We start from the raw sequence: 57538 nt of genomic DNA, 5'->3' as shown, positions 1-57538 counted from the left end.
GGCCTCCACGCCCTTGAAGTAGGCGGCAAATGCGCGGTCAAAGCGGTCGTACTGCGACTCGTCCTTGACCAGCGCGGCGCGCGACAGATGATAGAAATCATCCAGCGAAAAAATCGCCACGTGCTTGGAGAGCGCCTCCAGCAGCATGAGAAATTCCGACAGCGCTGCTTTGACGCCGGCTTCGCGAACCGTAAAGAAAAATGTGAAGAGCATCGGGAATCGGCCCTCCGGCACGATGAGCGACAAAATCGACGTCCAGTTTACGGGCAGGCCGTGGCCGGTGCCGAGCGCTTGCGGATCTATCGGGTCGCGATCCAGGTCGTCTGCGACCCGTTCGAATGCGGCGCCGGTGCCCGGTTGTCGCAGCACAACGCCAGGCTGGCACCGTCAACTATCGACGCCCCATGCCTATGGCGTCAGCCGGCAGGGCGCTCCATCACCAGCAGGGTGGACGTTGCCGAGGCCAGCAGCCGGTCCTGGTCGTCCAGCAATTTGGCCTCGGCAAACGCGACTCGACGGCCCATCGTCAGCACGGTGCCGATGGCGCGCACCGGCCCCGTGTCGGCGGTCATGCCGCGGTGATAGGCGATCTTGAGCTCCAGCGTCGTGTAGGCCTGATCGGCCTTCAGGCGGCTGTGCACCGCGCAGCCGCAGGCGGAGTCGAGCAGCGTGGCGGCATAACCGCCGTGCACCGAGCCAATGGGGTTATAGAGCTGTGGTCCCGGTGTGCCGACGAACACCGCCCGGCCCTCGGCAATTTCGTCGAGGCTGAAGCCCATGGTGTCGCCGATGGGCGGCTGGCGCCCGGCGGCGAGCAGGTTCTGAAGTTGTTGCAGACCGGTGGTGGGGGCATCGCTGGTCATGACGTTCATGCTGAAATCCATCAAGGAAAGAAGAAGTTGACGAGGTCGTCTGGCGCAAATAATATGACGATCATCATAATTATGGCAAGTCGTCATGGCCGCTACCCAGAGTCGCAGAGAACAGACCCACGCCCGCATTGTCGGTGCCGCCGCGCGGGCGATTCGTCGTGCGGGCTACCAGGGCGTCGGCGTCGCCGACATCATGAAAGAGGCGGGCTTGACCCACGGCGGGTTCTACGCGCACTTCGCCAACCGCGACGCTTTACTGGTGGAGGCGATTGAACACGCCGGCGCGGCGGGCATGCAGAATCTGGTCGATGCCACCGCCCGGCGCGAGGCCCGAGGGACAAGCCGTTTCAAGGCCTTGGTGTCGTCCTATCTGGCCGACAGGCACATTGCGGCGGTTGAAGAAGGGTGCCCGATCTCGGCGTTGCTGAGCGAAATGCCGCGTCAGAGCCCTGAGGTGCAGGCCGCGTCGCGGCGCCGCATTCAGGGCTTTGTGGCCGCAGTGCGCGAACGGCTGCCTGCGGGCGCGCCGGCAGATGCGGCAGAAACGCTGGCCAGCACCCTGGTGGGCGCGCTGCAGCTGGCCCGTGCCTTGGGTGACAACCCGCAGGGCCGCGGGTTTCTGGCCAGCCAGCGGGCCGCGTTGTTGGCCGCGTACGAGGGCGAGAACAGGTCCTGAAATGCTTCACTGCAGGGCTCGAAGCGCCGCAGAAATATGATGTTCTTCATAACAGGCAACTCACTGGGAGTGGTCCAAATGAAAATTGAAAATGCGGTGGTGCTGGTGACCGGCGCCAATCGCGGGCTGGGTCGCGCGTTTGCACAGGCCGCTCTGGCGCGGGGCGCGCGCAAGGTCTACGCCGCCGCGCGAGACCCGGCAACGCTGCAGGATCTGCCCGGCGTGGTGCCGTTGCGGTTGGACGTCACCCGCGCCGCCGACGTTGCCCGGGTGGCGGCGGAATGCGGCGATGTCACGGTGTTGGTCAACAATGCCGGCATCGCGCACCAGGGCGGATTTTTTGCCGACGACACCATCGAGCTGGCGCAGCGGCAGCTCGACACCAACTATTTCGGCCCACTGCGGATGAGCCGGGCGTTTGCGCCGCTGCTGGCGGCCAATGGCGGCGGCGCGATTCTCAATGTCCTTTCGATTGCCAGTTGGCTGAACGGGCCGCTGCTGGGCGCTTACGGCGTGTCGAAGTCGGCGGCTTGGGCGCTGACCAACGGCCTGCGCCTGGAGTTGGCGCCGCAGGGCACGCTGGTGACCGGTCTGCACGTTGGCTTTGTCGACACCGACTTGACGCGCGGCCTGGACGTGCCGAAGTCGTTGCCTGCCGACGTGGTCCGGGCGGCGTTCGATGGTCTGGAGGCCGGTGATGACGAAGTGCTGGCCGACGACATCAGCCGCATGGTCAAGCAGGGCCTGTCGGCAAGTCCGGCCATTTATGTGACCGGCCTGCCCTCGTCGGCTGCCGAATGAGCGCAACGGAGGCCGTTCGAGACGTGGGGATGACCCCCACCGCGATACCGGCACCGTGGCCGGTGTTCTGGGTGGCCAGCATCGCCGTGTTTCTGGTGTCGTTGGACAGCACGCTGCTGTTCGCAGCCTTCGGCACGCTGCGCGACGGGTTTCCAGGCGTGTCGCCCGCCAACCTGTCGTGGGTGCTCAACGCCTACACCGTGGTGTTTGCGGCGATGCTGATTCCGGCCGGAGGCTTGGCCGACCGGTTCGGCCGCAAGCGGCTTTTCTTGAGCGGCGTGGCGATCTTCCTGTTGGCGTCGGTGGCTTGCGGGCTGTCGCCCAACGTTCATGCCCTGATCGCGGCGCGGGTGTTCCAGGCCGTGGGCGCGGCGCTGCTCACGCCGGCATCGCTGTCGCTGGTGCTCGACGCTTTTCCGGTTTCGCAGCGCGCCATGGCGGTCAGTCTGTGGGGCGCGGTTGGCGCGCTGGCCGCTGCCGCCGGACCGGGTCTGGGCTCGATACTGGTCGACACGCTGGGCTGGCCGTGGGCGTTTTATCTCAACCTGCCGCTGGGGCTGCTGTCGCTGTGGAAAGGGCGCACGTTGTTGCGCGAGTCGCTACCGGCCGCCCGGCCAAGGCCGCTGGACTGGACCGGCATGACCTTGCTGATGGTCGGCGTGGCTGCCATCACGCTGGCGATCGTGCAGCTGGAATCGACGGATTGGACTCGCGCCCGTATTGCCATCGTCGCCGCTGGCGGCACCCTGGCGCTGCTGACGTTCGTGGCCTGGACCCGCTGGGCACGGGCACCGCTGGTTGATCCGGCGCTGTTCGCGCATCGCACCTATCGCTACGTCAACCTGGCGACGCTGTGGTTTGGCGTGGCTTTCGCGATGATGTTCTTCACGTTTTTCTTTTTCACCACCGGCGTGTGGGGCTACGACCTGCCACAGGCTGGCATGGCCATCACCCCGGGACCGCTGATGGTGATTCCCACCGCCATCATCGTCGGGCGGCTGGCCGGTCGCTTGGGGCACCGCCCGTTCCTGGTGGGGGGCTCGGCGATCTATGCCGCCAGTGCTTTGTGGTTTCTGCTGGTGCCCGGGGTCGAGCCGAATTACCTGCGTGACTGGCTGCCCGGCCTGCTATTGAGTGGCATCGCCGTGGGCATGGTGCTGCCGTCGCTGTCGGGTGCGGCCGTGGCCAAATTGCCGGTGGCGCATTACGCGGTGGGCAGTGCCTTCAATCAGGCGACGCGGCAGATCGGCGGCGTGCTCGGTGTGGCCATCACGGTGCTGTTGCTGGGTGATGGCCGGGTGCAGCTGGACGACTTCAAGCCGCTCTACCTGATCCATGTGGGTCTGGCCGTGCTGACCGGACTGCTCTGCCTGCCCGTGGACACCCGGCCGGGATCGGCGTGAGCCGCACCGGCCGGGCCCAAGCGCGCGGTTACCGCGCTACCGACACGGGTTGCGGCAGGAATTTGGTCAGCCCATAGACCGCAATGGCGCACAACGCGATGCTGATGAGCGTGCCGGCCCAGACCAGGCCCATGCTGAACTCGGCGGGCGACAGGTGCAGCGCGATGATGATCGGCCAGCCGAGGCCGAAGTTACCGCCCAGCATGGTGACCGGGAACAGCACGAACAGCCCCAGCAGGCCCACGGTGCTCGGCAGGCGCCGCCACAGATGCACGGCCATCACCGTAAAGATGATGGTCTGCGTGCCTTCCAGCACGCCAATCACGAACGGGTAGTTCCAAAGCCGCAACACGTACGGGCCGAAGTATTCGTACACGCCCACACCCGTGCCGATGCCCTCGAACACGCAGGAGGCGAAGATCTCGGCGCCCCAGATGATGAACAGCAGTTGCGGCGTCATGCGGCCCTCGAACATGCGCCGCCCGGCATAGAGGCAGGCGGTGGCGTAGAGAATCACGTAACCGCTGTGCGACCACCACGGCTGCACGATGCCGAAGGCGGTGAAGTGCGACAGCATCGCGCCCGGCTCGCCCTCGTGCACGTCGTAAAACCACAGATCAAACGCCACGTCGTAGAGCGGCTCGGCAAAGGCGCCGACACAGGCGGCAAGAATTGCGAAGAGGTAGAACGCCGTGCGCTGCGCGCGGCCCATCCGCACAGCGATGATCAACATCACGATCACGATGCCCCAGCTGACGAACGTGAAGATGTTCTGCCAGAACAGGTTCAGCTCTTGCTGCATGACCTCAGGCGGGACAAACCCCATGGCGCGACTCCTCTCTTGTAATGCGCTGATGGTAGCCAGCGACAGGCGCTGGGCCTATCAAGAAACGCTCATGCAAGGTGGGTGGTCGCGTTGAGGGCGGCGATCAGGCGGCAAGGAATCCGCCGTCGACGACCAGCTCGCTTCCGGTAATCCAGCAACCGGCATCCGAGGCGAGAAAGCGCACCGCCCTGGCGATATCGACGGGCTGTCCCAAGCCCATCAGGTGCGCCGCGTCGAACGCCGCCTCGGCGGCACTCTCGTCGGGCGCAATGCCGAGCTTGACGAAATCCTGCAGCGTCTTGGTGCCCATCTCGGTCTTGATCAGCCCAGGATGGACCGAGTTCACCCTGATCCCGTATTGCAGGCGTCCACACTCCACGGCGGCCGCCTTGGTCATCAACCGCACTGCGCCTTTGGAGGCGCAGTAGGCGCCCAGACCCATCACGCCCTTGAAACCGGCGGCGGACGAAAGATTGACGATGCTGCCACCACGACCGGAGATGCCGCCCGGGCGCATCGTGCGAATCGCGTGTTTGATGCCCAGAAACACCGTGGTGCCGTTGAGCTCCATCTGGCGCCGGTAGTCCTCGACCGAGGTATCGGCGAAGAACCCGGCAAGCTCAAATCCGGCGTTGTTGACGACGAGATCCAGGCCGCCAAACGCCTCGACCGCCGTCGCGACACCCCGCTCCCAGTCGGCTTCAGACGTGGCATCAAGCGTTGCAAATTGCGCCGCAGGGCCAAAGCGGGCTGCGGTGCGCTCGCCCTCGGGGGTCAGGATGTCGGTGACCAGTACCGACGCTCCGCCCTCGACCAATGACTCCACGATGGCGGCGCCGATACCGCGCGCCGCGCCGGTGACGAGGGCGACGCGCCCTTCGACTCGATAAGGATCCTGAGCTGACATGTGGCTCTCCCTGTGGTGGTGGTTGTCGGCCTGCGCCAAGCCCGCGCGCCAGCCATCTGCAGTGAACACTAGTCGCGCCGGTATGCGGCCTGAACCCCTGAACGGGGGGCGCCAGGCTTCGGGCGCGTGAGCGGCAGCGGCAGCGTCGCCGGGGCCACGGCGTGATTTGATCCAACGCGTTCGCCATTCTGGGCGGCTTGGCCCTTGTACGAACCGCCGGGTCATCACGCTGCACCCGGTGTGTCGATCACCTGGCCCTGAGTGCGTTGCCTTCAACGCCCGTTAACAGTTGTCGGATCGCCGCGTTGTGGAGGAGGGTCAGAAAGGTCACGAGGTTCATCGGTGGCGGCTCTCAAAGCTGACGTGAGCGGGGCGCACGCGGTTGACCTATGCTCCGGGGCCTTTTGACCACAGGCTTACACCATGATCTCGTCCCCGCTCATCCCTCCCCTTTTGGCCATGATCGCCCTGACCGCAGGCGTGTGGGTGGCCATGGTCGTCCAGCGCCTGGGCGCACAAAAGAAGCTGGGTCTGCCGATTGATGCCTTTGCCAGCCGGGCGTCCACCAGTGCGGCGTTCGGGCCTTACGAAAAGGCGGCGAATCACTACATGAATCTGTTTGAGGCCCCGGTGCTGTTTTACGTGCTCGTGGCGGTGTCGCTGGCGACGGGGATAGTGACGCCGCTGACGGTGACCTTGGCCTGGGTGTTCGTCGGCTTTCGAGTGGCCCATGCCTTGATTCATTGCAGCTACAACAACGTCAGCCATCGGGGTGCAACATTTCTACTGGGCGCGCTGGTGCTGTGGATCAACTGGGCGCAGTTCGGATGGGCGTTGTTGTCGTCCGGGGGCTGAGGTCTCGTCAGCCTGCCAAACGAAAACCGCCCCGGTAAACGGGGCGGTTCGTGCGGCGGGTGGTCGCGCGTCTCTAGTGGGCGCGCGTGAGCGGTATTGCGAAGGCGTCTATTCTTCGTCCTCGTCGTCACCATTGATGGTGATCGAGGTGTTCGAGTCGGCGTCGTCGCTCTCGTAGCTCATCGAGCCATTCTCGGTGTCGACATCAACGCTGGTGCCTTCCGAGTCTTCTGCGGCGGCGGCGGCGGCCGGGCTGGAGGCGGCTTCGGGCGGCGGCGCTTCTTCTTTGGAGCAGGCACCCAGCGTCAGGGCAAGTGCGGCGGCGGCGGTCATAAACAGATAACGCATAAGTAACCCCTTAGGTTTGTGAGACGAAACGTGACGCTAGCATGCGCTTCCTGAACGTGAAGTTCGAGCGCCGCCCTCAGCGACCTCGAAACCGGGCGATACGCCGTTCGACAAAGGCCAGAATGCCCTCGCGCGCGTCATCGGTTGCGGCGGCGCGCACCAGGCTCTGCACCTCGTCTTCGAGCTGACGTTCGAAGCCCTGGCTCAATGCCGTGGTGAACAGCCGCCGCAGCTCGCCATAAGCGCGGGTGGGGCCGTTGGCCAAGCGCACTGCGGCGGCTTCGGCTTCTTGCTGCAATGTGGCGTCGTCAACCAGGTAATCGACCAGGCCGCACTGCAGGCCCTCTTCGGCACTGAGCACCTCGCCCAGCAGCAGAAAGCGCCGCGCCCGCGACAGGCCCATCCGCGAGGCCAGGGTAAAGGTGGCGCCCATGTCGCAGGTGTAGCCGATTTTGGTGTACGCGCCGCCGAGCTTTGCGGAGCGCGCGCAGTACACCAGATCACAGCCGGCGAGCAGGCCCACGGCGCCGCCCATGGCGGTTGCATGGACGGCCGCGACGATGGGCGCATCAAGCCGCGCCAGCCGCTGCACGCCGGTGTGCAGGCCGCCGGCCCACTCGCGAATGTGATTGGGCAGGCCGTCAAGCGATTGCGAGAACATTTTCACGTCGCCACCGACGCTGAAGAAATCACCGTTGGCCTTGAGTAGCACCGCCCGTACGTCCTTGCGGCCCGCCAACTCGCCACCGACGCGGCCCAGATCGGCACAGAAAGCCGCATTGAACGGATTGCCAAGCTTTGGCTGGTTGAGGATCAGGTGAGCGACACCGTCGGTGACTTGCAGCTGGAGCGATTCATACGCCATGCGGGGTTTCCTTGCCGTGCGGAGAGGGGGGGTGAAGGCCGCAGCACGGACTCACCTGAATACACTTGAAGTGTGCCGTCTCGCGGGCCGGGATGCAGATACGCCGAGGCCGGTGCAGGGCTTTTAACGGATTCATGATCGGCCACTTGGTGACGGCTTGTCCGCAGGCCGACCCTTCGAGCGAGGGTCTGGCGCCGACGGAATGGGAGGGCTATGCTGGCCGCGAGTCAAGTGAGTGTTTTCGCATGCCAGCAGTTGAGTTGTTTGCTGACCAAGATTGACGACCTCGCGCTGTCATATAACGACAGAGGTTGCATCTCCGGCAAACGAACGAGAGGAGATGGCCATGAAGATGACGCGTTACTTTTTCATCAGTGACGACCTCGACGATCTCGAACACCTCGAAGAAGAACTTGAGCGTGCCGGTATCGTCACCCCGCAGATTCACCTGCTCACCAACGATGACGGTGCGGCTGAACAGCACAACCATCTGCACAAGGTGGCGTCGTTCATGAAACGGGACATCGTCCATTCCACCCTGATCGGGGCCGTCGCGGGCATCTGTGCGGCGACGCTGGTCCTGGTGACGGCGTTCACGGCAGGGTGGACCGCGACCGAGGCGGGCTGGATGCCGTTCATATTCCTGTCGGTGGTGTTGCTCGGTTTTCTGACCTGGCAAGGCGGCCTGTGGGGTATCCAGCGACCCAACGTTCACTTTCTGCACTTCGAGAAGGCGCTGAAGGAAGGCAATCACGTGTTCTTCGTCGACCTCGAGCCCGGTCAGGACAAGATGGTCAAGCGCCTGGTGAAGCGGCATCCGCGGCTCAAGGAAGCCGGCACCGCAGCAGGCGCCCCGCATTGGCTGATTTTCTGGCAGCACCGGGTGACGCGCTTCTTCGTCAAGACCTGGCCGTAGGGCGGCATTTGGGGGCCGGGCGACCGCCGTGATCACGGCGGTCGCCTGAGGGAGCGCACAACGGTGGCGCAGCGCTGAAATCTGTTCAGAGCGTTCCGAGGCCAGTGCAGTGTTTCCAACAAAGCGTTAGGCGATGGCGCGTGCGTTGGCGTGCAGATCGAGGCGCATCGATACGGGATCGTGGGCACTATCGCGACGATGAGCAACGAAGCGCGGTGCTCAAGTGCGCCGCCAGAACGAATGAATTGTTAACAGGCCCTAGTTCAGCCCGAAGATCAGGCGCGAGAACAGGGTGTAGTTCGACTCCAGAATCATCAGTGCCATCAGGAACGCCAAGGCGCCAGTGGGCACGATGACCACCATCACCAGCGCCATGCGTTCCCAGACCATGTGCATGAACACCGCCATGATCAGCCCCGCCTTGAGCAGCATGAACAGCGTGATCAGCGAAAACTTGAGCAGGCCTTCCAGGCCCACGTAGTCGACCATGTACGACATCACGCTGAGCACGAACAGCAGCCCCCAGATCCACAGGTAGGTGCTGAGCGGGTGCTGCTGATGGGCTTGATCGTGTGTCATGGCGAGCTCCCTTACCAGAGATAGAAGAACGCGAAGATGAAGACCCACACCAGGTCGACGAAGTGCCAGTACAGGCCGAGGATCTCGACCTCTTCATAGCTGCCCTTGCGGCCGGTCATCAGGCCTGGGCGCCGGGCGTCCAGCGACCCCCGCATGACCTTCACCGACATGATGATCAGCGCGATCACGCCGATGCTGACGTGGGTGCCGTGAAAGCCGGTGATCATGAAAAACGCGGCGCCGAACTGCGGTGCGCCGAAGGGGTTGCCCCAGGGCCGCACCCCGTCCTCGATCAGCTTGGCCCACTCGAACACCTGCATCCCCACGAATGACGCGCCAAGAATCGCGGTCAGCACCAGCAATGCGGCGGTCACCTTGCGGTTTCGCTCGTAGCCGTATTTCACCGCCAGCGCCATCGTGCCGCTCGAGCTGATCAGCACGAAGGTCATGATCGCAATCAGCAGCAGCGGAACCTGCGTTTCGCCGATGTACAGCGCAAACACCTCGCTGGCGTTGGGCCAGGCTTCCGGCGTCGAGGCCCGCACGGTCATGTAACCGACCAGAAAGCAGCCGAAGATGAAGGTGTCGCTGAGCAGGAAGATCCACATCATCGCCTTGCCCCACGGCGCCGTCTTGAAGGCGCGCTGGTCAGAGGCAAAGTCGGACACCAGTCCCTTGACCCCGGGTGTCAGCGTGTCGGCGGCAGCAGTGGGATTGCGCATGGGAACGACCTCCTCGGGTGTATCGGGCTTACAGCCCCGACCGACAGAACGCGTAAAGCGGCTCGGCGCCGACAAACAACGCACCGAACAGCACCGCCCACACCAGCAGCAGGAAGTGCCAGTAAAGCGCGCAAAGCCCGACGGCCTCGCGCATCTGCGCCAGGCTGGCGCCCTGCTGTAACCGGAGCACGACGCGGCCTAGGGCAAACAGCCCGCCGAGCAGGTGCAGGCCGTGCAGCGTGCTCATCAAGGCGTAAAAGGCACTGCCGACAAACGCCGATGCGTAGTAGCCGACGCCGACCAGGTCGCGCCAAAGCAGGTATTGCCCAAGCAGGAAGGCGGCAGTCGAGCCAGTTCCCAGCGCGAGTGCCGCCCAAAAAAGCGAATCGTTCGCGCGCTTGGCTGCCGACCATGTGGTCTGCAATGCAACGCTGGCCAGCACCAGCATCGCGAAGTTGAACCATCCCGAGGTTGGCATCGGCAGAAATTGCCAGTCATCGGTGGCGGCCATGCGCATCATGTAGGCGCTGAGCGTCAGGCCGAACACCGAGGTCACCACCGCCAGAAACACCACCAGGCCGACCCGCGGACCGGTGAACCATTCCGGGGCCTGGCGCAGCGTGGCCGCCTGACCGTGATTGGCCACCCACGGCGTGACATTGACCGACTGGCGCACCAGCCAGCCGACGAACACCGCCATGAGAATCGCGAGGAACAGCAGCGTGTAAGTCATCGGCCGGTCTCCGTCTCAGGGGTCGACTCAGACTGCATCTCGACTTGGTCGGGCGGCACGTTCTGCGGCACGAAATCATCCTTGGCGCCGGGCAGGCCGTAGTCGTAGGGCCAGCGGTAGACCACTGGCAGTTCGGCGCCAAAGTTGCCGTGATGCGGCGGCGTGTGCGGCGTCTGCCATTCCAGCGTGGTCGCATTCCACGGATTGGGCCCGGCCTTCTTGCCATTGCGCAGGCTCCACACCACGTTGAACAGGAACAGGGTCTGCGCCAGCGCCACGATGATTGCCGCGACGGTGATGAACACGTTGAGCGCCTGCACCGAGTCCGAAATGAACGCGGTCTCGCCGTAGGCGTAATAGCGGCGCGGCACGCCCTCGAAGCCCATGTAGTGCATCGGGTAATAGACCGCGTAGGTGCCCAGAAAGGTGACCCAGAAATGGATCTTGCCGCCCAGCTCGTTGAGCATGCGACCGGTCACCTTGGGGTACCAGTGATACAGCGCGCCGAAGATCACCATGATCGGCGCCACCGCCATCACCATGTGGAAATGACCGACCACGAAATAGGTGTCGGACAGCGGCACATCGACGGTGACGTTGCCCAGAAACAACCCCGAAAGCCCACCGTTGACGAAGGCGAAGATGAAGCCAATCGAAAACAGCATCGGCACGGTCAGTCTGATGTTGCCGCGCCACAGGGTCAGCACCCAGTTGTAGACCTTGATCGCCGTCGGCACGGCGATGATGAGCGTGGTGGTGGCGAACAGGAAACCGAAATACGGATTCATCCCGCTGACGTACATGTGGTGCGCCCAGACCACAAAGCTGAGGCCACCGATGGCGATGATCGCCCAGACCATCATCCGGTAGCCGAAGATGCTGCGCCGCGCGTGGGTGGCAATCAGATCCGAGACGATGCCGAACGCCGGCAACGCCACGATGTAGACCTCGGGATGGCCGAAGAACCAGAACAGGTGCTGGAACATCAGCGGACTGCCGCCTGAGTGATCCGACATCTCGCCCAGGTTGAGCATGGTCGGCAAGAAGAAACTGGTGCCGATCAGGTGGTCGAGCAACATCATCAGCGCTGCCACGAACAGCGCCGGAAAGGCCAGCAAGGCCAGCACCGTGGCCATGAAGATGCCCCAGATGGTCAGCGGCAGGCGCATCAGCGTCATGCCGCGGGTGCGCGCCTGCAACACCGTTACCACGTAGTTGAGGCCGCCCATGGTGAAGCCGATGATGAAAAGACCCAGTGACACCAGCATCAGCACGATGCCGCCGTCGATGCCCGGCGTGCCTGGGCTGACCGCCTGCGGTGGATAGAGCGTCCAGCCGGCACCGGTGGGGCCGCCCGGCACGAAGAAGCTGGCCACCAGCACCAGCACCGCCAGCAGGTAGACCCAGTAGCTCAACATGTTCAGATACGGGAACACCATGTCGCGCGCGCCACACATCAGCGGAATCAGGTAGTTGCCGAACGCGCCCAGCAAAAACGCGGTGAGCAGGTAGACCACCATGATCATGCCGTGCATCGACACGGCCTGGAGATAGTTGGCCGGGTCGATCAGCGGCAGCGACTCCGGAAAGGCCAACTGCAGTCGCATGATGATCGACAGTGCCAGCGCCACCAGCCCGATGGCGGTGGCCGTGACGGCGTACTGCACGGCGATCACCTTGGCATCCTGGCTCCAGATGTATTTGCCGATGAAGGTCTTGGGGTGAGGCGGCAGCTCCATTTCGCCGACCTCGGCCGGCGGTGCCGTCGACACGGCGTCATAAGCGCTGTTGGCCATCAGTGATCTCCTTCGGTCGGTTGCAGATCGGCGGTGTCTCTGGGCTGCAGGGTGTTGATATAGGCCACCACGTCATCGACGGCCGTGTCGCGGCCCAGTACGCGCGCCATCTCGGCCATCTGCCAGCCGTAGGCATCGTCGGCATGGCGGCCACGGATGCCCTGCTTGAAGTTGTTCAACTGCGTTTTCAGATACCAGTCGTCCAGGACCACCAGTCGCGGCGCATTGGTCGCCCTGATGCCCTGCCCGCCCTGGCCGTGGCAGGCCGCACAGGTGCTTCGATAGACCCGCGCTCCTCGCGACGAGTAGCCGTCTACCGTGGGACGTACCGTGGCCGGCGTGAGCGAACCGATATAGGCGGCGACATCACGCATTGCCGCATCGTCGGTCAGCATCGCCGCGAAAGGTCGCATCTCGGCCCCGTGCGTGTCGTCGGGATGCGTGCCGCGCGCGCCGTCGCGGAAGTAGGCGAGCTGGCGCGCCAGGTACCAGGGGTCCTGACCGGCAATTTGCGGCGCGTTGAGCTCGCGGTTGCCATGGCCGTCCGCGCCGTGGCAGGCGGTGCACGGCGCATAAAGCGCTTCACCTGCGTCGGGGTCGGGCGCCGGCCGCGCCATCAGGTCGGCATAGGTTGGCTGCTCGTCCAGCCACGCGTCGTAATCGGACGTCGCCAGCACCTCGACCTTGCCGCGCATCGCGAAGTGGCCGATGCCGCACAACTCGGCACAGAGAATCTCGAAAGTGCCGGTGCGGCTCGGCGTCAGCCACAGATACGAAAGTTGGCCGGGCACAAAATCCATCTTGGCGCGGAACTGGGCGACCTGGAAATTGTGCAACACGTCACGTGAGCGCAGCATCAGTTTGACCGGCTGGTCGACCGGCAGCATCACACGGGAATTCATGATCAGGACGTCGTCCTGTCCTTTGGGGTCATCGGGCACCATGCCGAACGGGTTGTCGTCATCGACCAGCCGCGCGTGGACCTGACCGAACTCTCCATCGGCGCCTGGATAGCGGAAGCTCCAGTGCCATTGCTGGCCGACGACTTCGACTTCGTGCGCGTCCTCGGGCACGGTCACGTAGTCGGCCCAGACCACCAGCCCGGGTGCCAGCAGGGCGGCAATGCCGACGCTTGTCAGACCGGTCAGCCACAGTTCGAGTTTCTGGTTTTCGGGCTCGTACTCGGAACGGCGGTTGGCGTTGTAGCGGTACCGCAGGATGGCGTAGACCATGAACAGGTTCACCGCCACGAAGACAAAACCGGTGACCCAGAACGAGATGCTGATGGTGTCGTCGATCGAACCCCAGTTCGATGCCAATGGCGTCAGGTACCAGGGGCTCAGAAAGTGAAACAGGATCGTGCCCACCACCAGAATCACCAGTGCAATCGCGATAGCCATTCATCGCCCTCCTGCAGGTTGCGTCGAGGTGGCGTGCGGGCACGGCAACTTGTCGCCGGGCAGGCGCCCCGTCGCGTTTGAATGCGGATAAAAGCGCCGCCGCGGATGATCTTTAGGCGCCACGGGCGAGCCCAGCAAGGCTTGTCGATGGGTCAAGGGCGCGTCGGAGAATGTGCGCGTTGCAGGCCGGGCGGGTCCTGCATCCGTGGCGCGGGCCGCGGGTGTTCGTAACGACTGACCGGCATGGCCGGCTGTCCACGTCCACGTCTTCATGCTGCTCTCCCCCCGGGGCACCCGCCGCGGGTATGTCAAGCGGCTCTTTGGCGGCTTACATGGGCTTGTCATACAAGGAAACGACCGGGGGCGCAAGCAAAATGTGCAGCGCTGACAACGTTTTTGGTACGCGACCGGGGGTTCAATCAAGGCGCCAGGCGAGGCGCCGTAGCGCTCACCGGGACGACAAACCCGCGGGCGATGGCATTGATTCGCGCAACCTGACGTCCGTGTCGATCGCGGCTTGATCAAAACGCCGCCCAGGCCGCCACCCGCCCGGGGTCAGGCGAACACAAGCCGCCAATTGCATTGGCGCCCCGTCAGCAAACTAATGCCGTTGGTCGCAGACGAGCGCCGCAGCCAGATCGGGCGGCGTAGCGTCAATGCAGCATCCACATTTTTCTTTTCACCACTGACGGGAGACGCACCATGATCAAACAGGATTCCACCGGCACCCTGACCGCCGTGACCTTCATCTTCGGCGCGCTGGGCATCGCAATACTCTGCGTTTACGGCGTGTCGGTCTAAACCCCAACATTCGCTTCAAGCAGCAAAAAGGCCGCAGTTGCGGCCTTTTTGCGTTGAAATCGCAGCAACCTCAGGCGATTTCGAAACCTTCGTAACCCTTCGCCTTCACCGTTTCGCAGGTTTCGCGATAGGCGTTGACGCCGCCCAGATACGACAACATGCGGCGCGGCTTGCCCTCGACATTGGCGCAGGTGTACCAGGAGTCGGTGTTGGCCACCAACGTCGGTTTTGACACCTCGTCGTGGTGCTGCAACCACTGCTCTTCGGCTTCGGCCGTGGCCTCGATCGTTTGGCCGCCTTTGTCACGCACGTACTTGATGCACTCGTTGATCCAGTCGATCTGCTGCTGCAGGCAGGTCGGCACGTTGCAGAACGCGGCAGCCGGCGCGAACGGCGCCATGGTGGTGAACAGGTTGGGATAGCCGTGCACCTGCAGGCCCATCATGGTGCGAATTTCCTGGCCCCACTGCTGCTTGAGCGAGATACCGTCACGGCCGCGAATGTCGATGCGCGTCAGCGAGCCGGTGCCGGCGTCGAAGCCCGTCGCCATGATCAGAATATCGAGCGGGTATTCGGTGCCGTCGGCCAGCTTCAGGCCGGTCTCGGTGATCTCGGTGATCTTGTTGCCCTTGACGTCAACCAGGGCGACGTTGTCTCGGTTGTAGGCCTCGTAGTAGCCGGTTTCAAGTGGCACGCGGCGGGTGCCGAATTCGTGATCACGCGGCACCAGCAGATCGGCCACTTTTGGGTCTTTGATGCGAGCACGGATGCGCGCTTCCGCAAACTTTGAGAACTCGTGTGCCACCTCGGTCTCAAAAAACACGTCGATAAAGCTTCCCACCCAGAACGCCAGCGACCCGTCGTTCCACAGCGCCTCCATCGCCTCATGACGCTTGTCGGGCGGCAATTCCGCAAAGGTGCCGTCCTGAAAGTCGAACTCGAACCCGGCGAAAGTACGTTGCACTTTCTGGCGCATTTCGTGGAACGAGTCGTCGAACACCTTGCGGTCGGCGTCGGTGAGTTTCGGGTTGCGCATGGGAATCGACCAGTTGGCCGTGCGCTGAAACACCGTGAGGTGCTCGACCTGGCTGGCGATGGTCTGAATCACCTGAATGCCGGTGGCGCCGGTGCCGATCACGCCCACGCGCTTGCCGCTGAAATCAACGCCATCTTTCGGCCAGCGGCCGGTGTGGAAGATCTGGCCCTTGAACTTCTCGTGCCCCGGGAAGGGCGGCACCAGCGGTGCCGACAGCCCGCCGGTGCTGGCGAGGATGAACTGGGTATTGACGGTTTCGCCGCTGTCGGTTTTCACCGTCCAGCGCTGGGTTGCGGCATCAAAATGGGCCGACTCGATGCGGGTGCCGAAGCGGATGTCCTTGCGCAGATCGCATTCGTCCGCCACGAAATTGAGGTATCGCTCGGTTTCGGCCTGGGCCGGAAAGCGCTCGCTCCAACGCCATTTCTTGGCCAGCGATTCCGAGAACCAGTACTGATAAACATGCGAGGCTGAATCGACTCGCGCGCCCGGGTAGCGGTTCCAGTACCAGGTCCCGCCAACGCTGTTGCCCGCTTCAAAGCAGCGAACGTTCAGCCCCTGCTCGCGCAATCGGTACAAGCCATACAGGCCGGCGATCCCAGCCCCGATGACCACGGCGTCGACGTGTTGCGGCAGGTTTTGAGCTTGACCCATTTGAGACTCCTCCAAGTGAGACCGCCGCGTGGTTCGCGGACGAATTAGGCGTGCTGGTGATGGAGAGAATGAGAAGCCTTGGCCGAAACCTGAACAACTACCCGTCTTGGTGGGCGCGGCAAAATCGGGCGTCGCCACTGGCTATGCTGCGGGTCCCCGCCCTCAAGGTCTTGTGTGAATGATGGACCCGAGTCAGTTCCGATTGCTGGGCAAACGTCGCTTCGGCCCGTACTTTTTAACGCAGGCGCTGAGCGCCTTCACTGACAACGTGTACCGAAGCGCGCTGGTTGTGTTGCTGGCCTTTGGCGGCGCCGGACTGTCGCCGGGGCAGATCGACCTGTACGCCAATGTGGCGGCCGCGCTGTTCATCTTGCCGTTCTTTCTGTTCTCGGCGACTGCGGGGCAAATTGCCGACAAGTACGAGAAGTCCACGCTGATCCGCTGGATCAAGTTGTTTGAGCTGGGCGTGGTGGTGCTGGCCGTCATTGGCTTCATGGAGGGCAGCATGACGATGCTCTTGGCCCTGCTGTTTTTGATGGGCACGCAATCGGCATTGTTCGGGCCGGTGAAGTATTCGATTCTGCCGCATTGCCTGCGTCGCGCCGAACTGGTGGGCGGCAATGCCCTGGTGGCTGTGGTGACGTTTTTGGCGATTCTGCTCGGCACGATGTTGGGCGGCTGGTTGGTCGTGCAGGGCAGTGGGCCGCATTGGGTTGCGGCCACTGTGATGGCCCTGGCAGTGCTGGGTTATGCAGCGTCGTTCGGCATTCCTCGGGGTGTCGCGGCGGCGCCGGACCTGCGCATCAACTGGAACCCACTTGCCGAAACCTGGCGCAACTTTCAGTTCGTGCGCGGCAATCGCACGGTGATGCTGGCGGTGCTCGGGATCTCATGGTTCTGGTGCTTCGGCGCCGTGTTTCTGTCGCAGTTACCAAACTACTCTCGCGTGCATCTGGGCGGCGATGTTGTGGTCATGACCCTGTTGTTGGGCGTGTTTTCGCTGGGCATGGGCGTCGGCGCATTGCTCTGCGAGCGGCTGTCAGGCGGCAAGCTGGAAATGGGTCTGGTGCCGCTGGGCTCCATCGGCCTGACTTGGTTTGGAATTGATCTGTACTTCGCCATGCCGGAGGCGGTTGTCGAGGCCGGGATCACCGTCGAGACCTTTTTCAGGTCGATTGCGAATCACCGCATGCTTTGGGATCTGGGGCTGATGGGGCTGTTCGGCGGTCTCTACATCGTGCCGCTTTACGCGCTGATACAAACCCGGACGGATCCCCAGCATCTGTCGCGGGTCATCGCCGGCAACAACATTCTCAATGCAGCGTTCATGGTGGGCGCGGCGGTCATGTCGATCGTGCTGTTGCAATGGCTGGGGTTGAGCATTCCGCAGTTGTTGTTGCTCACGGTTTTGGTCAACGCTGCTGTTGCGATTTTCATCTACTCGCTGGTGCCCGAGTTCGTGATGCGGTTTCTGGTGTGGATCATCATCAACACGCTTTACCGCATCCGCAAAACCCGACTCGATCACATTCCGGATGAAGGCCCGGCGGTGATCGTCTGCAACCACGTCAGCTTCGTTGATGCCGTCATTCTCGGCGGCAACATTCGGCGCCCGGTGCGTTTTGTGATGTACCACAAGATCTACAACGTGCCGGTGCTGAACTTCATTTTCCGCACGGCCAAGGCCATTCCAATCGCCGGGGCAAAAGAAGACCCGGTGCTCATGGCGCGCGCTTTCGCCGAAATCGAAGTCGAGCTCAAAGCGGGCAACGTGGTCTGCATTTTCCCCGAAGGCGGATTGACGATGGATGGCGAGATTCAGCCATTCCGCGCGGGCATTGAACGCATCATCAAGGCGACGCCAGTGCCGGTGATTCCCATGGCGCTTCAGGGTTTGTGGGGCAGCTTTTTCAGCCGTCGCGACAGTGCGCTGAAGCGTGCGCGTCTGCCGAGGCGCGTCTGGTCGGCGATAGGCCTGGTGGCGGGCGAGCCGGTGCCGCCAGAGAAGGTCAGCGCCGCCGACTTGCAGCGGCGGGTGCAAGCGTTGCGCGGTGATCTGGCTTAGGGCTTGTTCTCGAGCGCGTCGATCAACAACCGCTGCACGACCCGATCTTGAAGTGTGTTTGGCGTATCGAGCTTCATTCGCGACAGGTGTGGCTGTAGGGATGCCGGAATCGGCCCGCCGCGCAGCGCCTTGAGCACCAGCTTCCACTTCGGCGTGTTGCTCGCGGCCGCCTTCACCTTCGGCAGTGCCCGCGCGAGGTCGAGCTCGATGTCGGTGAAGTCGTGTCCGAACGGGAAGTCGGGGAAAAGCCCGCGCTTGCGCAGCGCAGCCATCCGCTGCTGGAGTCGCTCCGGCGTGTTGAGCCGGGCGTGGTCGGGAATGCGCCAGCCCGTGTCGATCTTGCCGGCTGACTGTGCCTGCTTGAGCAGGTCGTCCTGAAAGCGTGCATCGGCAATCTCGATCAGCGCCTTGGCCACGTCGCTGTCGGTTTTCCCGCGCAGATCGGCCATGCCGTATTCGGTGATCACCACGTCGCGCAGGTGACGCGGGATGGTGCAGTGACCGTAGTTGAGGACGATGCTGGAGCGCGCCCCGGAACCCACGCCCCGGGTGGCGCGCACCATGATCACGCTGCGACCGGTGGGCAGTTGATGCGCCATGGCAACGAAGTTGTATTGCCCGCCCACGCCGGAGACGACGCGCCCGTCGTCCAGCCCGTCCGATACCGCCGCGCCGCTGAGCGTCACCATCATCGCGGTGTTGATGAAGCGTGCGTGCTGGCGTTGGGCGCGGTACAGGCGCGGGTTCAAGTCGAGCTGGTTCACCTTGTCGACGCCGGTCATGGCAATGCGGCGCCGCTGGTCTTCGGGCATGTTGCGCAGCGCGTCGTAAAAGGCATTGGGGCCGAGGAAGAAGCCGCCGTGCAGCACCACCCCGTTGCGAAGCTGCGTGCCCAGACATTTCTCGGCCATGGCGGCGCGGGCGTCGGGGTCGGCCATGTTGGCGCGAATCCGCTGGCCGTCGGGCGCGATCAGTGCACCCGCTTCGTAACGGGTGCCGGCAGTGAACACGCCGTGCTGTTGCAGGCGGTCAAAGTCGTGGCCGCGAATCATCCGTACGCCGAGCGCGTTAAAGCCTTCGAGCAGGCCGATGTCGAGCGTCTCGGGGTCGCAGCGGCCATCGTTCACCAACTGCTGAAGCGCCCAAAAGTCATAGACCGGGCGCTTGAGCACCCCGGCCTGCATCAGGTGCAAGAAGCCGTCGACCAACATTTCACTGGCGCCATACAGGCCTTGATCGAAGGGCGCGCTGCCGCCCTCGCGCGCCAGCCAGTCGCCGTACCGGGCATCGATGTGAAAGGCGCTTAGCGCAGCCTGATAGTCGGCGTTGTGCTGGTGCCGGGCGAGCGCGGAATGGACGATGGCATCACCGAGCTGGCCAATGCCGATCTGCAGCGTGCCGCCGTCCTTGAGCAGGGTCGAGGCATACAACCCAATCGCGTGATCGGCATCGCTCACGGGTTGCTTGGGCGCACAGAACAGCGCGTGTTCTAGCGCCGGGTCGTCGATGACGTGATCAAACGTGTCGACCGTCACCTCGGCGTCGTGATGCATGAACGGCAGGCGCCGGTTGACCTGTGCCACCACGGCCACCTTGCGTTCGCCGCGGGCCTCGGCGGCGCGCATCAGGGCAATCAGCTCGGGGCTGGTGTCGGGGTTGCACGACAGTGAATAGCGCGGGCCATCAGCGCCGGGTTCGCAGGCGACCATCTGCGCGGCGACGTTGCAGCCCTGGGCGAACACGTCGCGCGCAGCGTGGGTGTAGTTGCTGCTGATGTAGTCCTGCTGCGCCTGGGCGTTGCCGAGCTGGCTTGCGGGGGCAAAGAAGAACTCACGAATCGACACGTTGCCGGGCAAGGTGCCGGCGCGCTGGTCGGCCACGTAGTCCAGCTCGGGCGCGTCGCCGAATACCCGCTCGATGAACGGGCCGAGGAAGGCCTTTTCGACCGCGTTACCCGGCACCGGACGGGCGAGCGACAGGGCCGTCAACACGGTCAATCTCAGGGTGGGATCGACTTTGGCACGCGCATACAGTGCGTTGATCAGGGCGACGGGTTTGCCCAGGCCCAAGGGCACGCCCAGGCGAATGTCATGGCCGAGGTGCTGTAAAAGCGCATCAACACAGGGTTCCGGTGAGGCGTGGTGCTGTGGCATGGCAGGGCCCGATAGTGAAGACGCATTGTTCCTGATGCGCAGGCGCGGCGCTGTGTCACGCACCCGGACGGGTAGGGTGCGCCGGTGATTTCGGACACTAAACTGTTCTGGGCCCAAAGTTCGTCAGAAACCCGGGTCGCGACGTAAGTCAATCTGAATCCAGGAGAGCACCACGATGTTGACTCGATCCCTTTGGGCCCCCGCCCTGCTGTGTGCGTTACTCGCCGCCTGCGGTGGCGCGAAAACCGATGCGCCCGCGCCCGAGCCCGAAATGACCGATGACGCCAAGGCGGCCACTGCGGCGATTGCGGCCGTGGACGGTGATCGCATCATCGCGGCCGATGAAGAGCCCGGCGTCTGGCTCAGCCACGGCCGCACCTACAGCGAGCAGCGCTTCAGCCCGCTGACCGACGTGACCACAGAAAACGTGGACGAGCTGGGTCTGACCTGGGCCTACAAGCTCGATCACGACCGCGCTGCGCAGGCGACACCCATCGTCGTCGACGGTGTGATGTACGTCACCGGGCCGTTCTCGGTGGTATCGGCACTGGATCCGGTGACCGGCGAAGAGCTGTGGAAGTACGACCCCAAGGTGGCGCTGAGCAAGGCGCGTGATGGTTGCTGCGGCGTCGGCAATCGCGGTGTCGCGGTCTGGAAGGGCAAGGTCTACGTCGGTGTGTACGACGGCCGCCTGGCTGCGCTTGACGCCAAGACCGGCAAGGTCGATTGGGAGGTCAACACCATCATTGACGAGAACCGCAGCTACACCATCACCGGTGCACCGCGTGTCGTCAAAGACATGGTCATCATCGGCAACGGCGGCGCAGAGCTCGGTGTGCGCGGCTATATCACCGCCTACGACACCGAAACCGGCGACCAGAAATGGCGCTTCTTCACCGTGCCGGGTAACCCGGAAGATCCGCCCGAGTCCAAGGCCATGGAAATGGCGTTGCCGACCTGGACCGGCAACTGGTGGGAGTTTGGCGGCGGTGGCACGGTGTGGGACGCCATGGCCTACGACCCCGAGCTGGACCTGTTCTACATCGGCGTTGGCAACGGCTCGACCTGGAACCGTAACGTGCGCAGCGAAGAGGGCGGCGACAATCTGTTCGTGTCGTCCATCGTCGCGCTCAAGCCCGATACCGGCGAGTACGTCTGGCACTACCAGACCACCCCCGGCGACAACTGGGACTACACCGCCACCCAGCACATGGTGCTGGCCGAGCTGGAGATTGGAGGCAAACAGCGCAAAGTGCTGATGCAGGCGCCGAAGAACGGTTTCTTCTACGTGCTCGACCGCGAAACCGGCGAACTGCTGTCAGCCGAGAAATTTGCGCCGGCCAACTGGGCCTCGCATGTCGACATGGAAACCGGTCGCCCGGTCGAGACCGAAGAAGGCGACTGGTCCAAAGAAGGCAAGCTGGTGTCCCCCGGCCCGCTGGGCGCGCACAACTGGATGCCGATGTCATTCAACCCGCAAACCGGGCTGGTCTACATCCCCATGCAGGAAGCGGTCGCTTACCTCGCGCCGGCACCCGACCAGAAGTTCCGCGGCAAGGGCACCTGGCACCTCGGTTCACAGCCGCTGGCGCTGCCCGAGAACCCTGAAGAATTGGCCGGCGCCGTGGCCGCGCATCGCGGGCACCTGATTGCCTGGGACCCGGTCGCGCAGAAGGAAGTTTGGCGCCAGAGCCACGTCACCCTGTGGAATGGCGGCACCCTCAGCACCGCCGGCAACCTGGTGTTCCAGGGCACGGCCGATGGCCGCTTCGTGGCCTACTCGGCTGACAAGGGCGAAAAGCTGTGGGAATCGCCCGCCAACACCGGCGTGCTCGCCGGGCCGATCACCTATGAAATTGACGGGGAGCAGTACGTGACCGTCGCGGCGGGTTGGGGCGGCGCCTTCCCGCTGGCGCTGGGCGGTCTGTCAGAGCCGGCCAAGGTACAGCCGGATGCGCGCATCCTCACCTACAAGATCGGCGGCACGGCGACCCTGCCGGCGCCCAAGCCCGGTTTGATCGCCCTGCCCGAGCCACCCGAAGTCACCGGTGACGAGGCGCAGATTGCCGCAGGTCGTGAGCTGTACAACGGCCATTGCGGCATGTGCCACGGGCCCAATGCCATTGGCAGCTCGGTGGTCCCTGATCTTCGATACATGACCGCGGAAACGCACGACATGTTTGCCGGCATCCTCGCCGGCGCGTTGGCCGAGAAGGGCATGCCGCCGATGATGGACATCCTGACGCCTGATGATGTGGACGCCATTCATCAGTTCATCATCAAGCGCGCCAACGATCTGAATGACCAGGTCAAGGCCGCCAAGGAAGCGGAGGCCGAGGCGGGCTAAGGGCAAGGGCTGAACCAAAAAACCCGGCCTTGGCGCCGGGTTTTTTGTGTTCTTCAAGGCGCCAAAACAGGGGGATTCTCCGGGGGCGCCACCGGCGCACGGCGCGGCTGACGGGTGATGAAGTTGCTGCCTGCCGCCGTGGCGTAACCGATGGCAAAGGTTTCGCCAGCGTCGGGCGCGGCCACGGTGGGCACGTACCAATATTCGCCCACGGTCTCGCCGGGCGTGATGTCCATCAGCAGATAGCCGCGGCGTGTGACTTCGATGTATTGCATGTGCGGGTTGAGCAGGCGCAGGGCGCTCGCCAGATCGGGCACGGCGGCGAGCTGGTCAAGGCCGGTCGAGGTCACCGAAGTGCCGACGAATTCCACCGCCAATGACCCGGCGCCGGTCAGCGGGTTGTAGGCCATCAGGTTTTCGGGATCGGGCGTCAGGTCCATCACCCACGAGCTGTGGATGTCGCCGGTCAGCACCACGGTGTTGGCGATGTTCCGCGTGCTGAGATGGTCAAAAATCGCCTGCCGCTCGGCCGCGTAGCCATCCCACTGATCCGGGTTCAGGTAGACATCGGTGAGCCCTTGGCCGCTCGCCAGGACCAGCGGAATGGGCAGCGCAGCCAGCGCGCCCAGCGGCAGGTCGGGCAGCGGCGTGAGTTTGAATTGGCCGAACATGACCTGCTGCCCCAGCACTTTCCAGGTTGCGGTCGACGTGCTCAGCCCGCCCAGCAGCCAGTCGCGCTGCTCGGGGCCGATCAGACGTCGGTCCGGGTCGAAGTTGCCAGGATCGTTGATGCCTAGCTCGTCATCACGGTCGAACAGCCGCGTGTCGAGCATCCACAGGTCCATCAGCCCGCCGAACTCGAAACGCCGCCAGATGCGGTCAGGGTTGCCGGGCTCGGGCAGACGGATCGGCATCCATTCGTCGTAGGCCTGCTGCGCCCAGCGCTTGCGGACCTGCCAGATGCCTTCGCCGCCGTCTTCAATGGTGCCTTCGGTGTGATTCTCGGCGCTGTCGCGACGTGAGTTGTTGGTCGATTCGTGGTCATCCCACACCGCAATCCACGGGTGTTGGCGATGGGCCGCCTGCAGGTCGGGGTCTGCCTTGTACTGGGCGTGGCGCTCGCGGTAGTCCTCCAGCAGGATGGTCTCGCGACGCGGTTCGTGGGCACGGCCGACGCTGCCGGCAGCGCCGGTTTCGTACAGGTAGTCGCCGAGATGCAGCACCAGATCGAGGTCGGCGCGCGCGGCGATGCGGGCATAGGCGTTGAAGAAGCCGGCGGGATAGTTCGAGCAGCTCACCACCGCGACACGCATGCGTTGCGGATCGAGGCCGGCGGTACGGGTGCGGCCGACCGGCGAGCCAAAGCCCAGCGCGTCGAACCGGTAGTAATACGTTGCGCCGGGTGTCAGGCCGGTGGCGTCGTGCTTCACCGTCCAGTCGCGTGCGGCCAACGCGGTGACCGCGAATGTGCGTGTGTTCACCCGAAAGCCGGGGTCATCGGCGAGTGTCAGCGTTGCCGGAATGTCACCGCCCATGCCCTGCGTCGGCGTGACGCGGGTCCACAGAATCACCCGATCGGTGAGCGGATCGCCCGAAGCGACGCCATGTTTGAAGGGGTTCTCGCCCGGCATCAAGCCGTCAATGCCCACCGATGACGAGCACGCCGCCAGGGGCGCGACGGCCGCCCCGGTCGCGGCGCGCTTGAGAAATTCACGCCGTGACCACCCGCCTGCATCGCCCCTGACCTTGCCCATGACGCCTTCCCCACCTCAACTCGGATGGCGTCAAGATTAGGCCGCACGCACGACAATCTCGTGTCAGCGCGGCTGCATTAGGCTCGATTTATGCCACGGATTGGGCTTGGCTTCGGCGGGCGAGGCCGTGGCTGCCGGCGCGGCGGCGGGTCGTGGCGCCGGTGTGTTGGCCAGCAGGTCGCGCAGCTCATCCTCACCCAGGTCACGCCATTGGCCGCGGGCAATGCCGGCCAGGTGAATGTTGACGATGCGCACCCGTTGCAGACGCCGAACCACATAGCCAAACGCGTCGCACATACGGCGGATCTGCCGGTTCAGCCCCTGGGTAAGCACGATGCGGAACACGTTGCGGTCGATCTGCGTCACCTCGCAGGGCTGGGTCACCGTGTCGAGAATGGCGACGCCGCTGGCCATGCCGCGCAGAAAGTCGTCGGTAACCGGCTTGTTGACGGTGACGATGTATTCCTTCTCGTGGCCGTTCTCGGCGCGCAGGATGGGGTTGACGATGTCACCGTCATTGGTCAGCAGAATCAGCCCTTCCGAGTCCTTGTCGAGCCGCCCGATGGGGAAGATGCGCTCGGCATGGTTGATGAAGTCGATGATGTTGCCGCGCACGCGGCGCTCGGTGGTGCAGGTAATGCCGACCGGCTTGTGGAAGGCGATGCAGACGTTCTTTTTGGCGCGACCCATGGTTTCGCCATCGACGCGCACGTCGTCGCCGTCATTCACCTGCGTGCCCAGCGTGGCGAGCGTGCCGTTGACCGTGACCCGCCCGGCCTCAATCCACGCGTCGGCGCCGCGCCGCGAGCAGATGCCGGTTTCGCTGATGAACTTGTTGAGCCGCACGCGTCAGCGCTTCAGTGACTTGAACAGGGCCACGTAGTCGCCGGTGATGCGATGGCTGCGGTCGTGCCAGATCAGCGGCACATGCGCCTCGTGCGATTCCTTCACCTTCACCGAGCTGCCCAGGGTCTGCTTGAGCACCGGATGGCCCTCGGCGCGCAGCTCTTCGACCAGCCGCGTCGGCAACTTGGAGCGGCTCTGAAACTGGTTGACGATGATCCCCTCGATGGCCAGATCTTCGTTGTGATCGGCGCGAATCTCGTGCAGGTTTTCCAGAAGGGTATAAAGCGCCTGACGCGCAAACTCGTCGCAATCAAACGGGATCAACACGCGATCTGCAGCGATCAGCGCCGAACGGCTGTAAAAGTTCAGCGCAGGCGGGGTGTCGATGAACACCGCGTCGTAACCGCGCAGTTTCTTCAACGCATCGCGAAACTTGTAGATCTTCTGCTTGGCTTCGAGCTTGACGATCAGCTCTTCCAGCCGCGGACTGGCGGCCACCACATCGAGGTTGTCGAACGGCGTGCGGCTGGCAAAGCTGGCAAACGCCGGCGACTGCAGCGAGAAGCCCAGAGTCGAGTCGAAGAAGTCGGCAATGGTCTTGTCGGGCGTGCTCGGCGCGCTGCCGGTCAGGTACTGGGTGGCGTTGCCCTGAGTGTCGAGGTCAATCACCAGGGTGCGCAGGCCCTGACTGGCGGCGATGGCCGCGAGGTTGCAGACGATGGTGGTCTTGCCCACCCCGCCTTTCTGGTTGAACACCACGCGCTTGGTCATTGCCCTTCCCTTGAATGATGTGTTGCCAATCGGCCGCAAAGTTTAGGCCAAGGGGCGCGCCTTCACCGTTGCGCGCTCAACCGAGCAGCGCCCGCACGCCTTCGGCGATCTCGACGCCCGTGTACTCCTCGACGAAATGCCCGACGTCGGGATAACGATGCGTGCGGGCCGCCATCTGCGGCAGCGCGGCGTGCCACTGGGCAACCACTTCATCCTTGCCGCAGGCATCCCAGCCGCCGAAATACCCGGCAACGCCGATGTCTTGACCCTTAGGGCCCCAGGCGGCGCCAATACGGCTCTGGATGTGACGGTAAAACGGCCCGGTATCCTGCGTGCCCAGGCCGGGCACGGTGTAGCGATAGCCGTGGCCCCAATAGGGCGTGTGACGCACGTTACGTTGTGAGCTGAGCGCGTTGATGCGTGTGCCAAATTGCGCGCACCACACCGATTCCGGGGTGTCCATGTCGCGCGTGAGGCGCCCGCTGTAGTAGCGCGCGACCATGCCTGCGATGCCGGCGGTGAAGCGTGGCAGGCCTTGCGGCACGGCATGCGAGACCACATAGGCCGATACCGCACCCCACAGGTGGGCGGGCACCAGGTCGGCGGTGCGGTACCACGGCAACATGGGATAGGGGTAGTTGGTGTAAACGAAGCCTTGGGCCGGCATCGGGAACACGGTGGAGTTCATGACCACCAGGTGGGTGACCCGCTCGGGCGAGTCGATGAGCGCGCCGATCCCGATGCCGCCACCCCAGTCATGCACCAGCAGCGTGATGTCGCGCAGGTCCAGGTGGGCCACCAACTGTTTCAGGTTGGCGGCGTGGTGCATGTCGACCATTTCGAAGCTGGCCTGATCCGAGCGCCCGAAACCGATGTGGTCCATCGCGACGATGCGACACGGGGTGCCGGAGGCGATCAGGTGATCGCGCACATGGCGGTAGGTGTAACTGCACTCCGGGTTGCCGTGCACCATCAGCACAGTGGTGCGCGGCGTGCCTTCGCCCACGGTGACGTCGTAATAAAACAGCGTCTTGCCGGCATCGGGCCCCTCGCCCAGCGTGAAGTGGCGCGCACTGCCCGGTGGACAGTAGTCATCGGGCACACGGGTCATCGGGCTGTTGGTCGGCAACGACATGGGGGCGTCTCCGTCGGGTGGCTGCCGAGGATAAACGGCTCTGCTTCACCAGGGCTCTGGCATGCTGATCCCATGGTTCCCAGCCTTGGAGGCCCCGCGTGAAATACATCTTCGAAGTGCGTGTCATCCCGCCGTATACCGTCGCCGAATACGCCGCCGGGTGGGTCGAGGCCAGCCGCATCATCCAGCAGACACCCGGCGCGCTCGGCACCGAGCTGCACCGCAAGATCGGCAGCGATGACACCCTGCTAGCCATTGCCCACTGGCAGTCCAAAGCCCACCGCGACGTCAAGGACGACGATCGTGACGCCACCGTGAAAGCCATCCTCGCCAAGCATCACAAGACCTGCGAAATCACCCTGATCGGCGAGTTCGACGAGCCCGAGTGGGTCGTCAGGCTCGACAAAGACGAGCAGGGCGACTTCGGGACCATGCCCTGAAAAACGTCGTTCAACGCAAACGCGCGAAGGGGTGAAGCAAGGACGCAAAGCAAAAGCAAAGCAATAAAAGCGCAGAGAAAACCAAGGAAAAGATCTTTGCCTCCTTTCTTGTTTTCCTTTGCGCCTTCGCGTTGAGCCGCTTTGAGCCTGACCTACAGCCCCAACACCGTCCCCGAGTCCATCGCGTCGTACCCGGCCAGTGCGTTGATGCGTGCGCGCAGTTCTGGGTTGCGCAACTCGTCCAGCACGGCGTCGGCTGCGGTGCTCGCCAGCCACTCCGTGGTGCAGGCGAAGTAGTAGCGCTCAGTGATCAACGGCAAGAAATGCAGGCCGAAGCGTTGCGCCGGGGTCTCGACGCCGAAACCGACATCGGCCATGTCGCTGGCGATGTAGGCGGCCACGGCGGCGTGGGTGAACTCGGTAACGTCGTAGCCGGTGATCTGTCGCGGCTCGACGCCTGCGTCCTTGAGCATCAGGTCCAGCAGATAGCGCGTCGCCGCTTCCGGCTGGCGGTTGACGAAGCGCAGGCCCGGGCGCGTTAGATCGCCAAGGCCGGTGATGCCCAGTGGATTGCCCGGCGCCGCCATCAGCCCCTGGCGCCGGGTGGCGAGCTGGATCAGCCGGTGGCGGGCCGGGTCCAGCCAGTGGCCGTAATGGGCGCGCATGGCAGTCTCGAACCGCCCGGTCGGCACGTGAAATCCGGCGAGATCGCAGCGCCCCTGGGCCAGCCCGGCCAGCGCTTCGGTGCTGCTGCAGTAGCGCAGATCCAGCGGCAGGCCCTGCTCGGAGAATCGTGCCCGCAGCGTTTCCACCGCAAAGCCGTGGCTGGCGTGCAGGCGCAGGATGCCCTGCGCCTGGGTCAGCGCCCGCTCGATCTCGGTTTCGATCTCCGCGCTCAGGCTGTCCATCACCGGCCCCAGCCGCGCGGCGATGCGACGGTCTGCCCACACCAGCTTCTCGCCCAAGGCGCTGAGCTTGGCGCCCTGGCCGCGACGGCTGATGAGGAAGGGCGCGCCAAAATGCCCCTCGGCGCGTTTGATCAATCCCCAGGCATGGCGGTAGGACAGCCCCAGCCGCGCACAGGCCGCGCGCAGCGTACCCGTGTCGTGCACTGCGACCAGCAGCGCGATCAGCCGCGGCAAGCCGTCAAAGCCGGCGCCCTGGGCAAGCTGCCACTGCGGGGTGATCTGGATGCGGTACATGGGCGGGCCGGGTAGGGAATCAGAAGCGTTCAACGCAAAGGCGCGAAGGAAAACAAGAAAGGACGCAAAGATTTTTCTTTGATTTTCTCTCGGCTTTCTTGCCTTGGCTTTTTCTTTGCGTCCTTGGTTCACCTCTTTGCGCCTTTGCGTTGAACGCTGTTCGCTTTATATCGGCTTTTGAAAGCCGATTAAAGTGGGCCAGCACCGCCAATTGTTGGGTGCTGCGGGCTTTCGGGATCAGAATCAGTCAAAGAATCAAGGCCACCCATCGGGATGCCCATATGCTTGAGGAGACATATTCAGGGACTCCGCCGCGCAGCGGCAAGCGCCGTGACCGGGTGATTGCCATCCAGGTTGCGCCCGGCGCCGACCTGCCGCCCCTAGAACGCGAGGCCGTGCACACGGCAGTGCGTGAACAAGGCCCCAAGCCGGGCGGCCTGATCGAGGTGCTGCACGCGGTGCAGGCGCGGCTGGGCTGTGTGCCGCCACGCACCGTGCCGCTGATCGCCTACGGGCTGAACCTCACCCGCGCCGAAGTGCACGGCGTGATCAGTTTCTATCACGACTTCCGCGAGCAGCCGCCGGGGCAGCGGGTGGTCAAGCTCTGCCGCGCCGAGGCCTGTCAGGCGGTCGGCGCACGGGCTCTGGAAACCCACCTGCGCGAGCAACTCGGCATCGACCTGCACACGACCACCCCCGACGGCCGCGTCACCCTCGAACCCGTGTATTGCCTCGGCAACTGCGCGCTGGGACCATCGGTGATGATCGACGGGCGCCTGCACGGACGGGTCACGCCGCAAGGGCTGGAGCGGCTGCTGGGGCAAGCGCCATGAGCTGGGTCAAAAGCGGTTCAACGCAAAGGCGCAAAGAAAAAAAAGAAAGGACACAAAGATTTTTTGTTGTTGTGTTTCCTTGCTTGGGCTTTTCTTTGCGTCCTTGCTTCACCCCTTCGCGCCTTTGCGTTGAACGCTTCTGCTTTTGGGGTGCTTCACCATGACCGGCTCCCGCATCTACGTCCCCGGCGATGCCACCGCCTGCTCGGTGGGCGCTGACGCCGTCGCGGCAGCCATTAACGCGCATGCCGGCCAAGCGGGGCTGAGCGTTGAACTGATCCGCAACGGCTCGCGCGGCATGCACTGGCTGGAGCCGCTGGTGGAGGTCGACACCGACCAGGGCCGCCTGGCCTACGGCCCGGTCACGGCGGATGACGTGCCCGGCCTGTTCGCCGCCGGGTTCCATTACGGGGGCGCGCACGCCTTGCGGCTGGGGCCGACCGGGCAACTGCCGTGGATGCGGCAGCAGGAGCGACTCAGCTTTGCGCGCTGCGGGGTGGTCGATCCGCGCAGCCTCGCGGACTACCGTCGGCATGGGGGTTACGCCGGTCTGGAGAAAGCGTTGACGATGACCCCCGAGGCCATCGTCGAAGCCGTCACAGAATCTGGCCTGCGCGGGCGCGGCGGTGCGGCGTTTCCCACCGGCATCAAGTGGAAGACGGTGCTGGAGGCGCCGGTCGTCGTCGGCCCCGATCGCGACGACCCGCGCCAGCAGAAATACATCGTCTGCAATGCCGACGAGGGCGATTCCGGCACCTTCGCCGACCGCATGCTGATGGAGGGCGATCCCTTCAGCCTGATCGAAGGCATGACCCTCGCCGCCCTGGCCACCGGTGCCACACAGGGGTTTATCTACCTGCGCTCGGAATACCCGCACGCGCATCGCGCGCTGACCGTCGCCCTGTCGGCGGCCTATGAAGCGGGCTATCTCGGGGTCGATGTTTGCGGCAGCGGCAAACGGTTTGATCTGGAGGTGCGTCTCGGTGCGGGCGCCTATATCTGCGGCGAAGAAACCGCCCTGCTCGACTCGCTGGAAGGCCGTCGCGGGCAGGTGCGCGCCAAGCCGCCGCTGCCAGCCATCAACGGCCTGTTCGGCCAGCCGACGGCGGTCAACAACGTGCTCACCCTCGCCGCCGTGCCGGAGATTTTGGCGCGTGGCGCCGCCCATTACCGCGACTTTGGGCGAGGTCGCTCACGCGGCACCTTGGCGATACAACTGGCCGGCAACGTGAAACGCGGCGGCCTGATCGAAAAGGCCTTCGGCGTGACCGTGCGCGAAATCATTGAAGACTTTGGCGGTGGCACCCGCAGCGGTCGACCGGTGCGCGCGGTGCAGATCGGCGGCCCCCTGGGTGCGTATTGGCCGCCCGAAAAGTTCGACACGCCGCTGGACTACGAAGCTTTTATCGAAGCAGGCGGCATGGTCGGCCACGGCGGCATCGTGGTGTTCGACGACAGCGTGAACCTCGCCGAACAGGCGCGCTACGCGATGGAATTCTGTGCCATCGAATCCTGCGGCAAATGCACGCCCTGCCGCATCGGCTCGGTGCGCGGTGTGGAAGTGATCGACCGCCTCACCGCAGGCGATGCTACCCAGGAAACGCTGCTGCGCGATCTTTGCGACACCCTCACCCACGGCTCGCTATGCGCGATGGGCGGCATGACGCCAATCCCGGTGCTGTCGGCGCTGGATCACTTTGCTGGGGACTTCAGAAAAGCTTTCAACGCAAAGGCGCAAAGGTGAAAAGCAAGGACGCAAAGAAAAACGGAGGTGAAATTTGGAGCCCAATTCGTGTTCCAACATCATCGTCGGTGCCGCAATCGAGGTGCATCGTGAGCTGGGTGTCGGGTTGCTGGAGTCAGCTTATGAAGCTGCCCTGGCGATTGAACTCACGCAGCGCGGCCTCTGCTTCGAGCGGCAGGTACCACTACCCGCGCGCTACAAAGGCGTGCCGCTCGGCGACGCTTATCGGCTCGACGTGTTCGTCGAAGGCTGCGTCATTGTCGAGATCAAGGCCGTTGCTCAGCTTGCCCCGATACACGCGTCCCAGTTGCTCACCTATTTGCGCCTCTCGCAATGCAGGCTTGGTCTTTTGCTCAACTTTCACGAGCGCACTATGCGTGCAGGTATCCAACGCGTCGTCAACGATCTGTGAATCTTTGCGTCCTTTCTTTTCATCTTTGCGCCTTTGCGTTGAAAGCTTTTGCCGACAGGGAGTAACCCATGCGCTCCATCGCTGAACCCGACCTCGGCACCCCCGCGCCGCTGTATCGCAACGTCGGCCGCAAAACCGCTACGGCGGCACCTGAGGCCAAGCCGGTGTCGCTGACCCTCGACGGCCGCGTGATCACGGTGCCGGAGGGCACATCGGTGATGCGTGCCGCGGCCTTGTCGGGCATTGCCATTCCCAAGCTCTGCGCCACCGATCAGTTGGAGGCCTTCGGCTCCTGCCGCCTGTGTCTGGTGCAGATCGAGGGCCGCAAGGGCTATCCGGCGTCGTGCACCACGCCGGTGGCCGAGGGCATGGTGGTGACCACGCAGAACGCGGCCCTCGCCAAACTGCGGCGCGGGGTGATGGAGCTGTACATCTCCGACCATCCGCTGGACTGCCTGACCTGCCCCGCCAATGGCCATTGCGAGTTGCAGGACATGGCCGGGGCCGTGGGTCTGCGCGAGGTCCGTTACGGCTACGAGGGCGATAACCATGTCCACGCGGCGGTCAACGGCGAGGCCAATCCGCGCTTTGTCGAGACCGACAGCAGCAACCCGTACTTCAGCTTTGATCCCAGCAAGTGCATCGTCTGCTCGCGCTGCGTGCGGGCCTGCGACGAGCAGCAGGGCACGCTGGCGCTGAGCATCCAGGGGCGCGGTTTCGACTCGAAGGTGGCGGCGGGGCAGGACGAATTGTTCATGGACTCCGAATGCGTCTCTTGCGGCGCCTGTGTGCAGGCCTGCCCGACGGCGACGCTGAGCGAGAAGTCGCTGATCGAGGAGGGTCAGGCCAGCCACAGCGTGGTGACCACCTGCGCCTACTGCGGTGTCGGCTGCTCGTTCCGCGCCGAGATGCAGGGCGAAGACCTGGTACGCATGGTCCCCAACCAGGACGGCCACGCCAACCACGGCCATTCCTGCGTGAAAGGCCGCTTCGCGTTGGGCTATGCCACGCACAGCGACCGCATCACCACGCCGATGATTCGCGCGCGAATCAGCGACCCCTGGCAGGCGGTGAGCTGGGAAACCGCCATCGCCCACGCCGCCAGCGAGCTCAAGCGCATCCAGGGACAGTTCGGCCGCGACGCGGTGGGCGGCATCACCTCCAGCCGCTGCACCAACGAAGAAACCTATCTGGTGCAGAAGCTGGTGCGCGCCGGGTTTGGCAACAACAACGTCGACACCTGCGCGCGGGTCTGCCACTCGCCCACCGGCTACGGGCTGAAGCAAACCCTGGGCGAATCGGCCGGCACACAGAACTTTGATTCGGTGCGGGCCGCCGACGTGATCATGGTGATCGGCGCCAACCCCACCGACGGCCATCCGGTGTTCGCCAGCGCCATGAAGCGCCGCCTGCGGCAGGGGGCGAAGCTGATCGTCGCCGATCCGCGCGCCATTGATCTGGTGCGCATGCCGCACATTGCCGCCGCGCATCACCTGCAACTCAAGCCTGGCACCAACGTGGCGCTGATCAACGCGCTGGCGCATGTGATCGTGACCGAGGGCCTGGTGGACGAGGCCTTCGTGCAGGCGCGCTGTGAGCCCGAGTCCTTTGCTACGTGGCGGGCGTTCGTGGCCGAAGACCGCAACAGTCCGGAATCGATGGAAGCCGTCACCGGCGTGCCCGCCGTCGAAGTGCGTGCAGCAGCGCGGCTCTACGCCACCGGCGGCAACGCTGCCATCTACTACGGCCTCGGCGTGACCGAACACAGCCAGGGTTCGACCATGGTGATGGGCATTGCCAACCTCGCCATGGCCACCGGCAATCTGGGCCGCGAGGGCGTCGGCGTGAACCCGCTGCGCGGCCAGAACAATGTGCAGGGCGCCTGCGACATGGGCAGCTTTCCGCACGAGCTGCCGGGTTATCGGCACGTGAGCGACGCGAAAGTGCGCGCCAGCTTCGAAGACGCCTGGGGCGTGGCCCTGCAAGCCGAGCCGGGCTTGCGGATTCCCAACATGCTGGAGGCCGCGCTCGACGGCGAGTTCAAGGGCATCTACATCGAAGGCGAAGACATCGCCCAATCCGACCCCAACACCCAGCACGTCACCGCGGCGCTGGAAGCGATGGAATGCGTGGTGGTGCAGGACCTGTTCCTCAACGAAACCGCCAAGTTCGCGCACGTGTTCTTGCCCGGCAGTTCGTTCCTGGAAAAGGACGGCACCTTCACCAATGCCGAGCGGCGCATCTCACGCGTGCGCCGGGTGATGGCGCCCAAGGCCGGGTATGCCGACTGGGAGATCACCCAGCTGCTGGCCAACGCGCTGGGCTATCCCATGAACTACCGCCATCCGTCGGAGATCATGGACGAGATCGCGCGCCTGACACCCACGTTTACGGGTGTCAGCTTCGACGCCATCGACCGGCTTGGTAGCATCCAGTGGCCCTGCAATGCGGACGCGCCCGACGGGACGCCGACCATGCACGTCGACGCCTTCGTGCGCGGCAAGGGCCGTTTCATGCGCACCGAGTACGTGGCCACGCGCGAAAAGGTGAACGCCCGCTATCCGCTGATACTCACAACCGGCCGCATCCTCAGCCAGTACAACGTCGGCGCGCAGACACGGCGCACCGAGAATGTGGTTTGGCACGAGGAAGACCGGCTGGAAATCCACCCGGTCGATGCCGAAACCCGCGGCATTACCACCGGCGACTGGGTGGGAATCGCCAGCCGCGCCGGCAACACCGTGCTGCGCGCCCAGGTCACCCCGCGGGTGCAGCCGGGGGTGGTGTACACCACCTTCCACTTTCCGGAGTCCGGCGCCAACGTGATTACCACCGAAAACTCCGACTGGGCCACCAACTGCCCCGAGTACAAGGTCACCGCCGTCGAGGCCCTGCGCGTCAGCCAGCCCTCGGAATGGCAGCGGCGCTTCGCCGCCTTCACCGCCGAGCAGCGTGAACTGCTGGCGGCGGCGCGGGCGGGGGAACTGGCGTGACCGCGCACACACGAGAAGCGGTTCAACGCAAAGGCGCAAAGGTAAAAGACAAGGACGCAAAGACGACATGAAGACAAGGCCCAGCATTTCCGCGTTCCATGAGCTGCATTTCTTTGCGTCCTTGCTGTTCCCTCTTTGCGCCTTTGCGTTGAATGCTTTTGAAGTTTGCTTATGACCCCGCCGCCCACTCACCGCCAGATCCCCGTCCAGCGCGGCCCAGTTCGCGCCACGGATTGCGTGGCCGAGGAGGTGCCGGTGGCGCTGTTGTTCAACGACCAGCCGCACGCGGTGATGATGGCCACGCCTTCAGACTTGGAAGACTTCGCGCGCGGCTTTGCGCTCACCGAGGGCATCGTCGCAGCGGTTGACGAGATCGGCGCCATCGTTGTCGCGAAGGCACCGCCGCAGGGCGTGACGGTGACGGTGCGGATTCCCGCGCAGCGCGTCGAGGCCCTTGCCGAACGGAGTCGCAGCCTTACCGGACGTACCGGCTGCGGCCTTTGCGGCGCGCAAACCCTGGCAGAGGCCATCCGCCCAACGCCGCGCGTCCCGGCCGGGCGTAGCGTTCAGCGCAGTGCGGTGGTGCGGGTGCTGGCCGCACTGACCGATGCGCAACCTCTCAATGCCCGCACCGGCGCCACCCATGCGGCCGCGTTTGCCGACGCGCAGGGGCGCCTGCTGGCGGTGCGCGAAGACGTGGGCCGCCACAACGCGCTGGACAAACTCATCGGGCACCTCATTGCAACCGGGGTGGACACCGCACTTGGCTTTGCGGTCATCACCAGTCGCGCCAGTTACGAAATGGTGCAGAAGGCCGCGGTGGCCGGCATTCCCATGCTGGTGGCCATCAGCGCGCCGACGGCCTTCGCCGTACGGCTGGCCGACGAGGCGGGCATGACCTTGATCGGCTTCGCGCGCGGCGAGCGGCAAGTCGTCTACACCTGCCCGGCGCGCCTGCGGGATGACCATGAGGCAGCGGCATGAACGCCGAACGTTTGATCGAGATGGCCAACGACATCGCCCGCAACCTGGCCGACGAGCCCGATCCCGCAGCCCGTATCGCCGAACACCTACAGAAGTTCTGGGCGCCGCGCATGCGCAGCCAGTTGGCGGAAGCCATCGCGGTGAGCCCGGCAGCGGCGCTGCCGACGGTGATGGAAGCACTGCAGAAACGCGGCGACCGCGACGCCTAGGCGGCCAGTTTGGCCCACCGTGCAGTGGCTGGTGATGTGGTGAACATGGGTTCACAATCGGTTCACCGTGCACACCTACGCTGCGCGGGCGAACTATCTCGTACGTTTACAGGGGAACCTCACATGCAACATTTCAAACTGAGTCTGATTGCAGCTGCACTGCTGGTCGGTGGTATCGCCCATGCGCAGAGCGCGGGCGCCGATGCCAACGCATCGGTCAATGTCGGCGTCGATGGCAAGGTCGCCTCCGATACGGCCACGGGTGCCAAAGCCGGTGCGGCGGCCGGTGCTGAACGCGGCGAAGCCGTGGGCGGTGCGGTGGTCGATGGCACCAAGACGGTGGGCGGCAAGGTCGTCGACGGCACCAAGACGGTCGGTGGCAAAGTGGTTGATGGTGCCAAGGCGGGTGCCGATGCCACCGTTGAAGGCGGCAAGAAGGTCGGCGCGGGCGTCAAGGCCGGTGCCGCCAAAACTGGTGACATGGCGGAGACAGGCGTTCGCAAAGGCGCCGGTGCGGTCGGGGGTGTGGTCGGCGGCGTGGCCGGTGGCGTCAAGGGTGCCGTGGGCGGTACAGCCAACACCAACGTCAACGTTGACGCCGGTGCCAAGGTCAACAGCAATGCGGGCGCCAATGCAGAAGCCGAGGCCAAGGCCAACACTGAAGAAGGCGAAAAGAAGGGGTTCTTCGGTCGCCTGTTCGGCGGCTGATCGCGCACTAATCAGCGTTTGTGGCAGATCAAGCCCGGGTTTACCGCCCGGGCTTTTTGTTGTCTGCGGCAAAATGCGGCTCTCATCCAAACCGCCCTGGATTTTTCGCATGAGCGACCGCGCCGCATCCCTCCTCATTGATTACTACGCCGCCTTCAACCGCGCCGACTGGCCGGCGTTTCTGGCCTTGATGACCGACGATGTCATTCACGACATCAACCAAGGCGGTCGCGAGGTTGGCCGCGTGGCATTTGAAGCCTTCATGGCGCGAATGAATCGCTGCTACGCCGAGCAGATCGAAGACATCACGGTGATGGTCAACGCCAGCGGCACGCGGGCGGCCGTCGAGTTCACCGTGGTGGGCCAGTACCTCGCGACGGACGAAGGCTTGCCCGCGGCCACCGGCCAGCGCTACCGCCTGCCGGGGGGGTGCGTTCTTTGAGTTGCGCGACGGCAAGGTTGCGCGCGTTAGCAACTACTACAACCTGCAGGACTGGTTGCGACAGGTCGGTGCCTGAAGCCCGCCACGCGGTCGATGGCGTGCGGCCCAGCGCCATCACCGTGCCACGCGGCGATTGGCCGGATGCACTCAGCTTTCTCGTCGCGCACTTTCCCAACATCACGGCGCACACCTGGCGGCAGCGCTTTGCCCTGCATCGCGTACTGGATGACAACGGCCAGCCACTGGCGGCTGATGCGCCCTGCCGGGAAGGTTTGCGTCTGCATTACTTTCGCGAAGTGGCCGATGAGCCGCCCGCGTTGTCGGCGTGGCGCGTGGTGCACCGTGACGCGCACCTGCTGGTCATCGACAAGCCGCCCTTTGTGCCGGTGACGCCTGCGGGGCGCTTCGTGCAGCAGTCGCTGTTGGTGCAGTTGCAGCGCGAGGCCGACATCGTCGACGTCGCGCCTTTGCACCGCATCGACCGGCTGACCGCCGGGCTGGTGATGTTTTCGCTGCGCAGTGACAGTCGCGCGCACTACCAGCGTCTGTTCGCCAACCACGCCATCAACAAGGGTTACGACGCGCTCAGCGCAACCCGGGTAGGCGACGATTTCCCCCGGCGGCGGATGTCACGACTGGCGCGCGGTGAGCCCTTCTTTCGCAGGCAGGAGGTTAAGGGTCAGCCCAACAGCGAGACCGTCATCGAGGTGACGGAACGCGGCGCCCGGGGCACGCGGTTTCGCCTGATACCGGTCACCGGCCGCACCCACCAGCTGCGCGTGCACATGGCGGCACTGGGCGCGCCGCTGCTCAACGATCCGTGGTACCCGGACTTGCTGCCGCCACAAGACGACAACCCGGACCGGCCGCTGCAACTGGTGGCGCTGTCGCTGACTTTCACCGACCCGCTGACGGGCGCGACACGGTTTTTCGAGAGCGCTTACCGCTGCGTGTTCTGAGGGTCGGGTTCGGCCGGGCTTTCGGGTCTTGGCGAGTGCCCCAGCGTGCGCGGTCCCGGCCCGGTGCCGAGGTCGGTGTCCGGGTCTTCGATGGTTTTCAGCATGGTCGGCTTGACCGGAATCAGGCTCGCCAACTTGGGAAAGTGACGCAACAGGTGATAACCCACCCAGCGCCAGACGTGCCAGATGGGATGACGCCGCGCGACCGCGTCGCGGGTGATCTGCACGCAGCGCTCGGCCAGCAGGGCTTCCAGTTTTTCGCGCAGCTCGCCGGCAAACGACGTGTCGCGCACGAACAGGTTGGCTTCTAGGTTCAGCGACAGGCTGAACGGGTCGAGATTGCTGGAGCCCACCGTTGCCCAGGCGTCGTCCATGACGGCCACTTTGGCGTGCGACGGGCGTTCCATGAACTCCCAGATTTCGACGCCGATGTTGAGCAGGTGGTCGTACAGCGTCGATGCCGCGAACTTGACGTAGGCCTTGTCGGGCTCGCCCTGCAGCACGAGGCGCACACGCACGCCGCGCTCGACGGCCTGGCGCATCGCCCGCAGGAAACGGTAGCCCGGGAAGAAATAGGCGTTCAGCAAAACGATGTCACGCGACGCGCTTCGCAGGCCAAGGCGGTACATGGCCTCGATGGCGGTGCGGTGGTTGTGATTGTCACGCGTGACCAGCAGCACCTGGGCATCGCTTTCGGGGTGAGACCACTTGCTCGGCAGCCAGCGCAGCAGGCCACGCAGGTTGCGGCGGCCCTGCGGGGTTGGGTGGCCGATGGCCTCGCGGCAGAAGCGGTGAATGTCATCGACCGCCGGCCCGGTGACGCGGGTGGCGTAGTCCTGTTTCGATTTTTCACCGTAGTAGCGCATGTGCTCGTCGGAATAATTGATGCCGCCGACATAGGCGACGCGCTGATCGATCACCACCAGCTTGCGGTGCAGGCGCCGGAACAGGTTGGCCTGCACGCCGAGAATCGGTGGCAGGGGCGCGAAAACATGCAAGCGCACGCCGGCTTCGGTCAGGCTGGCGACGAACGCCTTGCCCAGCGGCGCCGAGCCGTAGCCATCGACGGTGACGTCGACCTGCACACCGCGTTCGGCGGCCGTGACCAGCGCGTCGCGCAGTTGCCGACCGATCTCGTCGTCGTACCAGATGAAGGTCTCGATGATGACTTCACGCTTGGCCTCGGCAATATCGTCGAACACGCGGGGAAAGAATTCCTCGCCGTTCTCCAGCAGCTCAAGCGCGTTTCCGCGCGTCCAGTCACGGTTTGAATTCATTGTGGTGAGACCTTTTGCAGCAGCAGCGGCGCGTGATCGGACAGGCGTCGCCAAGGTTTGCCGACCAGCCGTTTGGGCCCTTCGACGTGCAGGTTGCGGACGTACATGCGGTCCAGCCGCAGCATTGGAAGCCATACCGGAAAGGTGCGCGCGGCCTGGCCAAAAGCAGTGATGAACGCCTCGCCGAGTCCGGCACCGTCCGCCAGAATGTCGTGGGCTCGTTGCCGCCAGTCGTTGAAATCGCCCGCGACCAGCAGCGGTGCATCGGCGGGAATCTCGCGTTCAATCAGCTCGCAAAGCTTGGCCAGCTGCTTCTGCCGGCTGGCCTCAAACAGGTCGAGGTGGACGCAGATCACATGCAGCGGCGCTGCCCAGTCCGGCACCTTGAGCACGCAGTGCAGCAGCCCGCGCTTCTCGCGGTCGTGGATTGAAACATCGTGGTTCTGCTGGTGAACGATGGGAAACTTCGACAGCAACGCATTGCCGTGATGGCCGGCCGGGTAGGCGGCATTTTTGCCGTAGGCATAAGCCGACCAGAGCGTGTCGGCAAGAAATTCGTACTGGCTATGTTCGGGCCAGCGCTCCCAGCGGGTCGAATGTTCCTGATGCTCGCCGAGCACCTCTTGCAACAACACCACGTCGGCGTTGGCCTCGCGAATCGCCTCGCGCAGTTCGTGCAACACGAAGCGCCGGTTGCCGACCGAGAAACCCTTGTGCATGTTCAGCGTCAAAATCTTGATCGCTTGGTTACCCCGTGCAGTTTGGTGCGTGATTGAAGCAGACCTCAGGTGTCCTCAACCTGACTGCTCAGTTTTCGTTTGACCCACGCGCCCAGCGCGACGAGGGCCACCAGCAGCCCGACCAGAAAGCCGATGCTGCCGGGGCTGGGGTCGTCAATCACCTCGCGCAACTGAAAGCCGACGACACCCATGGCGATGAGGCTGGGCAGCACGCCGAGCAGCGTGCCGATGCTGAAGATCCCCACGCCAATGCCGCCCGCGCCAAGCGCCAGATTGATCACCGGGTAAGGCGCCACCGGCACCAGGCGCAGAAGAATCATGCCCGGCAGCCCACTGTTGCGGATCAGTGTCAGCGCTTTGTCGAGCCGTGCATTATCCAGCCCGCGCAGTGCCTTGCGGCCAAACCGGCCGCCAACCCAAAAGGCGACCAGACCGGCCAGCAGCGTGCCGTAGAGCGCGCCGGCCACACCCCAAAGGGGGCCCAAGGTGAGAATCAACGCAAGGTTGAGCGCGATGATCGGGAACAACACACCGGTCGCTGCCACATAGATCAACGCCAGACTCAGCGGTGCCCAGGGCGATTGGGCCAGTGACTCAATCTGCCCGGCAATCTTCTCCGGCTCGGTCCATTCACCGAGCGGTGTCAACCGCCACAGCGCCAAAAAGGCCAGCAGCACGATCGCCGCCAGCAGCCACCCCCACCATTTGCGACGTGGGAGAGCCGTCACGCTGCGGCGGTGTGGGGTGGCGGGGGCGGCGGCAGGTTTTTCAGGGTGGGGGCTCGGCTGGCGTGATGAGGATGGGCGTCACCTTATCGCCATCGACCAGTTGAATGTCGCGATATGCGCAGCGGCCCTGACGACGCTGGAACATCGAATTGGCGATCAGCCACACCGCAACCACCCGCTGCGGGTGCTGGCCGTCGATGGCCGTGGCGTAATTGGCGTGCAGCGGTTGCGACTCATCCAGCCATTCGCTCAGAGGATCGCCCGGAAGGGCGCGCACCACCCAGTGGGTTTCTCGTTCTTTCCACCACGGCAGCGGGCACTGGAAAACGGTGCCGGGTTTGAGTGCGGCGCTCCACATGTAGGTGAGGTCCAGCCCATTGTCGAACTCCACCGCAATCGACAGATAGTCGTGGGTGATATCGATGTGCTCGGCACGCTGCGACGGCAACTGCTCGGCACGCCAGCGCCACTGCAACTGCAGGCTTTCGGTGAGCGGTACGTCGACCGGGAACTGCAAAATGCCGACATCAGAATCGGTCTCGCACAGCAGCGTGTCGCGCTCGGCGCGGTATAACTCGCCCTGTCCGAGACGCCACAGATAGTGCCAATCGTTCGGCGGCTTCACTGGGTTCAGGTAACGGCGCAGTGCGGCCGCGAACAGGCCGGCGTCGCGCTCGGCGGCACTGCGCAAGCCTGCTTCGACGGCGGAGTCTGCCCAGCGAATCACCACCACGCTCAGACCGCCACTCATCAGCGCGTGCAGGGGTGAGCGCTCGATGCGGCCCTGACGGTCGGCGAACGAGCCCGGCGGCAGCGCCGCGAACTTGAGCGGGCCGGACGCTTGCGCCTGGAAGGTCCAGGTTTCACCCGGCGCCTTCTGAATGTCAGCATCGCCCACGCGACACCAGGTCACGGATTTTGGCAGCAGGCTGAGCTTCAGCACCTTGGCCAGATGCACGACGCCGGTGCTGATGACGGTAATCGATTCGCCCTCACGCAGTTGCAGGCCCGTGTCGAACCAGGACAGCGGCTTGGCGGTGACGGTAAAGCCGTGAACCTGAGCATCTGCCGGTAATTCGGCGCGAGCCCGTGCGATCAACGGGTCCAGGGACGTCGAATCAACCTCGACTGCGGGCACTTTTGACGAGAGGCGCTCGGCGACGCTTTCGATTCGAGCGCGTATTGACGAGGGGGCATTCCGCAAGGCCATGAAAGAGTCCCCGCGTTATCGACCTGCGGCGTAGCGCATCAGGTCGAACCCTTGAATGGTGGCATCGATGTCGTTTCGACCGGCGCCGAACAGGCCGACCGGGACGCCCATCTCCTGCAGTGCACCGGCATCATCGCCGGGCCAGTTGTGGCCGTTGCCCAACAAGCTTGCAAACACGACCTGGCGACCCTCGGCGCAGTTGGGCGCCCAGTCGAATTGCACATCGCCGCCGGCGCCATTGAACAACGCGGTTCGGTCTTCACCGCTGCACTGGTTGTGCATCTTGAAGTCGGCGTAGTTCTGCGGAATGGTGCGCAACAAACCGCCGATGCCGTCATACGGCACGATCGGGTCCAAGGTGCCGTGAATCAGCACCGCGCCGATGGGTCGATTGGGTTGGCATATCGCCGCACTCTCGTTGTTCTGGGTTCCGGCAACTGCCATGAAGGCATCGACTTGGTCGGCACGCCCACACGCATAGAAATAAACCATGGGCACGCCGTTCGACAGGCCGGCGACGTACAGCGGCGCACCGCGTGCCGAAAAGCGGTTGCGGCCGTCTTCGACGACGCCGTCCAGAAACTGCAGAAATTCCTCGACGGGCTGAGACTGTTGCGTCGGCCAACGCGACAGGCTGCTGCCGCCCACTGGTGGCAGGGTGTCGCCCGGCGGGTCGATCAGACCGACGCCGGCGGGCGCCTGGGGCAGTAACACGACCACGTTGCGCGCCTTGGCAAGCTCGGTCATGCGCGTCAGGTTGCCGTGGAACGCCACATTGCCACCGAGGTAGTGCAGGTTGAGATAGACCGCTGACGGGGCGCCCCCAGCAGTGGGTCGAATGGCGATGTAGTCACTTTCAAGCCCGCCACCGGCGGCCGGATGGGTGCTGATCTCGACCCCGTCGCAGGGAATGACTTCACTGCGGCTGCGGACGAAGTCGCTGCCTGGCACCAGCGGACAGAACAGGGTGCGGTTGAGGTTGGGGTCGCAGTTCTCGCCGGCCGCAACCCGCTCAGGCGTGAAGTCGTTTTGGCAGGCGGTACCGCCCGGCACCCCGCCGGCTGCCCCACCCAGCGGATCGCTGGACCCACAGGCTGCCAAGCCCAGCACCACGCTGGCCACGAAGGCCCTTTGAATTGCAGTCATCACAGCGTGTTCTCTTGAATGGGGTTGCCGCTGGGCGCAGAGCATCATGTCATCGGCCTGTTGAGGCCGGCAAACCGTGCGTTTGACCCCCCGTGCGTCGCCAAGTTTTGCCGTCGACGCTCTCCGGGGCGCCTAAAGCCTACTGAAACCGCACGCTGGTGCCCACCAAGCGGCAATCCTGTTCCAGTTGGTCGCAGGCCTGCAGTGCCAGCAGATAGTTGCCGGGCAGGCCCGATGCGCTGGCGAAGTAAGTCGACAGCTCTGTGGCCTGCGCCGCGTCGCCGCTGCCGCAGGTGAGGGTCACGTCCGTATCGAACGTGCACTGGATCGCGTTCGCCGTGGCGCCCGGACACAGCGCGCTCCCTTCTCCGCACGCCACTTCGAGAACCTCTGCATCGCCCTCGTCCAGCAGATTGTCGCGGGTGATGAACAGCCGGATCAGCGTCGTTGTCGTGACCGATTCGGCATTCCATGCGACCGAGAAAATACCGTCATCTTGGTTCATGTTGATCTGCGCCTGGGTGGTTTGCTGGCCCGGGCTGCTGACCACCCCGTCTGTGCCGGTCACCGAGTAAGACCGAATATTGGTCTGCGTGATCCCGGAGGGGTCGGTGTCGGTGCAGCCACTGATGAGGGCAACGAGACAGGCGAGGGTGGCGAAGTGGCGCATGGGACGTCCTGAAGAGCATAAGGGCTGAGGCAATCCAGGAGCATACCCACCCGAGCGCAAATTAATTGTCAGGTGCGTCTCATTGCCCGGGTGAGGCGGTGCCCTACCCCCCGCGCCAGTTGGCGTTATACGCCCAGAACGCGACGCTGCGCCGGTAAGCGTCGGCATCCAGCGCGACGCCTGAGCCGCCCTCTTCCACGCCCAGCGCGTTGCGCATCATGGTGATGGGCGCCATCGGAATCTCCTCGGGCGTGGCGGTGGCCAGACAGCCGACGATGCCCCAGTCGGCGTCGATGGCGTCCCCCTCCTTGAGTAGTTGATCGCGCGCGTAAACGATCACCAGCAGGTAGTCGGCGACCGGCGCGGTCACGCCCTCGAACCAGCGCACCAAGACCGGCAGCTCGCCGTCGGTGCGGGCCTCGTAGGCCGAGCGCAGCAGGTGCCGGTTGTCGTCGGTGACCGGCACGGTCAGGCAGCGGGTGGCGGTCCAGTTGCGGTGCACGTGCAACTTGCAGAACGGCGCGTAGCCGTCGAGCACCTTGAGCGGCGCCTCAGTGTTGAGGTGACGGACAAAGGCGTCGGGCGTGACGCCTCGCAGGCCGTTGGCCCGGCCGTCATCTGGGAACAGACGGGCGCGGGCAAACGCGGTGAGGGCAATCGACATGCGGAACAGTGGTGGCGGGTGAGCGGGCACGATATCGTCATTCCACTGACCTCTCTGGAGTGACCCATGCCGGTGCCCGGTTTTGAAACCACCGCCTTCGAACACGAGGGCGTGCGCCGCGACGTGTTTCGCGCCGGCAGTGGCCCCGCCGTCATCGTCATGACCGAAGTGCCCGGGATCACTCCGCAGGTGGCGCGGTTCGCGCAGTGGGTGGTCGATGCCCAGTTCACCGTGTTCATGCCGCAGCTCATCGGCACGCCGATGCGGCCGCTCACGCCGGGCGCGGTGCTGGGCAGCATGGCGCGCATCTGCATCAACCGCGAGTTCCGCGTGCTGGCGGCGCACCAGTCCAGCCCCATCGTCGACTGGCTGCGGGCGTTGGCACGCCATGCGCACCAAGCCTGCGGCGGGCCGGGCGTGGGCGCCATCGGCATGTGCCTGACCGGCAACTTCGCACTCGCCATGATGCTCGATGCCCCGGTGCTCGCACCGGTGTTGTGCCAGCCGTCGCTACCGCTGCGGATCACCCGCAACAAGGCCAGTGCAGTGCATGCCTCCCCGGCCGAGATCGCCGCCGCGCACGACAAGATCGACCACCAGGGTGCGCGCATTCTGGGGCTGCGCTTTCATCGCGACCCCTGGTGTCCGCCCGCCCGCTTTCAGCGGCTGCGCGATGAGTTTGGCGATGCCTTCGAAAGCATCGAGATCGACCCCAAGCACGCCAATCCCAACGAAATGAAGCCCGCCCACAGCGTGCTGACCACCCACCTGATTGATGCCGAGGGCCAGCCCACCCGGCAGGCGCTGGACCGGACGCTGCAATTCTTTGCCGAGCAACTCAAGCCATGAAGGCCGCGCTGCTGTTCCGACGGCTGGGCGTGGTGGGCGCTGTCCTGTTGGCGCTGGCGGCGGTGGGCTGTCAGCCGCCTGCCGATGAAGCGGTTCCGGCGGCGACCCCGCCGGCCGAGCCGGAATCGGCGACGGTGCTGGCGCTTGAGGGCGAAGGTTTGCGGGCCTTCATCAAGTCATCGGGCGCTGCCCGGCCGCTGCCCTTCGGCACCGAACGGGATGCGGCGCTGCGCAGGCTTGAAGCGGTGCGCGGTGCGCCGCCGGACGAGCAGGGCGAAAGCGCGGACTGCGGCGCCGAGTTCGCCACCTGGGCTGATGGCTTTCAGGTCTGGTTTGCGCGCGGCACGTTCGTCGGCTGGGCGGTGCGCGGCACCGACGCTGCGCTCTCCACCGTCGATGGGCTGAGGGTGGGCACAACCCGCGCCCAGCTTGAAGACGGCGGCACGGTGGTCGAGATTGCGCCGTCGTCGCTCGGCGTTGAATTCACCGCCGGCGGTGTGGCCGGCTTGCTGGCGTCCGACGCCAGCGACGCGCCGGTCACGCATTTGTGGGCCGGGGCGACCTGCATCGCGCGGTAGCGCGCGCGGTCAAGCGGTATCGAGTTCGCTGAAACGCAGCGCCAGATGGTCAATCAGCGCCCTGACTGCCGGCAACAGGCAGCGCTTTGACGGCAGCACCGCGTGCACCACCTCGGGCGGTGGTTGCCAATCGGCCAGCAGGCGCATCAGCGTGCCTTTTCGCAGGTCGTCTTCCACCATCATCAGCGGCAGATGCACCACGCCCACGCCTGCCCGCGCGGCAATCTGCAAGGCCACCATGTCGTCGGTGACCAGACGCGGCTGGTGACGAACGGTGGTGTTGACGCCGTGCGGGCCCAGCAGTTGCCAGGCGTGGTCGTAACGCGCCGGACCGCGATCCAGGCTGGGAAAGCCGGCCAGCGCCGACGGCGCACTCGGCCGACCCAGGCGCGCCACCAGCGCCGGGCTGGCGACCAGGCATTGCGCGCGATGCGACAAGACGCGAAGCACCAGGTCACTGTCCTGCAGCGGTGGGCGGCGCACGCGAATGGCCAGGTCCATGCCCTCGGCGATGGGGTCGACGGGCCGATTCAAGGCCTCAAGCTGCACGCTCACTGCCGGGCAGTCCGCCATGAACTCGGCGACCATCGCGGCCACGGTGGTCTGCAGCAACCCCACCGGACAACTCACGCGCACCACGCCGCGCGGCTCGGCGCGGGACAGGTCAATGACCTCCTGCGCAGCCTCGGCTTCGGTGAGCATGGCCTTGCAATGGGCGTGATACGTCTGGCCAATGTCGGTCACCGAGAATCGCCGGGTCGAGCGTTGAATCAGGCGCGCACCGAGCCGGGCCTCCAGCGCGGCGACCCGGCGGCTGAGCTTGGATTTGGGCACGCCCAGCGCCCGGCCCGCCGGGGCAAAGCCGCCGTGGTCGACCACCTCGGCAAAATAGTAAAGATCGTTGAGGTCTTGCATGGCCACACCATTGTTCCACCGACAGAACAGTGAGTATGAATTGCGGCCACTACCGCCGCCAGCGTTGCGTCACTATGGTGTCCAGCATGTTCACAGGTCCTATCCGACCTGTTCAGGAGAAAGCACATGAAAAAGGTTCTTCGCATTGACAGCCAGCCCGGCCGGCACTGGGTGGGCGACGGCTTTCCGGTCCGCACGCTGTTCTCGTACAACAACGGCGGGGCCGCTTTGAGCCCGTTCCTCATGCTCGACTACGCCGCACCGATGGCCTTTGACCCGACCACCGGCCGGCGCGGCGTCGGCGAGCACCCGCATCGCGGCTTTGAGACGGTGACCATCGTTTACCAGGGCGAACTGGAACACCGCGACTCCACCGGCAGCGGTGGTCTCATCGGCCCCGGCGATGTGCAGTGGATGACCGCAGGCGGCGGGATTTTGCATGAAGAGTTCCACTCCGAAGCGTTCTCCAAGCAGGGCGGCAACATGGAAATGGTGCAGCTCTGGGTCAACCTGCCGGCCAAGGACAAGATGGCGGCGCCGGGCTACCAGACCCTGCTCAAGCGCGACATTCCGGTGATCGACCTGCCGGACGACGGCGGCAGTCTGCGGGTGATTGCAGGCGCCTTCGGCGAGTCGGCCGGGCCTGCGCGCACCTTCAGCCCGATCAACGTCTGGGACATCGGCCTCAAGCCCAACAAGCCCGTCACCCTCGAAGTGCCGGACGGTCACACCACCGGCTTGGTGGTGCTGCGCGGCACGGTGCGCATCAACGGCGACCAGGCCGCCCGCGAAGCGCAGTGGATCAGCTTCGACCGCAAGGGAACCGAGGTTCGCCTTGAGGTCGAGGGCGATGCCAAGGTGCTGCTGCTCAGCGGCGCGCCGCTGGACGAACCCATCGCCGGGTATGGGCCGTTCGTGATGAACACGCAGTTGGAAATCTCCGAGGCCATCGACGATTTCAACAGCGGCCGTTTCGGGCGGATGGTGCCCCAGGTCGCTTAACGCTTGGGCCGCTTTCGGGCGGCCTTTTTGACGCGCGATAGACTCGATTCACCATCACCATCGGAGCCCATACCAATGACCCGAACCCAGGTGGCCCTGTGGCCGCAACTCAAGCCCGGCACGCCGGCTCACGCGGTCGTCGCCAATGTCGATCTGGTGGTGCTGCGCTGGCCGGACGAGGACCAGGTGTCGGTGCTCTACGGCCGCTGCCGTCATCGCGGCGCGCTGATGGCCGATGGGGGTGTCAGCGGTGAGCGACTCAGTTGCCACCTGCACGGTTCCACCTACCGCTGGGCGACCGGCAAGAACATTCACTATCCCGGCGCCGACCTGAAGCGCTTCAACGCCTGGATCGAAGACGGCGCGGTGTGGGTGGACGCCGACGAAATCGCCGAGTGGGAGCGCGCCAACCCGCAGAAGTACGAGCGCGACACCTACCTGGGCGCCTACGCCGACCTGAAGGGCAGCGACGACGAGCCCCACGTGAAGGGCATTCAGGCGCTGGCCCGTGACGGGCTGGACAAGGTGGGGCATCACGGCGCCATGGCCGCCATGGGCGTGCCGGGCCACACATTGCCGCGCTGGGACGACCTGCAGATTCTCACCGCCCAATTGCACCGCCCGCCGCTGCTCGACGATGCGGCGGTGGGGACCGACGTGGTGATCGGGCCGAACGCCGCCCGGCCGCTGCGGCTGGAGATTCCCCTGCTGGTGTCGGACATGAGCTTTGGCGCGCTTTCGGAGGAAGCCAAACGCGCGCTGGCCATGGGCGCCGAGCAGGCCGGCACCGGCATTTGCTCGGGTGAAGGCGGCATGCTCGATGAGGAGCAGCAGGCCAACAGCCGCTATTTTTACGAGCTGGCCTCGGCGCGCTTCGGCTATTCCATGGACAAGGTGGCGCGCTGCCAGGCCTTTCACTTCAAGGGCGGGCAAGCGGCCAAGACCGGCACCGGCGGGCACCTGCCGGGCCACAAGGTCACCGAACGCATCGCCGACGTGCGGGGCCTGAAGGCGGGTGAATCGGCTGTGTCACCGGCGCGCTTCCCGGACTGGACCACCGTCGCCGACTACCGCGCGTTTGCGGGCGAGGTACGGGCGGCCACCGGCGGCATTCCCATCGGCTTCAAGCTGTCGGCGCAACACATCGAGAAGGACATCGACGCGGCCTTGGAGGCCACGGCCGACTACGTCATCCTCGACGGTCGCGGCGGCGGCACCGGCGCCGCGCCTCTGCTGTTTCGCGACAACATTTCGGTGCCCACCATTCCGGCGCTGGCGCGCGCCCGGGCCCATCTGGACCGCTGCGAGCGGCGCGACGTGACCCTGATCATCACCGGCGGCCTGCGCACCCCGGCCGACTTCATCAAGGCCTTGGCGCTGGGTGCCGACGCCATTGCGGTGTCCAACGTTGCGCTGCAGGCGATCGGCTGCCTGGGCATGCGCGCCTGCCACACCAACCACTGCCCGGTGGGCATTGCCACGCAGCAGGAACATCTGCGCGCGCGATTGCAGGTGCAAGCCTCGGCCGAGCGGCTGGCCCGCTATCTGAGTGCGGCCACCGACCTGATCAAGGTGATGGCGCGCGCCTGTGGACACTCGCACGTCAATCAGTTCAATCGTGATGACCTGACCACCTGGCATCGCGACATGGCCGCGCTGAGCGGCGTTGCGTTCGGCGGCGTTGGCACCCCCGACGGGGCCCGCTAAGCTCCGTTCAAATTGAGCCGGAACCCTCCATGGCAACAGGCTGGGCCCCAGATGGCGCGGTACAGGATCAGATCGACGCGACCGTCGCCGACGCGGTGGCGCGTGCGCGCGCCCGGCAGGGACAACAGGCCAGCCGCGAACGTTGCGCCGAATGCGACGCCGCCATCCCTGAACGACGCCGCATCGCCATCCCCGGCGTGCAGCTGTGCGTGAGCTGCCAGGAGGTCGCAGACCGCCGCAACCCCCCGGGCGGCGGCCATAACCGGCGCGGCAGCAAGGACAGCCAGTTGCGTTGATTTGGGGCCACCAGGCCACCGCCTAAATGTCGTGGCGATGGGGCTGGGCCAGCATCGCCATGGGGTGGGCGTCGGTTGGGCAGAAATCTCGACCACCGTAAGATCGGCCTCCGGTAGACACCGCTGGCCGAGTGACGCTGTGCACTTGGCCATCATTCCAAAATCAAAGAAACCTGATGGCCCTGAAAAAATCCGAGCTGTACGCCTCCCTCTGGGCAAGCTGTGACGAGCTGCGCGGCGGCATGGACGCCAGCCGCTACAAGGACTACGTGCTGGTGTTGCTGTTCATCAAGTACGTCAGCGACAAGTACGCCGGCAAGCCCTTCGCCGCCATCACCGTGCCCGAAGGCGCCAGCTTCAAGGACATGGTCGCCCTCAAGGGCAAGCCCGACATTGGCGACCAGATCAACAAGAAAATCATCGCCCCGCTGGCCGGCGCCAACCGGCTGTCCGACCTGCCGGACTTCAACGACGCCAACATGCTCGGCAGCGGCAAGGAGATGGTGGAACGGCTCACCAACCTCATCGCCATTTTCGAGAACAAGGCGCTGGACTTCTCCAGCAACCGCGCCGACGGCGACGACATTCTGGGCGACGCCTACGAATACCTGATGCGCCAGTTCGCCACCGAAAGTGGCAAGAGCAAGGGCCAGTTCTACACCCCGGCCGAGGTCAGCCGGGTAATGGCGCAGATCATCGGCATTGGCAGCACCCCCACCGCCAGCACCACCACCGTGTATGACCCAACCTGCGGGTCGGGCTCGCTGTTGCTCAAGGTGGCCGACGCCGCCAACGGGCAGGTCACGCTCTACGGGCAAGAGAAAGACGCCACCACCGCCGGGCTGGCGCGCATGAACATGATCCTGCACAGCTATCCCACCGCGCTGGTGATGCAGGGCAACACCCTCACCGACCCCAAGTACATGGACGGCCCGGGCGGCAACGCAACGCTCAAGACCTTCGACTACGTGGTGGCCAACCCGCCGTTCAGCGACAAACGCTGGGGCAATGGCCTGGGCGACCCACTGGACGACCCTTACGAACGCTTCAAGCCCTTTGGCGTGCCGCCCGCCAAACAGGGGGACTACGCCTACCTGCTGCACATCGTCCGCTCGCTCAAAAGCACCGGCAGCGGCGCGTGCATCCTGCCGCACGGCGTGCTGTTTCGCGGCAACGCCGAGGCGCAGATTCGCCGCGCCCTGGTCCGCAAGGGTTATCTCAAGGCCATCATCGGCCTGCCCGCCAACCTGTTCTACGGCACCGGCATTCCCGCCTGCATCGTGCTCATCGACAAGCGCGACGCGGTGGGCCGCAAAGGCGTGTTCATGATCGACGCCAGCAAGGGCTTCGCCAAGGATGGCCCCAAGAACCGCCTTCGCGAGCAAGACATTCACCGCATCGTCGACGCCTTCCGCAAACAGACCGACGTGCCGCGCTACGCCCGCATGGTGTCGTTTGAAGAAATTGCCGATGCCAAGAACGACTACAACCTCAACCTGCCGCGCTACATCGACAGCAGCGACCCCGAAGACCTGCACGACCTCACCGCCCACCTGCGCGGCGGCATCCCGGAACGTGATGTCGATGCCCTGGTCGACTACTGGCAGGTCATGCCCCAACTGCGCAGCGTCCTGTTCGCAGCCGACCCCGCCTCCGTAGGTCGGACTTCAGTCCGACAACCCAACCTCGCTGTCGGCATGAATGCCGACCTACAGACACCCCCCGATCCCGTAGGTCGGGCTTCAGCCCGACAAGCCAACCTCAACGTCGGCATGAATGCCGACCTACAGACACCCCCCGATCTCGTAGGTCGGGCTTCAGCCCGACAGGCCAACCTCGATGTCGGCATCAATGCCGACCCACAGGCCCTTCAGGTCGCCGAAGCCAGCGCGGGTTACAGCCCCACAGGCCCAGCGCTGGGCGAGCGGGCCGGCTACGTCTACCTGCAACCCCCCATGGCGGACGTCCGCACCACCATCCTCAACCACCCCGAGTTCGCCGCCTTCACCGAAAGCGTCACCCGTATCTTCAAAGACTGGCGCCAACAGGCCACGCAGCAGCTCGCGGCCTTTGATGCAGCCAGCCCGCCCAAGGCGCTGATCGAGACCATCTCCGAAAGCCTGCTGGCCGCCTTCAAGGCCGCGCCCCTGCTCAACCCCTACGACGTCTACCAGCACCTGATGGACTACTGGGCCGACACCATGCAGGACGACGCCTACCTCATCGCCGCCGACGGCTGGGTGGCCACGCCCACCCGCATCATCGAAACCAACAAGAAAGGCCAGACCAAAGACAAGGGCTGGGTCTGCGAACTCATCCCCAAGCCGCTCATCGTCGCCCGCTATTTTGCAGACCAGCAAAGCGCCATCGACACCCTGCAAACTGAGCTGGAAGCGGCCAGCGCCAGCCTCACCGAGCTGGAAGAAGAGCACAGCGGCGACGACGCCGTGTTCACCGGCTTCGACACCATCAATGCCGCCAGCGTGAAAGACCGCGTTCGCGAAATCGGGCAAGACGCCGACGCCGCCGACGAACGCACCGTGCTCAAGCAATGGCTGAAGCTCAGCGAACAGATCAGCGCCGACAAGAAGCGCCTCAAAGCCGCTGAGGCCGAGCTGGACGCGCTGGCCTACGCTAAGTACCCAGACCTCAGCGAGGCGGAGATCAAAGCCCTGGTCATTGACGACAAATGGATGGCGACCATTGCCGCCGACGTGCAGGGCGAACTCGCCCGCGTCTCGCAAACCCTCACTGGCCGTATTCGTGAGCTCGCGGAGCGATATGACACGCCGCTGCCCCAGCTCACCGATGAGGTGGCTGTGCTGTCGGCGCGGGTGGAGCAGCACCTAGTGAGGATGGGGGTTTCATGGGCGTGAGGCCGGGATATAAGCAGACTGAGGCAGGAGTGATTCCCGATAATTGGAGCCGAAAGGAGGTTCGTGAACTCGGAGCAGTTGTTACCGGCGGGACACCGAGCACTCGCAGAGCTGAATATTGGAATGGCGCCTATCCTTGGATCACTCCAACGGATATCGCGAGTCGACGCGATCTTTACGAATCTGAGCGGATGATCTCTGACGCCGGGCTGCGAGCGGTCCGAGCGCTGCCTCCAAACACAGTTTTAGTTACTTGCATTGCGAGCATTGGTAAGAATGCAATTTTACGTACTCTCGGCGCCTCTAATCAGCAGATCAATGCTGTCATCCCGGACGAGTCAAATGACGTTGACTTTCTTTTTTACATGTTCGAGGCCGCGAAAAACTACCTCGTCGCAAGCGCGGGAACAACAGCAACAAGTATGGTTTCAAAGGCAGCATTTCAGAAGCTCAAGTTCGGAATCCCTCCGCTCCAGGAACAACGCGCCATCGCAGAAGCTCTGAGTGATGTGGATGCCCTGCTGAGCGGGCTGGACCGACTCGTTGCCAAAAAGCGCGACCTCAAACAGGCCACCATGCAGCAACTCCTCACCGGCCAAACCCGCCTGCCTGGCTTCCACGGGGAGTGGGAAAAGACGCGACTCAAGCAGGTTGCCGAAATCAGCGCGGGCATTAACAAGCCCCTCGGAGAGATGGGCAGCGGAACTCTGTATGTCACGGTCCAAGATCTTTACGACGGAACATCTATTCGGACAGAAAGATTAAGTCGTATCAGGGTCTCGCCGAGCGAGATGGAAGGAAGAAGCCTCTCTGTTGGGGACATTGTCTTCGGGAAATCCTCTGTAAAAAGGGAAGGCATTGGCTACCCAAGCCGATTCGTTGGCGCCATTGAGCCTGTAGTCTTTTCCGGCTTTACGTATCGTGCTCGAGCTCGAACACGAGTCGCTGACGCTTTATTCCTGTTCTACGGACTTCGAGCCGAGAAATCGCGTCGATGGGTTATTGACAACGCACAGGCATCAGCCCTAACCAACATCAATCAGGCCATTGCAGATGCGATTCCGGTGATGCTTCCTCCCTCTGTTGATGAACAAGCCGCCATCGCCCAAGTCCTCAGCGACATGGACGCCGAACTCGCCGCACTCGAAGCCCGCCGCGAGAAAACCCGTCAGCTCAAGCAGGGGATGATGCAGGAGCTGCTCACCGGCCGGACGCGTTTGGTATGAATCTGCGCACGTCACCACGCGCGCAGAGAGCGTCGCCCAAAAAATGGGGCCGGCCCCCGCTACGCAGTGACCCGCCCACGGCTTGCAGAGTGGCGATGTTGGGTGCCGGTGGCAAGTGCTTGCCGACACTCACCGCCAGCGTCGCCGCCAGACATGCATGGCCACGGGGGGCGCCGTGAAACAACACCGGGCAGATTCAGTCGGCCAATTTGAGATGACGAAGCTTGCTCGTCTGGTCCAGCAGCGTGCGCTCCAGCTTGGCAACAGGCTGGCCGGTTTCGATGGCCGTGGAGCTGGCCACCGTCTGCACCCGCGCAGCCCGGCTGGGGCGCTTCAGGGGTTCAGTGTTTGGCTTGACAGGTTTGATGGGGCGGGGCGCACGGCAGCGCACTGCAACTGGGGCCTTCACTCTAGGGCAGCGTGCGCACCTGCGCGTTTTTGCCTGCCAGTGCGAATGCGCTGCCCATGAAAGCGCCGTACTCGCCGCCCTTTACCGTGACCGCCCGCATGGTGTCGCAGATTGCATCCATCGCCGAGCAGGTGGGCCGGTTGACCGCAGCCCAGGGCATGGCGGTGCGGCTGCGGCGCATCAATCGTATTCGCACCATTCAGGGCTCACTGGCCATTGAGGGCAATACGCTCAGTGAAGCGCAGATCACCGCCATCCTCGGCGGCAAGCCGGTGATCGCCCCGCCGCGTGAGGTGCTGGAAGCGCGCAATGCGCTCAAGGCCTACGAGCAGCTTGGGCAGTGGCAACCGGCGCAGGAACAACACCTGCTGGCCGCGCACAACTGCCTGATGCAGGGCCTGGTGGATGACGCCGGTCGCTACCGCCAGGGCGGTGTGGGCGTGATGCAGGGCGACCAGGTGATGCACATGGCACCACCGGCCAGCCGGGTGCCGCGGCTGATGCGCGATCTGCTGGGCTGGCTGGCCACGACCGACCAGCATCCGCTCATCGCCAGCAGCGTGTTTCATTACGAGTTTGAGTTTATTCACCCGTTCAGCGACGGCAACGGCCGCATGGGACGGCTGTGGCAAACGCTGATGCTCAGCCGCTGGAACCCGGTGATGGCCTATGTGCCGGTGGAGAGTCTGGTGCACGCGCAACAGGCGGGTTACTACGCGGCGCTGAATGCCAGCACCCGGCAAAGCGATTGCGCGGTGTTCATCGAGTTCATGCTGGGCTGTCTGCAACAAGCCATCAGTGCCGCAAGCGCGGTAGAGCCGTTGGTCAAAGTGAAGGTGAAAACGCGGGCGAAAGCGCCGGTGAAAAAGCAGGCGTCCACGCCCGAGCGGGTACTGGCCGCCCTGAAAAAGGCACCGACGCTGACGTTGGCCGAGGTGGCGGCGCAGCTTGGTTTATCGACCAGCGCAGTCGAGCGTGCGGCGCGCAGCCTGCGCGAGCGCGGCCGGTTGCGGTACGTTGGCCCGCAAAAGGGTGGCCACTGGGAGGTGTTGCCATGAACACTGCACCTCGCCGCGCACCTGCGCGCCGGTCAGTGCGCTTGTTGGAAAGCGCCGCATGAATCGCATTGGCCAAGCCGAGCGGGTCACGCAAAACCGCGTGCTGGCGCTGTTCCGGGATGAGCTGGGCTATCGCTACTTGGGCGACTGGACGGATCGCGACAACAACAACGTCGAAGAATCGCTGCTGAGCCCCTGGCTTGTGGCGCGCGGTCACAGTCCGGCGCAGGTCAGCATGGCGTTGCACCGCCTGCGCACCGAGGCGGGTCGGCACGACCGCAGCCTTTACGGCAACAACCAGGCGGTGTACGGGCTGCTGCGCTACGGCGTGCCGGTGAGAACCGAGGCCGGCCAGGTCACCGAGCTGGTGCACCTGATCGATTGGCAACACCCGGAACGCAATGACTTTGCCGTGGCCGAGGAGGTCACCCTCAAGGGCGGTCACGAACGGCGGCCCGACGTTGTGTTGTACGTGAACGGCATCGCCATCGGCGTGTTGGAGCTGAAGAACAGCCGCGTGTCGCTGAGTGATGGCATTCGCCAGAACTTGTCGAACCAGCGGCCGGAGTTCAACGCGTGGTTCTTCTCGACCGTGCAGTTCGTGTTTGCCGGCAACGATTCCGAAGGCTTGCAGTACGGCACCATCGGCACGCCGGAAAAGATGTTCCTGCGCTGGAAAGAGGACGAGGCCGACAACACGCGCTTCAAGCTCGACAAATACCTGCTGAAGATGTGCGACAAGAGCCGCCTGCTGGACCTGATGCAGCACTTTGTGCTGTTTGATGGCGGCATCAAGAAGCTGCCGAGGGTGCATCAGTACTTCGGCATCAAGGCGGCGCAGCAGCATGTGCGCGAGCGGCGCGGCGGCATCCTCTGGCATACCCAGGGCAGTGGCAAAAGCATCGTCATGGTGCTGCTGGCGCGCTGGATACTGGAGCACAACCCGCAGGCGCGGGTGGCCATCATCACCGACCGTGACGAGCTGGATAAGCAGATCCACCGCGTGTTCACCGATGCCGGGGAGGCTATGCAGCGCAGCCGCAGCGGCCGGGACTTGATGACGCAGTTGGCCAACCCCAGCCCGCGCCTGATGTGCTCGCTGGTGCACAAGTTTGGCAAGCGCGACGTGGCCGACTTTGAGGGCTTCATCAAAGAGCTAGAGGCACAGCCGAGCACCACGGTGGGGGAGGTGTTCGTGTTTGTCGACGAATGCCACCGCACCCAGAGCGGCAAGCTGCACCGCACCATGAAGGCCATGCTGCCCAACGCCGTGTTCATCGGCTTTACCGGCACGCCGCTGCTGGCACAGGACCGGCAAAGCAGCCTGGAGGTTTTTGGCCACTACATCCACACCTACAAGTTCAGCGAGGGCGTGGAAGACGGTGTGGTGCTGGATCTGATCTACGAGGCGCGCGACATCGACCAGCGTCTGGGCTCTCCAGAGCATATCGACGCGTGGTTCGAGGCCAAGACGCGCGGCCTGAACGGCTGGCAGAAGGCCGAGCTGCGCGCCCAGTGGGGCACGATGCAGCGGGTGCTCAGTTCGCGCTCGCGCATGGATCGGGTGGTGAGCGACATCCTGTTCGACTTTGGGGTGAAGCCGCGCCTGTCCAACAGCCGGGGCAACGCCATTCTGGTGGCCAGCAGCATCTTCGAGGCGTGCAAGTACTTCACGCTGTTGCAGAAGACGCCGTTCAAGGGGCGCTGTGCGGTGGTGACGTCTTACAACCCCATGACGAAGGACGTCACACTGGAGGAGACCGGCGCCAATACCGAGAGCGACAAGCAGTTCATCTACAACACCTACATCGAGCTGCTCAAGGACGTGGCGCCGGCACCGGGCAAGAGCGCCACCGAAACCTTTGAGGAACAGGCCAAGCATCTGTTTGCCAACGAGCCGGCCAACATGAAGCTGTTGGTGGTGGTGGACAAGTTGCTCACCGGCTTTGATGCGCCGCCCTGCACGTATCTGTACATCGACAAGAAGATGCAGGACCACG

The 57538-nt window shown here is 64.4% G+C and carries 51 protein-coding genes and 1 pseudogene (2 of these 52 only partly in view); 26 read left to right on the top strand and 26 right to left on the bottom strand.

The features are described from left to right. Both U741_RS0103015 and U741_RS0103010 read right to left on the bottom strand, forming a co-directional pair. Positions 1–213, bottom strand: partial view of a vWA domain-containing protein gene (locus tag U741_RS0103015; protein WP_029889015.1) — the 5' portion only. 966 nt of this gene lie to the left of the window's left edge; only the first 213 of its 1179 coding nucleotides appear in the window; the start codon lies at positions 211–213; its stop codon lies off the left edge, out of view. Positions 214–416: 203 nt separating this feature from the next. Continuing rightward, positions 417–872, bottom strand: a complete 456-nt coding sequence (locus U741_RS0103010) for a PaaI family thioesterase (RefSeq protein ID WP_029889014.1) — start codon at positions 870–872, stop codon at positions 417–419. Positions 873–957: 85 nt separating this feature from the next. On the opposite strand from U741_RS0103010, the gene U741_RS0103005 reads away from it, so the two are divergent. From U741_RS0103005 to U741_RS0102995, 3 genes are all read left to right on the top strand, one after another. Further along, a complete protein-coding gene (locus U741_RS0103005; protein WP_029889013.1) occupies positions 958–1548 on the top strand; it encodes a TetR/AcrR family transcriptional regulator in 591 nt (196 codons plus the stop codon). A gap of 78 nt (positions 1549–1626) precedes the next feature. After that, the gene (locus tag U741_RS0103000; RefSeq protein ID WP_029889012.1) at positions 1627–2349 is read left to right on the top strand and encodes an SDR family oxidoreductase; all 723 of its coding nucleotides are present in this window, start codon (positions 1627–1629) and stop codon (positions 2347–2349) included. A gap of 29 nt (positions 2350–2378) precedes the next feature. After that, complete coding sequence (locus U741_RS0102995; protein ID WP_200872662.1) at positions 2379–3752, top strand: MFS transporter; 1374 nt, start codon at positions 2379–2381, stop codon at positions 3750–3752. 28 nt (positions 3753–3780) lie between these two features. On the opposite strand, the gene U741_RS0102990 is transcribed toward U741_RS0102995, so the two are convergent. Next, positions 3781–4578, bottom strand: a complete 798-nt coding sequence (locus U741_RS0102990; RefSeq protein WP_029889010.1) for a hypothetical protein — start codon at positions 4576–4578, stop codon at positions 3781–3783. 103 nt (positions 4579–4681) lie between these two features. Continuing rightward, entirely contained in the window at positions 4682–5524 is an 843-nt protein-coding gene (locus U741_RS0102985) for an SDR family oxidoreductase (protein WP_235200024.1), read from the bottom strand. Between the two features lie 384 nt (positions 5525–5908). On the opposite strand from U741_RS0102985, the gene U741_RS0102980 reads away from it, so the two are divergent. Further along, entirely contained in the window at positions 5909–6340 is a 432-nt protein-coding gene (locus U741_RS0102980; protein ID WP_084154629.1) for an MAPEG family protein, read from the top strand. Positions 6341–6448: 108 nt separating this feature from the next. Here the strand turns inward: U741_RS0102980 and U741_RS0102975 are convergent, their stop codons facing one another. Next, positions 6449–6688: a hypothetical protein gene (locus U741_RS0102975; RefSeq protein ID WP_029889007.1), complete on the bottom strand. Its 240-nt coding sequence runs from the start codon at positions 6686–6688 to the stop codon at positions 6449–6451. 76 nt (positions 6689–6764) lie between these two features. Then, positions 6765–7553, bottom strand: a complete 789-nt coding sequence (locus U741_RS0102970; RefSeq protein WP_029889006.1) for an enoyl-CoA hydratase/isomerase family protein — start codon at positions 7551–7553, stop codon at positions 6765–6767. A gap of 352 nt (positions 7554–7905) precedes the next feature. Between U741_RS0102970 and U741_RS0102965 the strand changes: the two genes are divergently transcribed. Beyond that, positions 7906–8469, top strand: coding sequence for a hypothetical protein (locus U741_RS0102965; protein WP_029889005.1), 564 nt, complete (start codon positions 7906–7908; stop codon positions 8467–8469). Positions 8470–8727: 258 nt separating this feature from the next. Here the strand turns inward: U741_RS0102965 and U741_RS0102960 are convergent, their stop codons facing one another. From U741_RS0102960 to U741_RS0102930, 6 genes are all read right to left on the bottom strand, one after another. Further along, positions 8728–9048 (bottom strand): cytochrome C oxidase subunit IV family protein, encoded by a 321-nt coding sequence (locus tag U741_RS0102960; RefSeq protein WP_029889004.1) that lies wholly within the window; start codon positions 9046–9048, stop codon positions 8728–8730. 11 nt (positions 9049–9059) lie between these two features. Then, on the bottom strand, positions 9060–9770 hold the full coding sequence (locus tag U741_RS0102955; RefSeq protein ID WP_029889003.1) for a heme-copper oxidase subunit III family protein: 711 nt from the start codon (positions 9768–9770) through the stop codon (positions 9060–9062). 28 nt (positions 9771–9798) lie between these two features. Continuing rightward, a complete protein-coding gene (locus tag U741_RS0102950; RefSeq protein WP_029889002.1) occupies positions 9799–10503 on the bottom strand; it encodes a cytochrome c oxidase subunit 3 family protein in 705 nt (234 codons plus the stop codon). Beyond that, the gene (locus tag U741_RS0102945; protein ID WP_052378436.1) at positions 10500–12299 is read right to left on the bottom strand and encodes a cytochrome c oxidase subunit I; all 1800 of its coding nucleotides are present in this window, start codon (positions 12297–12299) and stop codon (positions 10500–10502) included. Before U741_RS0102945 ends, U741_RS0102950 begins: the two co-directional genes overlap by 4 nt. Continuing rightward, positions 12299–13699 (bottom strand): c-type cytochrome, encoded by a 1401-nt coding sequence (locus tag U741_RS0102940; protein WP_029889000.1) that lies wholly within the window; start codon positions 13697–13699, stop codon positions 12299–12301. The genes U741_RS0102945 and U741_RS0102940 overlap by 1 nt, the downstream gene beginning before the upstream one ends. 871 nt (positions 13700–14570) lie before the next feature. Then, positions 14571–16190: a flavin-containing monooxygenase gene (locus tag U741_RS0102930; RefSeq protein ID WP_029888999.1), complete on the bottom strand. Its 1620-nt coding sequence runs from the start codon at positions 16188–16190 to the stop codon at positions 14571–14573. 178 nt (positions 16191–16368) lie between these two features. On the opposite strand from U741_RS0102930, the gene U741_RS0102925 reads away from it, so the two are divergent. After that, positions 16369–18255 (top strand): MFS transporter, encoded by a 1887-nt coding sequence (locus U741_RS0102925; protein ID WP_029888998.1) that lies wholly within the window; start codon positions 16369–16371, stop codon positions 18253–18255. On the opposite strand, the gene U741_RS0102920 is transcribed toward U741_RS0102925, so the two are convergent. Next, on the bottom strand, positions 18252–20408 hold the full coding sequence (locus U741_RS0102920) for an acetyl-CoA hydrolase/transferase C-terminal domain-containing protein (RefSeq protein WP_029888997.1): 2157 nt from the start codon (positions 20406–20408) through the stop codon (positions 18252–18254). The genes U741_RS0102925 and U741_RS0102920 overlap by 4 nt on opposite strands. 175 nt (positions 20409–20583) lie before the next feature. Between U741_RS0102920 and U741_RS0102915 the strand changes: the two genes are divergently transcribed. Further along, positions 20584–22755: a PQQ-dependent dehydrogenase, methanol/ethanol family gene (locus U741_RS0102915; RefSeq protein WP_029888996.1), complete on the top strand. Its 2172-nt coding sequence runs from the start codon at positions 20584–20586 to the stop codon at positions 22753–22755. Positions 22756–22808: 53 nt separating this feature from the next. On the opposite strand, the gene U741_RS0102910 is transcribed toward U741_RS0102915, so the two are convergent. The 4 genes from U741_RS0102910 to U741_RS18170 all read right to left on the bottom strand — a co-directional run bounded on the left by U741_RS0102910 (position 22809) and on the right by U741_RS18170 (position 27261). Further along, positions 22809–24509, bottom strand: coding sequence for an alkaline phosphatase D family protein (locus U741_RS0102910; RefSeq protein ID WP_043110176.1), 1701 nt, complete (start codon positions 24507–24509; stop codon positions 22809–22811). A 63-nt stretch (positions 24510–24572) separates the two neighbouring features. Then, a complete protein-coding gene (gene rluF / locus U741_RS0102905; protein ID WP_084154628.1) occupies positions 24573–25355 on the bottom strand; it encodes a 23S rRNA pseudouridine(2604) synthase RluF in 783 nt (260 codons plus the stop codon). 3 nt (positions 25356–25358) lie between these two features. Further along, positions 25359–26126: a ParA family protein gene (locus tag U741_RS0102900; protein WP_029888993.1), complete on the bottom strand. Its 768-nt coding sequence runs from the start codon at positions 26124–26126 to the stop codon at positions 25359–25361. A 76-nt stretch (positions 26127–26202) separates the two neighbouring features. Beyond that, positions 26203–27261 (bottom strand): alpha/beta fold hydrolase, encoded by a 1059-nt coding sequence (locus U741_RS18170; RefSeq protein ID WP_029888992.1) that lies wholly within the window; start codon positions 27259–27261, stop codon positions 26203–26205. Positions 27262–27359: 98 nt separating this feature from the next. Between U741_RS18170 and U741_RS0102890 the strand changes: the two genes are divergently transcribed. Next, complete coding sequence (locus U741_RS0102890) at positions 27360–27701, top strand: antibiotic biosynthesis monooxygenase family protein (protein ID WP_029888991.1); 342 nt, start codon at positions 27360–27362, stop codon at positions 27699–27701. A 152-nt stretch (positions 27702–27853) separates the two neighbouring features. On the opposite strand, the gene U741_RS0102885 is transcribed toward U741_RS0102890, so the two are convergent. Then, positions 27854–28903, bottom strand: coding sequence for a substrate-binding domain-containing protein (locus U741_RS0102885; protein ID WP_029888990.1), 1050 nt, complete (start codon positions 28901–28903; stop codon positions 27854–27856). 281 nt (positions 28904–29184) lie between these two features. Here U741_RS0102885 and U741_RS0102880 point away from each other — a divergent pair, with 281 nt between their 5' ends. From U741_RS0102880 to U741_RS0102840, 9 genes and pseudogenes are all read left to right on the top strand, one after another. Further along, a complete protein-coding gene (locus U741_RS0102880; protein ID WP_084154627.1) occupies positions 29185–29736 on the top strand; it encodes a formate dehydrogenase subunit gamma in 552 nt (183 codons plus the stop codon). 160 nt (positions 29737–29896) lie between these two features. Further along, complete coding sequence (locus tag U741_RS0102875) at positions 29897–31480, top strand: formate dehydrogenase beta subunit (protein ID WP_029888988.1); 1584 nt, start codon at positions 29897–29899, stop codon at positions 31478–31480. 34 nt (positions 31481–31514) lie between these two features. Next, positions 31515–31892, top strand: coding sequence for a GxxExxY protein (locus tag U741_RS0102870; RefSeq protein WP_029888987.1), 378 nt, complete (start codon positions 31515–31517; stop codon positions 31890–31892). A gap of 68 nt (positions 31893–31960) precedes the next feature. Further along, positions 31961–34885, top strand: coding sequence for a formate dehydrogenase subunit alpha (fdhF, locus tag U741_RS0102865; RefSeq protein ID WP_029888986.1), 2925 nt, complete (start codon positions 31961–31963; stop codon positions 34883–34885). A gap of 171 nt (positions 34886–35056) precedes the next feature. Continuing rightward, a complete protein-coding gene (fdhD, locus tag U741_RS0102860; RefSeq protein ID WP_052378435.1) occupies positions 35057–35869 on the top strand; it encodes a formate dehydrogenase accessory sulfurtransferase FdhD in 813 nt (270 codons plus the stop codon). Next, on the top strand, positions 35866–36078 hold the full coding sequence (locus tag U741_RS0102855; RefSeq protein WP_029888984.1) for a formate dehydrogenase subunit delta: 213 nt from the start codon (positions 35866–35868) through the stop codon (positions 36076–36078). Before fdhD ends, U741_RS0102855 begins: the two co-directional genes overlap by 4 nt. Positions 36079–36201: 123 nt before the next feature. Continuing rightward, positions 36202–36786 carry a hypothetical protein gene (locus U741_RS0102850; protein WP_029888983.1) on the top strand — a complete coding sequence of 195 codons (585 nt, stop codon included), beginning with the start codon at positions 36202–36204 and terminating at the stop codon, positions 36784–36786. A 109-nt stretch (positions 36787–36895) separates the two neighbouring features. Then, positions 36896–37304 (top strand): annotated as a pseudogene (locus U741_RS17590) (ketosteroid isomerase-related protein). Further along, on the top strand, positions 37297–38187 hold the full coding sequence (locus U741_RS0102840) for a pseudouridine synthase (protein WP_200872660.1): 891 nt from the start codon (positions 37297–37299) through the stop codon (positions 38185–38187). The pseudogene U741_RS17590 and the gene U741_RS0102840 overlap by 8 nt, the downstream one beginning before the upstream one ends. Here the strand turns inward: U741_RS0102840 and clsB are convergent. From clsB to U741_RS0102805, 7 genes are all read right to left on the bottom strand, one after another. Further along, positions 38169–39464, bottom strand: coding sequence for a cardiolipin synthase ClsB (clsB, locus tag U741_RS0102835; RefSeq protein ID WP_084154626.1), 1296 nt, complete (start codon positions 39462–39464; stop codon positions 38169–38171). The two genes, U741_RS0102840 and clsB, sit on opposite strands and share 19 nt — an antisense overlap. Then, positions 39461–40183: an endonuclease/exonuclease/phosphatase family protein gene (locus tag U741_RS0102830; protein WP_084154625.1), complete on the bottom strand. Its 723-nt coding sequence runs from the start codon at positions 40181–40183 to the stop codon at positions 39461–39463. Before U741_RS0102830 ends, clsB begins: the two co-directional genes overlap by 4 nt. A 65-nt stretch (positions 40184–40248) precedes the next feature. Further along, the gene (locus tag U741_RS0102825; RefSeq protein ID WP_084154624.1) at positions 40249–40932 is read right to left on the bottom strand and encodes a TVP38/TMEM64 family protein; all 684 of its coding nucleotides are present in this window, start codon (positions 40930–40932) and stop codon (positions 40249–40251) included. A gap of 40 nt (positions 40933–40972) precedes the next feature. Beyond that, on the bottom strand, positions 40973–42142 hold the full coding sequence (locus U741_RS0102820) for a DUF3047 domain-containing protein (RefSeq protein ID WP_084154623.1): 1170 nt from the start codon (positions 42140–42142) through the stop codon (positions 40973–40975). 15 nt (positions 42143–42157) lie between these two features. Further along, on the bottom strand, positions 42158–43288 hold the full coding sequence (locus tag U741_RS0102815) for a CE1 family esterase (protein WP_029888977.1): 1131 nt from the start codon (positions 43286–43288) through the stop codon (positions 42158–42160). 139 nt (positions 43289–43427) lie between these two features. Further along, on the bottom strand, positions 43428–43958 hold the full coding sequence (locus U741_RS0102810) for a hypothetical protein (protein ID WP_029888976.1): 531 nt from the start codon (positions 43956–43958) through the stop codon (positions 43428–43430). Positions 43959–44061: 103 nt separating this feature from the next. Continuing rightward, positions 44062–44622, bottom strand: coding sequence for a DUF3228 family protein (locus tag U741_RS0102805; RefSeq protein WP_029888975.1), 561 nt, complete (start codon positions 44620–44622; stop codon positions 44062–44064). A gap of 66 nt (positions 44623–44688) precedes the next feature. Here U741_RS0102805 and U741_RS0102800 point away from each other — a divergent pair, with 66 nt between their 5' ends. After that, positions 44689–45471, top strand: coding sequence for a dienelactone hydrolase family protein (locus tag U741_RS0102800; RefSeq protein ID WP_029888974.1), 783 nt, complete (start codon positions 44689–44691; stop codon positions 45469–45471). After that, positions 45468–46049, top strand: a complete 582-nt coding sequence (locus U741_RS0102795) for a hypothetical protein (protein WP_029888973.1) — start codon at positions 45468–45470, stop codon at positions 46047–46049. The genes U741_RS0102800 and U741_RS0102795 overlap by 4 nt, the downstream gene beginning before the upstream one ends. Positions 46050–46058: 9 nt before the next feature. Here the strand turns inward: U741_RS0102795 and U741_RS0102790 are convergent, their stop codons facing one another. Further along, positions 46059–46964: a LysR family transcriptional regulator gene (locus U741_RS0102790; protein ID WP_029888972.1), complete on the bottom strand. Its 906-nt coding sequence runs from the start codon at positions 46962–46964 to the stop codon at positions 46059–46061. Positions 46965–47090: 126 nt separating this feature from the next. On the opposite strand from U741_RS0102790, the gene U741_RS0102785 reads away from it, so the two are divergent. From U741_RS0102785 to U741_RS0102750, 7 genes are all read left to right on the top strand, one after another. Further along, a complete protein-coding gene (locus tag U741_RS0102785) occupies positions 47091–47966 on the top strand; it encodes a pirin family protein (RefSeq protein ID WP_029888971.1) in 876 nt (291 codons plus the stop codon). Positions 47967–48041: 75 nt separating this feature from the next. Then, complete coding sequence (locus U741_RS0102780) at positions 48042–49673, top strand: glutamate synthase-related protein (RefSeq protein ID WP_029888970.1); 1632 nt, start codon at positions 48042–48044, stop codon at positions 49671–49673. Positions 49674–49702: 29 nt separating this feature from the next. Further along, the gene (locus U741_RS0102775) at positions 49703–49969 is read left to right on the top strand and encodes a DksA/TraR family C4-type zinc finger protein (protein ID WP_029888969.1); all 267 of its coding nucleotides are present in this window, start codon (positions 49703–49705) and stop codon (positions 49967–49969) included. Between the two features lie 176 nt (positions 49970–50145). Continuing rightward, positions 50146–52845 (top strand): type I restriction-modification system subunit M, encoded by a 2700-nt coding sequence (locus U741_RS19150; RefSeq protein ID WP_029888968.1) that lies wholly within the window; start codon positions 50146–50148, stop codon positions 52843–52845. Next, complete coding sequence (locus tag U741_RS0102765; RefSeq protein WP_084154622.1) at positions 52836–54071, top strand: restriction endonuclease subunit S; 1236 nt, start codon at positions 52836–52838, stop codon at positions 54069–54071. The genes U741_RS19150 and U741_RS0102765 overlap by 10 nt, the downstream gene beginning before the upstream one ends. A 465-nt stretch (positions 54072–54536) precedes the next feature. Further along, positions 54537–55538, top strand: coding sequence for a Fic family protein (locus tag U741_RS0102755; protein WP_029888966.1), 1002 nt, complete (start codon positions 54537–54539; stop codon positions 55536–55538). Positions 55539–55596: 58 nt separating this feature from the next. Further along, a protein-coding gene (locus tag U741_RS0102750; RefSeq protein ID WP_029888965.1) for a type I restriction endonuclease subunit R crosses the window boundary here: on the top strand, positions 55597–57538 show its 5' portion. The gene runs 1172 nt beyond the window's last position; 1942 of the gene's 3114 nt are visible here — the first part of the coding sequence; it begins with the start codon at positions 55597–55599; its stop codon lies beyond the right edge, outside the window.

The sequence above is a fragment of the Polycyclovorans algicola TG408 genome, assembly GCF_000711245.1.
GTDB classification, from domain to species: domain Bacteria; phylum Pseudomonadota; class Gammaproteobacteria; order Nevskiales; family Nevskiaceae; genus Polycyclovorans; species Polycyclovorans algicola.
Note: the sequence above shows the minus strand (reverse complement) of the source record. Positions and strands in the feature narration are given on the sequence as shown.

What these genes read in the sequence shown, in the direction of transcription:
- U741_RS0102800 (WP_029888974.1), top strand. Translation starts at nt 44,689, where the DNA reads ATGCCGGTGCCCGGTTTTGAAACCACCGCCTTCGAACACGAGGGCGTG.
- U741_RS0102950 (WP_029889002.1), bottom strand. Translation starts at nt 10,503, where the DNA reads ATGACTTACACGCTGCTGTTCCTCGCGATTCTCATGGCGGTGTTCGTC.
- U741_RS0102815 (WP_029888977.1), bottom strand. Translation starts at nt 43,288, where the DNA reads ATGACTGCAATTCAAAGGGCCTTCGTGGCCAGCGTGGTGCTGGGCTTG.
- U741_RS0102910 (WP_043110176.1), bottom strand. Translation starts at nt 24,509, where the DNA reads ATGGGCAAGGTCAGGGGCGATGCAGGCGGGTGGTCACGGCGTGAATTT.
- U741_RS0102875 (WP_029888988.1), top strand. Translation starts at nt 29,897, where the DNA reads ATGACCGGCTCCCGCATCTACGTCCCCGGCGATGCCACCGCCTGCTCG.
- U741_RS0102915 (WP_029888996.1), top strand. Translation starts at nt 20,584, where the DNA reads ATGTTGACTCGATCCCTTTGGGCCCCCGCCCTGCTGTGTGCGTTACTC.
- U741_RS0102945 (WP_052378436.1), bottom strand. Translation starts at nt 12,299, where the DNA reads ATGGCCAACAGCGCTTATGACGCCGTGTCGACGGCACCGCCGGCCGAG.
- U741_RS0102965 (WP_029889005.1), top strand. Translation starts at nt 7,906, where the DNA reads ATGACGCGTTACTTTTTCATCAGTGACGACCTCGACGATCTCGAACAC.
- U741_RS0103005 (WP_029889013.1), top strand. Translation starts at nt 958, where the DNA reads ATGGCCGCTACCCAGAGTCGCAGAGAACAGACCCACGCCCGCATTGTC.
- U741_RS0102920 (WP_029888997.1), bottom strand. Translation starts at nt 20,408, where the DNA reads ATGCCACAGCACCACGCCTCACCGGAACCCTGTGTTGATGCGCTTTTA.
- U741_RS0102955 (WP_029889003.1), bottom strand. Translation starts at nt 9,770, where the DNA reads ATGCGCAATCCCACTGCTGCCGCCGACACGCTGACACCCGGGGTCAAG.
- U741_RS0103000 (WP_029889012.1), top strand. Translation starts at nt 1,627, where the DNA reads ATGAAAATTGAAAATGCGGTGGTGCTGGTGACCGGCGCCAATCGCGGG.
- U741_RS0102830 (WP_084154625.1), bottom strand. Translation starts at nt 40,183, where the DNA reads ATGCACAAGGGTTTCTCGGTCGGCAACCGGCGCTTCGTGTTGCACGAA.
- U741_RS0102790 (WP_029888972.1), bottom strand. Translation starts at nt 46,964, where the DNA reads ATGCAAGACCTCAACGATCTTTACTATTTTGCCGAGGTGGTCGACCAC.
- U741_RS0102775 (WP_029888969.1), top strand. Translation starts at nt 49,703, where the DNA reads ATGGCAACAGGCTGGGCCCCAGATGGCGCGGTACAGGATCAGATCGAC.
- U741_RS0102995 (WP_200872662.1), top strand. Translation starts at nt 2,379, where the DNA reads ATGACCCCCACCGCGATACCGGCACCGTGGCCGGTGTTCTGGGTGGCC.
- fdhD (WP_052378435.1), top strand. Translation starts at nt 35,057, where the DNA reads ATGACCCCGCCGCCCACTCACCGCCAGATCCCCGTCCAGCGCGGCCCA.
- U741_RS19150 (WP_029888968.1), top strand. Translation starts at nt 50,146, where the DNA reads ATGGCCCTGAAAAAATCCGAGCTGTACGCCTCCCTCTGGGCAAGCTGT.
- U741_RS0102930 (WP_029888999.1), bottom strand. Translation starts at nt 16,190, where the DNA reads ATGGGTCAAGCTCAAAACCTGCCGCAACACGTCGACGCCGTGGTCATC.
- U741_RS0102940 (WP_029889000.1), bottom strand. Translation starts at nt 13,699, where the DNA reads ATGGCTATCGCGATTGCACTGGTGATTCTGGTGGTGGGCACGATCCTG.
- U741_RS0102765 (WP_084154622.1), top strand. Translation starts at nt 52,836, where the DNA reads ATGGGCGTGAGGCCGGGATATAAGCAGACTGAGGCAGGAGTGATTCCC.
- fdhF (WP_029888986.1), top strand. Translation starts at nt 31,961, where the DNA reads ATGCGCTCCATCGCTGAACCCGACCTCGGCACCCCCGCGCCGCTGTAT.
- U741_RS0102785 (WP_029888971.1), top strand. Translation starts at nt 47,091, where the DNA reads ATGAAAAAGGTTCTTCGCATTGACAGCCAGCCCGGCCGGCACTGGGTG.
- U741_RS0102795 (WP_029888973.1), top strand. Translation starts at nt 45,468, where the DNA reads ATGAAGGCCGCGCTGCTGTTCCGACGGCTGGGCGTGGTGGGCGCTGTC.
- U741_RS0102855 (WP_029888984.1), top strand. Translation starts at nt 35,866, where the DNA reads ATGAACGCCGAACGTTTGATCGAGATGGCCAACGACATCGCCCGCAAC.
- U741_RS0102925 (WP_029888998.1), top strand. Translation starts at nt 16,369, where the DNA reads ATGATGGACCCGAGTCAGTTCCGATTGCTGGGCAAACGTCGCTTCGGC.
- U741_RS0102975 (WP_029889007.1), bottom strand. Translation starts at nt 6,688, where the DNA reads ATGCGTTATCTGTTTATGACCGCCGCCGCCGCACTTGCCCTGACGCTG.
- U741_RS0102805 (WP_029888975.1), bottom strand. Translation starts at nt 44,622, where the DNA reads ATGTCGATTGCCCTCACCGCGTTTGCCCGCGCCCGTCTGTTCCCAGAT.
- U741_RS0102850 (WP_029888983.1), top strand. Translation starts at nt 36,202, where the DNA reads ATGCAACATTTCAAACTGAGTCTGATTGCAGCTGCACTGCTGGTCGGT.
- clsB (WP_084154626.1), bottom strand. Translation starts at nt 39,464, where the DNA reads ATGAATTCAAACCGTGACTGGACGCGCGGAAACGCGCTTGAGCTGCTG.
- U741_RS0102780 (WP_029888970.1), top strand. Translation starts at nt 48,042, where the DNA reads ATGACCCGAACCCAGGTGGCCCTGTGGCCGCAACTCAAGCCCGGCACG.
- U741_RS0102755 (WP_029888966.1), top strand. Translation starts at nt 54,537, where the DNA reads ATGAAAGCGCCGTACTCGCCGCCCTTTACCGTGACCGCCCGCATGGTG.
- U741_RS18170 (WP_029888992.1), bottom strand. Translation starts at nt 27,261, where the DNA reads ATGTCGTTGCCGACCAACAGCCCGATGACCCGTGTGCCCGATGACTAC.
- U741_RS0102970 (WP_029889006.1), bottom strand. Translation starts at nt 7,553, where the DNA reads ATGGCGTATGAATCGCTCCAGCTGCAAGTCACCGACGGTGTCGCTCAC.
- U741_RS0102880 (WP_084154627.1), top strand. Translation starts at nt 29,185, where the DNA reads ATGCTTGAGGAGACATATTCAGGGACTCCGCCGCGCAGCGGCAAGCGC.
- U741_RS0102810 (WP_029888976.1), bottom strand. Translation starts at nt 43,958, where the DNA reads ATGCGCCACTTCGCCACCCTCGCCTGTCTCGTTGCCCTCATCAGTGGC.
- U741_RS0102820 (WP_084154623.1), bottom strand. Translation starts at nt 42,142, where the DNA reads ATGGCCTTGCGGAATGCCCCCTCGTCAATACGCGCTCGAATCGAAAGC.
- U741_RS0102980 (WP_084154629.1), top strand. Translation starts at nt 5,909, where the DNA reads ATGATCTCGTCCCCGCTCATCCCTCCCCTTTTGGCCATGATCGCCCTG.
- U741_RS0102885 (WP_029888990.1), bottom strand. Translation starts at nt 28,903, where the DNA reads ATGTACCGCATCCAGATCACCCCGCAGTGGCAGCTTGCCCAGGGCGCC.
- U741_RS0103010 (WP_029889014.1), bottom strand. Translation starts at nt 872, where the DNA reads ATGAACGTCATGACCAGCGATGCCCCCACCACCGGTCTGCAACAACTT.
- U741_RS0102990 (WP_029889010.1), bottom strand. Translation starts at nt 4,578, where the DNA reads ATGGGGTTTGTCCCGCCTGAGGTCATGCAGCAAGAGCTGAACCTGTTC.
- U741_RS0102960 (WP_029889004.1), bottom strand. Translation starts at nt 9,048, where the DNA reads ATGACACACGATCAAGCCCATCAGCAGCACCCGCTCAGCACCTACCTG.
- U741_RS0102900 (WP_029888993.1), bottom strand. Translation starts at nt 26,126, where the DNA reads ATGACCAAGCGCGTGGTGTTCAACCAGAAAGGCGGGGTGGGCAAGACC.